Source organism: Streptosporangium sp. LJ11, assembly GCF_051918945.1.
GTDB lineage: Bacteria > Actinomycetota > Actinomycetes > Streptosporangiales > Streptosporangiaceae > Streptosporangium.
The window spans coordinates 57,672-115,342 of sequence record NZ_JBPXMB010000009.1; the positions used below are offsets into that span (position 1 = coordinate 57,672).

Consider the following 57,671-nt stretch of genomic DNA (forward strand, 5'->3'; position numbering starts at 1 on the left):
GCTGCGCGACCACACCGACGTCACGGCGTGGCTGACCGAGCGGAGCGGGCTGCCGTCGGGCGCGATCGAGCACCTGGCGTCCGTACGGGCCACGCTGTTGCGCCCCGGCGGCGCCCCCTGGCCGACCCCGGTGGAGATCGAGCACGTCCTGGTCACCGCACGCGCCCTGCGTTCCGGCTGGTCTCCGTGAACGAGGCGTGAACGAGGCGTGGGCAGGGAGGGGGCGAGACCGTGACCGGCGCCGTTCCCCTCGCGAACCGGCCCCCGCGGCCCGGCGGGGTCACGCGTCCCGCGCCCGGCCGGCGCGGGACGTACGGACCCCGGTCTCAGGCGGCGATGACCTCGGAGACCGGCACGTGCGGCAGGCCGAGGGCGATGGCGACCTGCTCGTTGGTGAGCCGTCCCGCGTGGGTGTTGAGGCCCAGCGCGAGGGAGGCGTCCCGCTGGAGCGCGGTCTTCCAGCCGAGACCGGCCAGCTTGACCGCGTAGGGCAGCGTGGCGTTGGTCAGCGCGTAGGTGGAGGTGTTGGCGACGGACCCCGGCATGTTGGCCACGCAGTAGAAGATCGAGTTGTGGACCTGGTAGGTCGGCTCGGCGTGCGTGGTCGGGCGGGAGTCCTCGAAGCAGCCGCCCTGGTCGATGGCGATGTCGACGAGCACGGAGCCCGGCTTCATGCGGGAGACCAGCTCGTTGGAGACGAGGGTCGGGGCCTTGGCCCCGGGGATCAGCACGGCGCCGATGACCAGGTCGGCCTCCAGGACCTCCTTCTCGATCGCGTACGAGGTCGAGACGAGGGTCTTGAGACGGCCCTGGTAGATGGCGTCGACGAAGCGCAGGCGGTCGATGTTGAGGTCGAGGACGGTGACGTCCGCGCCCATGCCGACCGCGATCTGCGCGGCGTTGAGCCCGGAGACGCCCGCGCCGATGACGACGACCTTGGCGGGGGCCACGCCGGGCACGCCGCCGGGCAGTACGCCGCGCCCGCCGTTGAAGCGCATCAGGTTGTAGGCGCCGACCTGCGGGGCCAGCCGGCCCGCGACCTCGGACATCGGGGCGAGCAGCGGCAGGGTGTTGCCGACCTGGACGGTCTCGTACGCGATGCCGGTGACCTGGCGGTCGAGGAGGGCGTCGGTGCACTCGCGGCCGGCCGCGAGGTGCAGGTAGGTGAAGAGCACCTGGCCGGGGCGCATGCGGTGGTACTCCTCCGCGATGGGCTCCTTCACCTTGAGGATCATCTCGGCCTGGTCCCACACCTCGTCGGCGCTGTCGAGGATCTTGGCCCCGGCGAAGAGGTACTCCTCGTCGGTGAGGTGCGAGCCGAGGCCCGCACCGCGCTGGATGTAGACGTCGTGGCCGTGACGGACGAGCTCGTGCACGCCCGCCGGGGTCGCGGCGACGCGGTACTCGTGGTTCTTGACCTCGGCAGGCACGCCGATCTTCATGGGATTTCCTTTCGTTGTTTCGACGGAGTGGCACAGCGAGGCTTCCGCGGGTGCGGTGCGGTCTCACTCCGGCGGACATGGCGCCGGACGGCGAGCGCCGGCGAGGGCGCGGCGGGCCGGGGAGGCCCGGACGGCGCGACCCCCGGCGGGTGCGGCGCGTCTCTCCGGGCCGCGCGTGGCGGTCCGGAGGGGGCGCGGCCGTGCGCGCTCAGAGGCGGCTCCATGCCTCCGTCAGCACCGATCGGAGGATGGACTCGATCTCGTCGAACTCCTTGGGGCCGCAGATGAGCGGCGGGGCGAGCTGGATGACCGGGTCGCCCCGGTCGTCGGCGCGGCAGTACAGGCCCGCCTCGTAGAGGGCGGGGGTGAGGAAGCCCCTGATGAGGCGCTCGGACTCCTCGGTGTCGAAGGTCTCCTTGGTGACCTTGTCCTTGACGAGCTCGATGCCCCAGAAGTAGCCGGAGCCGCGCACGTCGCCGACGATCGGCAGGTCGCGGAGCCGCTCCAGGGTGGAGCGGAAGACCGGCTCGTTGCGGGTGACGTGGCCGAGCAGGTCCTCCCGCTCGAACAGGTCGAGGTTGGCCAGCGCGACGGCCGAGGAGACCGGGTGGCCGCCGAAGGTGTAGCCGTGGGCGAACATCTCGGTGCCGTTCTTGAACGGCTCGAAGAGGCGCTCGGAGGCGATCATGGCGCCGATCGGCGAGTAGCCGCTGGTCATGCCCTTGGCGCAGGTGATGATGTCGGGGACGTAGTCGAACTTCTGCCCGCCGAACATGGTGCCGAGGCGGCCGAAGGCGCAGATGACCTCGTCCGAGACGAGCAGGACGTCGTACTCGTCGCAGATCTCGCGCAGGCGCTTGAAGTATCCGGGGGGCGGCGGGAAGCAGCCGCCCGCGTTCTGCACCGGCTCGACGAAGACGGCGGCCACGGTGTCGGGCCCCTCCATCTCGATGGCGCGGGCGACGCGCTCGGCGGCCCAGTAGCCGTACTGCTCGGGCGTCATGCCCGGCACGCCGGTGATCTCGTCGGCGCGGTAGTGGTTGGTGTTGGGCACCCTGACGGAACCCGGGACGAGCGGCTCGAACATCTGCTTGAAGGCCGGGATGCCGGTGATCGACAGGGCGCCCTGAGGGGTGCCGTGGTAGGCGATCTGGCGGCTGATGACCTTGTGCTTGAGCGGCCTGCCGGTGATCTTGAAGTACTGCTTGGCGAGCTTCCACGCGCTCTCGACGGCCTCGCCGCCGCCGGTGGTGAAGAAGACACGGTTGAGGTCGCCGGGGGTCTCGGCGGCGAGACGCTGGGCCAGCTCGACGGCCTTGGGGTGCGCGTACGACCAGAGCGGGAAGAACGCCAGCTCCTGGGCCTGCTTGGCGGCGGCCTCGGCCAGCTCGCTGCGGCCGTGACCCGCCTGGACCACGAAGAGGCCGGCGAGGCCGTCGAGGTAGCGCTTGCCGTGCACGTCGTAGATGTAGGAGCCCTCACCGCGCACGATCATCGGCACCTCGGCGCCCTCGTACGAGCTGTGCCGGGTGAAGTGCATCCACAGGTTGTCCTGCGCGGCCTTCATGAGCGAGGTCACGTCGGTGTTTTCAGGGTGCGTCATCACGATCTTCCCTCGTTGAGCTGAGCTTCCAACAGTCTGCCTGCCAGAACAGCTCTTGCCAAGTGAAAACGTGGCATTAAAGTGCGAGAACCTCGGAATCCGCAAAACGTCCATGTAACAACGACGAAATCCGCGATCAGGTGAGAAGAGTGCCCGACCATTGCCCAAACCCCGGTTCCACTTGGCGGAACCCTGGTGTGCTGGAATCGTGCACGAGAGCGGCCGTACCTGCGGCTGTGATCCAATAGGACGCACCAGATATTGAGATGCGGGGGAAAGTCGTGACTCCTGACGAGATCGAGAACGCCGTCACCGCCGGCATGCCCCAGGCGATAGCGGACCTCAGAAGGCTCGTCGCCATCCCCTCGGTGGCCTTCCCCGGCCATCCCGAGGAGCCCGTGCACGCGGCCGCCGCGGTGACCGAGGAACTGCTGCGGAGCACCGGCCTGCCGCGTGTCCAGCAGATCCCCGTCGAGGGCAGTTTTCCCGCCGTCTACGCGGAGGCCCCCGCCCCGCCCGGCGCGCCGACCGTGCTGCTGTACGCGCACTACGACGTGCAGCCCACCGGAGACCTCGCGCTCTGGCGCACCCCGCCCTTCGAGCCGACCGAGATCGATGGAGCGATCCACGGCCGCGGCGCGGCCGACGACAAGTCGGGCGTCATCTCCCACGTCGCGGCGCTCCGCGCCTTCCAGGGGCGTTTCCCGGTCGGCGTCAAGGTCATCGTCGAGGGCCAGGAGGAGTACGCGGGCGAGCGCCTGGAATCCTTCGTCGAGCGCAACCCCGAGCTGTTCCGCGCCGACGCGATCGTGGTCGCCGACACCGGCAACCCCCGGGTGGGCGACCCCGCGGTGACGACCTCGCTGCGCGGCGTGGGCGGCTTCACCATCGAGGTGCGCACCCTCAAGGAGTCGCTGCACAGCGGCTCGTTCGGCGGCGCCGCCCCCGACGCCCTCGCGGCGCTGATCCGGATGCTGGCCGCCCTGCACGACGACCACGGCGACATCCGCGTCCCCGGCCTGCCGCGCGGCAGCTTCCTCGGCTCCGGCCCGTCGGAGGAGGACTTCCGTGCCACCGCGGGCGTGCTCGACGGCGTCTCCACGGTCGGCTCCGGCTCGCTGGCCGACCGCCTGTGGGCCTCGTACGCGATCACGGTCACCGGCCTGGACGTGCCGACGGTCTCCGGCGCGATCAACGCCGTCCAGGCCGTCGCCAGGGCCCGGGTGACCGTGCGGGTGCCCCCGGCCGGCGACCCGAAGACCACCGTCGAGGCCGTCGTCGACTTCCTGCGGCAGGTCGCCCCCTGGGGCGTCCAGGTGGACGTCGGCGACTACACCATGGGCTCCGGCTACCTGGCCGACACCGGCGGCGCGGCCCGCTCCGCGCTGAACCGGGCGATGGAACGGGCCTTCGGCCGTCCCCCGCGCGACGTCGGCGCCGGTGGCTCGATCCCGCTCGTCTCCACCTTCGTCAGGCAGTTCCCCGCCGCCACGATCCTGCTCTTCGGCGCCGAGGACGACGACGCGGCGATCCACGCCCCCAACGAGCGCGTGAACATCGAGGAGCTCCGCCGCACCGCCACCGCCGAGGCGCTCTTCCTGCAGGAGTACGGCTCCACGGCGGTCTGACGCCCGAGGTCCGACGATCGGGCCCTCCCGGCGATCGCCGGGAGGGCCCTTGGCGTGCGGTCACCCGAGACGCTCACCCGACCGCGGGAGCGCCTCGGAGCACGCCGGTTCCGGCATCCGCGACGAACTCCGGTCGCGGAGAACTCTCGGGGCGAGTCGTTCGTCGGACAGGTACAGACATCTCCCCGGGAGGCAGGGTTGTACCAGCAACCGCAGCGACGGCGGAGGAACTTCGCCCCGTTCATCGTCGCGATCATTCTCGCCGGAGCCCTGACCGTCGCCCTGCGGATCCTCGTCGACGCGAACGCGCCCGGAGCCGGAACGGCACGCGGGGCCACCGAACAGCCCAAGGCCTGCGAGGGGGGCGTCACCCTGACCGTCGCCGCCTCGTCGGAGAAGGCCGAACTGCTGCGGACGATCGCCTCCGGCTACAACGGCAGGCGAGTGGGCGGGCGGTGCGCAGACGTCGTCGTCGAGACCAAGGCGAGCGGCGACGCCATGCAGGCGCTGGCCAGGGGCTGGGACGAGCGCCGGGACGGCCCCCGCCCCGACGTGTGGTCGCCCGCCGGCAGCGGCTGGATCACCCTGCTCCAGCAGCGCGCCTCGGCGAACGACTCCGCCTCCCTCGTCGCCGCCGACAACCCGTCGATCGCCACGACGCCGCTGGTCGTCGCGATGCCCCTGCCGATGGCCGAGGCGCTGGGCTGGCCGGCCAGGAAGCTCGGCTGGTCCGATCTGCTCGCCGTGTCCGCCGGGTCGTGGGCGAAGTACGGCCACCCCGAATGGGGACGGTTCAAACTCGGCAAGACCAACCCCAACTTCTCCACCAGCGGCCTGAACGCCACCGTCGGCGCCTACTTCGCGGCGACCGGCCTGTCCGGCGACCTGACGGAGAAGAACGTGGCCGACGCGAAGGTCAGGGACTTCGTGCGGGATGTGGAACGTTCGATCGTGCACTACGGCGACACGACGCTGACGTTCCTGTCGAACCTCCAGCGGGCCGACGACGCGGGCGCGGGCCTGAGCTACATCTCCGCGGTGGCCGTGGAGGAGAAGTCGGTCTGGGACTACAACCAGGGCAACCCGACCGGTGACCCCGCGACGCTGGGCAGGCACGCCAAGCCCAGGGTGCCGCTGGCGGCGATCTATCCCAAGGAGGGCACGCTCATGTCCGACAACCCGTACGCGGTGCTGACCGCCCCGTGGGTCGACGACGCCAAGCGGGCGGTGGCGGCCGACTTCCTCGCGCACCTGCGGGCTCCCGAGCAGCAGGCCCGCTTCGCCGAGTTCGCCTTCCGCTCGCACGACGGCAAGGCGGGCAAGCTGATCACCCAGGCGAACGGGCTGCTGCCCGCCGAGCCGAAGACGACGCTGAGCCCGCCCGCCCCGAACGTGCTCGACAAGATGCTCACCGGCTGGGCCGACCTGCGCAAACCCGCGAACGTCCTCCTGGTCCTCGACGTCTCCGGCTCGATGGGCGCCCCCGTGCCCGGCACCGGCAAGAGCAAGCTCGACCTGGCCAGGCAGGCCGCGATCAACGCGCTGTCCCGGTTCGGCCCGCACGACAGGGTCGGGCTGTGGATGTTCTCTACCGAGCGCGACGGCGCAAAGGACCACCTGGAGCTGGCCCCGCTGGCCGCCGTCGACGCCGCCCACCGCGGGAGGCTGCGCGCCAGGCTCGACGGCCTCACCCCCGACGGCGGCACCGGCCTGTACGACACCGCGTTCGCGGCCCACGAGCAGGTGCGCGAGCTGCGGAACGGTGACGCGATCAACGCGGTGGTCTTCCTGACCGACGGTAAGAACGAGGACCCCGACAGCCTCTCCCTGGAGAACCTGCTGCCCGGCCTGCGTACCGAACCGGGTCAGGAGACGGTGCGGATGTTCACGATCGCCTACGGCCAGGACGCCGACCTCGGCGTGCTGAGGCAGATCTCCGAGGCGACCGCCGCCGCCGCGTACGACTCCCGCGAATCCGGAAGCATCGACCAGGTGTTCACCGCGGTGGTGTCCAACTTCTGATGGCACGCCTCGCCGGCGGACTCGGGACGGCTCGACGGCCACGCCGCGGCGGGTGGCCGGGGGTGGGCCCGGCTCGATCTCGATGGGGAAGCCGGGCCCGTGATCCCCGCCTCACCGGACGGGCGGGGCGCGGAACGACCCGTTCAGCGAACGGGCAGCTCGTAGACGCGGCGGACGCTGGTGGGGGCGGCGCTGAGGTCGGCCCCGTAGATGTGGAGCGAGATGGCCGTCTCGTCACCCGTGTTGTGGACGCGGTGGATGTCACCGGGCGGGGCGAAACCGCTCACCTCACCGGTCTGGTTGGCGGCCCTGCCGATCTCGGTCAGGTGGTCGCCGTGGTCGCGGTAGAGGGTCTCGTACTCCACGCCCTGCAGCACGCCGAACACGCACCACGCGATGTGGTCGTGGATCGCGGTCTTCTGTCCGGGCCGCCAGACCACGGCCACGATCGAGAAGTTCTCCTCGGCGTGGAGGGTGTGGCCGACATAGCGGTCGGGGTCGCCGAGGCGCTCCTCCTCGGTGAGGATCCCGGGGGACGGCAGCCTCTCACGCAGCAGCCCGGCCACGGTGAAGGCCGTGGTCCGAGCGTCGGCGGACGGGTCCACGAGGTCTCGGACCCCCGCGACCAGTTCGGCCAGGCCCGGGCGGGTGAGCGTCAAGGTTGTCATGCCTCAAGGATGCGGCGAGGAGATACATAGCGTCCAATGCCCATCTTCCCGCTCATCCATAGATAAAGTTAATACATGCTCGATATCGTGCGACTTCGCGTCCTCGCCTCGGTGTCCCGGCACGGCTCGGTGACCGCGGCGGCGAGGGAGCTGCACTACTCCCAGCCCTCGGTGAGCCACCACCTCGCGAAGCTCGAGGCCGAGACCGGGGCCAAGCTGATCCAGCGGGTCGGCCGGGGCATCCGGCTGACCGAGGCCGGCCGGCTGCTCGCCGAGCGGGCCGTCGAGATCATCGGCCGCCTCGACTCCGCGTCCGCGGAACTGTCGGCGCACGTGGGCCTGCGTGCCGGGCGGGTCAGGCTGGCCGCCTTCCCCTCCGCCCTGGGGACGTTCGTGCCGGAGGCCGCCGCCGTCCTCGCCGGGGGGCACCCCGGCCTGGAGCTGCGGCTGACCGAGACGGAGCCGCCCGACGCGCTGCGGATGCTCAAGGCCGGCTACGTGGACGTGGCGGTCATCTTCCGCTACGACGACACCGCCCCCGAGGCCGACGGGATCCGGCTGCTCCACCTGCTGGACGACCCCAGCTACCTGGTCACCGCCGGCCCGGCCGGCGAGCTGACCTCCTACCGCGACTCCCGGTGGATCGGCGGCTGCGACCGGTGCCGCACCCACCTGCTGGAGCTGTGCGCCAGGGCCGGCTTCGAGCCGGAGATCGCCTTCACCACCGACGACGTCGTCGCCGTCCAGGCCCTGGTCGCCGCCGGGATCGGGGTGAGCGCCCTGCCGGGGCTCGCCCTGCACGCCCACCGGCATCCGAAGATCAACATGATCGAGCTTCCCGGCTCGACCCGCCACGTCTACGCCGCCACCTACGGCGAGCCCCCCGACCCCCCGGCCACCACCGCCCTGCTGACCGCCCTGACCTCGGTGACCTCCGTACCCCCGGCGCCTCCGGTGACCTCGGTGACCGCGATGACTCCGGTGATGTCCCCGTAGAACGCCCGTGACCGGTGCCCGTCGCACGCGCGGGCAGGCCGTCACCGGCCGAACCCGGGCGATCGTCGTGGCCCGCGCGGGGCCGGCGGTGGCTAGTCTCGAACGGTGTCCACAGCGATCATCACGGTCAGCGGTCTCAGCGTGGAGCTCGGCGGCAACCCCGTGCTCCGCGACGTCGCCCTGACGGCGGCCCCCGGCGAGGTCGTCGCCGTGATCGGCGCGAACGGCGCGGGAAAGTCGACGCTGCTGCGCTGCCTGGCGGGGCTGCACCCCACACCCTCCGGCACCCTGCGGGTCCTGGGCGGCCCTCCGAGGGACGACGCCGGCTTCTGGCGTGACGTCGCCCTGGTCGAGGACGAACCGGCCTGGTACCCAGGTCTGACGGCACGCGAGCACCTGGAGCTGATGCACGCCGTCCACGCTCCGGCCCGGCTGGAGGTCGAGGCGGCGCTGGAGTCGTTCGATCTCCTGGAGCGCGCCGACGCGTCACCGCCGACCCTCTCCACCGGCCAGCGGCAGCGGCTCTCGCTGGCGGCCGCCCTGCTCAGGCCGAGCAGGCTGCTGCTCCTGGACGAGCCGGAGCGCGGGCTCGACGAGGTGTTCCGCGGGCGCCTGGCCACGCTCCTCACGGACTACGCGGGCGCCGGCGGCACGGTGGTCATGGCGACCCACGACCACCGGCTCGCCGAGAACACCCGGGCCCGCCAGGTCGTGCTGGCCGCCGGGCAGGTGACGGCCCGACCATGAACGCGGAGCACGGAATGAACGCGACGCCGGATGCGAACGCGGAGCAGGGTGTGAACGCGACGCCGGATGCGGACCCGGAGCGGACATGAACACGGAGCAGGGTACGAACGCGACGCCGAGCGTGAACGCGGAGCAGGGTGTGGCCACGGTCCGGAGCGTCCGCGCCTTCGTCAGGGTGCGCGGCGGCGCCCCCGTGAGCTGGCTGGACCGCTACACGAGGTTGTTCGGGCTGGCGATGCTGCTCGCGGTGCTGGTCCAGCCGGTCTCCGCCGAGCTCGCCTCGCTCTCCCGGCGGGTGGACCCGTCGCGGATGGGAGCCGGCCTCGCCCTGGTCATGCTCGCCTACGCCGGTCTTCTCCTCGCCGCCCGCGCGCTCGGTCCCGTCGCGCTGCCTGCCGCCGATGCCGCCTGGCTGCTGCTGTCCCCGCTGCACCGCCGAGGCGTGCTGGGCCGGACGGCGACGATCCTCCTGGCGGTGTCCGTCCTGGCCGGGATCGCGCTCGGGGTGGGCGCGCTCGCCGTCCTGGGCGCGCCGGACCGGCTGGCGCTGCGGCTGGTCACCGCCGTGATCCTGGGGGTCTCGGCGAGTGCCGGCGGCATGGCGCTGACCGTGCTCTCCCAGTCGTCGCAGAGCTGGCAGCCGTGGCTGAACGCGGCCGTCGTCGTGACCGCCCTCCTGGCGGCGCTGTCGGCGCTGGCGGCGGCGGGCGGCCCGGCGCGGCGCCTCGTGGCCGAGGTCGCGAACGCGCCCGCGTCACAGGGCGTTCCGGTGGCCGCCCTCTCCGCCGCGGCGGCCGCCCTGCTCGTGTGGAGGGCGTGGTCGGCCCTGGCCGGGATTCCGGCGCGGGCCGTGCTCTCCGCCTCCACCCGGGCGGGTCACGTGACCACCGCCGCCGTCGGCATGGACCCGGCGGCCCTGACCTGGATCGCCGAGGACAACCACTGGCGGCGGCGCACCCTGCGCTCGCGCCCCTGGCCGTCGCTGCCCGCACCGCTCGCCCTGGCCTGGCAGGACTGGCGCCGCCTGGGACGGCGCCCGGGCCGGCTGGCCGCCCTGCTCGGGGGCGCGGCGCTGCCCGCGCCGGTGGCGCTCACGGCCGGCAAGGCAGGCGCGGTCGTGACGGGAGTCGTGTTCGCCGGGGCGCTGGCCGCCGCGGTGGCGGGCGTCTCGGGCGCGCGCCGCGACGGCGACAACCCGGCTCTGGCCCGGCTCCTCGGGGTCGGCGCCCGCGAGGCCCTGGCCGCCAGATCGCTGCTGCCGGCGCTGCTGGGCGGTGCCTGGCTGACCGTCGCCCTGGCCTGCGTGTCCCTGACGGGCGTGCTCGGCACGGGCCCGTGGTGGCTGTTCGGACCACTCGCCGCCCCCGCGCTGGCCGCCGGAGGGTTGCGGATGGCCCGCCGGAACCCGATCGACCACTCCATGCCGATCATCGAGGCGATGGGAGGGTCGATACCGACGGGCCCGCTCATCTGGGGCTTGACCGGCGTGGATCTCGCGGTGCTCGGATGCCTCCCGCTGGCGCTCGCCCTGGGCCTCCAGCCGTCCTCCCTCACCGGCTTCCTGGCCGCCCAGGCTCTGGCCGGTACGGCCGTCCTGCTGGGCTACCTGCTCCGGGCGGGGTCCGTCCGGCGGTGAAAATGCGAGGCGCCGGCGGAACCGGGGCCCCTACGATCCGGATATGCCGGATTTGTCGACACTCGCGCTCTTCGCCGCCGCGACCCTCGCCCTGCTGCTCGTGCCGGGGCCGGCGGTGCTCTACATCGTGACCCGCAGCGTCGCCCAGGGCCGGTCCGCCGGGCTGGTGTCGGTGCTCGGCATCCACCTCGGCTCGCTGGTCCACGTGGCCGCCGCCGCCCTGGGCATCAGCGCCCTGCTCGCCGCCTCGTCGACCGGGTTCACGATCGTGAGGTATCTCGGCGCCGCCTACCTGGTCTGGCTGGGCGTGCGCAAGCTCATGACCCGCTCGAACGGGGAGGAGTCCTTCGAGCCGCGGACCGCGACCAGATCCCGGATGTTCTGGGAGGGCTTCGTGGTCAACGTGCTCAACCCGAAGACCGCGATCTTCTTCCTCGCCTTCCTGCCGCAGTTCGCCGATCCGGAGGCCGGGCCGATCGCCCCGCAGATCGTGCTGCTCGGCCTGATCTGGACGGTGCTCGGCATGGCCAGCGACGGCGCCTTCGCCCTGCTCGCCTCGGCCATGGCGGGCCGCCTGCGCCGCTCGGCCCGCGCCCGCCGCCGGCTGGACGTCACCAGCGGCCTCGTCTATCTCGGCCTGGGAGCCCTCGCGGCCTTCGGCGGCGAGAACTCCGTGGCCAAGGCCTGAGTCGCGAGCCTCGGCGTCCCCGCCGCCCCCCCCGGCCTTCCCCTCCCGGCCCGCCGGGGAGCCCGGCCGGACATCGGCCCCGGGACCTGCCGGGGGAAGGACCCCGCCCGGGGCCCGTCAGACGAAGCGGTAGGTCGTGGTGGAGGCGAACCGCTCGCCGGGGCGCAGGACCGCCGAGGGGAAGTGGGGCTGGTTCGGCGAGTCGGGGAAGTGCTGGGTCTCCAGGCACAGGCCCGCGTGCTTTTCGTACGCGGTGGCGACGCCGTCCAGGAAGTTGCCCGTGTAGAACTGCACGCCCGGCTCGGTGGTGGTGACCTCCATGGTGAGCCCTCCGGCCGGCTCGCGGACCTCGATGCCGCCGCGCAGGACGTAGCAGTGGTCGTAGCCGCCCCCCAGCCGGGGGTCGGCGATCCGCTCGCCGATCTCGTACGGCGAGGTGAAGTCGAACGGGGTGCCGGCGACCGGGGCGAGCTCCCCGGTCGGGATCTGCGTGGCGTCGACCGGCAGGTAGTGGTCGGCGTCGATGCGGACCACGTGCTTGAGGATGTCACCGCCCCCGGCGAGGTTGAAGTAGGAGTGGTTGGTGAGGTTCAGCACGGTCGGCGCGTCGGTGGCCGCGTGGTAGTCGAGCCGGATCGCGTCGCCGGTCAGCGTGTAGGTGACCGAGACGGTGAGCGTGCCGGGGTAGCCCTGCTCGCCGTCCGGGCTCACGTGCTCCAGGGTCACGGTGGTGTCCGAGGCGCCGGTGATCCGCCACACCCGGGTGTCGAAGCCGTGCGTCCCGCCGTGCAGGCTGTTGGGGCCGTTGTTGACCGGCAGCTCGTGGTCGCGCCCGTCGAGGGTGAAACGCCCGCCCGCGATGCGGTTGCCGTACCGGCCGACCACGGCGCCGAAGTAGCGGCTGCGCGTCAGGTAGTCGCCGAGGTTGTCGTAGCCGAGGACGACGTCGACGCCGGAGACCTCCAGCGACTGCAGGATCGCCCCGTAGCTGAGGATCGCGGCGCGCATCCGCCCGTTCGACAGCACGTGCCGCTCGACCCGCTCACCCGACGGGGTGGTTCCGAAGCTCATGTGCGCACCTCTCCGGTGGATTCACGGACGACCAGGCTGGTGTCCAGAGTGGCCAGGGTAGTGGTGGCGCCGTCGCCGAACGACTGCAGGAGCAGGTCCACCGCCATCCGCCCGGCGGCGGCCGTGGGCATGGCCACGGTGGTCAGCTTGGGCCGGTTCAGCCGCCCGGACACGATGTCGTCGACGCCGACCACGCTGATGTCGTCGGGGACGCGCACGCCGCGCTCGTACAGGCCCTCGATGAGCCCGATGGCCACCAGGTCGTTGTAGGCGAGCACGCCCGTCACCCCGGAGGCGACCACCTCGCCGGCGACGGCGAGGCCGCCCTGCTCGGTGGGCGCGTTCGGGCCGAGGGTGACCAGCTCGACGCCGTCCATCGCGGTCGCGGCAGCGCGCATCTCGCCGCTGGTCCACGAGCCGCTCGGCCCGGAGAGCAGGGCGATCCTGCGGTGGCCGAGGCCGGTCAGGTGCTCGATCGCGAGGCGGGCGCCCTGGCCGACGTCCATCAGTATCGTCGGCAGGCCCTTCATCCGCCGGTTGACCACCACGAACGGCACGTCGGCGTGCAGCCGCTCTATGGCCCGGTTGGACAGCCGGGGGCTGCAGAGCAGGACCCCGTCGACCTGCTTGGCGAGGGTCTGGATCAGCTCCTCCTCGACCTGCGGGTCCTCGTCGGTGTCGGCCACGAACACGTGGTAGTCGCGGGCCCTGGCGTGCGCCTGGGCGGCCTTGATCAGCGGCGGGAAGAACGGGTTGGAGATGTCGGCGACGATGAGGCCGATGTTGTGGGTCCTGCCGGTGGTGAGGGCCCGCGCGGCGCGGTTGGGGCGGTAGCCGAGATCCTCGGCGGCGGCGAGCACGCGGCTGCGGGTCTCGGTGTTGACCAGATGCGGCGCCGAGAAGGTGCGGGACACCGTCGAGACGTGCACCCCCGACGCCCGCGCCACGTCCCTGATCGTCGCTGCCACCATGCTCCTTCGCCCTGGCCCGGCACCGGGGCCCTGAAGCACATTAGTGCAAGCGGTTGCGTGACTGTCAACGCCGGAATCAGATGCTTTGCGAAGCGGTACGGGATCGGTTGCACACCGCCGACTATCAGAAATACCGAAAAATCCGCAGATGAGGAGTGATTTACCAAATTGGGCCCTTGACGTTGCCGGAAGATGTCCTCAATGTTTCTTGCAACCGGTTGCAGGACATTGGAGTCCGGGACCGCGATGGGAGGTGGCGTGATGGAACCGGTTCGCGTGGTGCTCGCCGGGGCGCACGGGCACGGCTGGTGGCACCTGTCGAACGTCCGGCGGCTGGCCGAGGCCGGGCTGGTGGACCTGGCCGGGGTGTGCGACGTGCGGCCCGTCGGCGACCTGCCCGAGGGGACCGAGTTCTCCGGCGACCTGGCCGGGCTGATCGGACGCACCGGCGCCGAGGTGACCATCCTGTGCACGCCCATCCACACCCACGCCGAGCTGGCGGAGAAGGCGCTGCGCGCCGGCTCGCACGTCCTGCTGGAGAAGCCGCCCGCCGCCACGTACGCGGACTACCTCCGGATCGTCGCGGTGGCCGGGGAGACCGGGCTCGCCTGCCAGGTGGGATTCCAGAGCCTGGGCTCGGAGGCGATCCCGGCCGTCCGGCGGATGGTCGCCGAAGGGGCGATCGGCCGGGTCACCGGGATCGGCGCGGCGGGCGCCTGGGAGCGCCCCTACTCCTACTACGGCCGGACGCCGTGGGCCGGGAGGCGCGAGGTCGGCGGCGTTCCCGTGATGGACGGCGTCCTCACCAACCCGCTCGCGCACGCCACCGCGACCGCGCTGGCCGTCTCCGGCGCCGAGGTCGAGGACGTCGAGGTCGAGCTCTACCGGGCCAACATGATCGAGGCGGACGACACCTCGTGCGCGCGGATACGGATGGACGACGGGACGGTCGTGACGGTCGCGGTCTCGCTGTGCGCGGACCGGCGGCACGAGCCGTACCTCATCGTGCACGGCGAGAGCGGGCGGATCCGGCTGACCTACACCGAGGACCGGGTCGAGTTCGACGGGACCTCGATCGTCCACCCCAGAACCGACCTGCTGGAGAACCTCGTCGCGCACGTCCGCGACGGCACCGGCCTGCTCGTACCGCTGGAGAGGACCGCCGGTTTCATGCGCGTCCTCGACGCGGTGCGGCTGGCGCCCGAGCCCCTGGCCATACCTGACGTGTTCCAGGAGATCGGCGACGAGCGCCGGGTGCTGCCCAGGATCGCCGAGGTGACGGCGACGAGCGCGGAACGGCTGGCGCTCTACTCGGAACTCCGGGTGCCCTGGAGCGAGCGCCGTCCCGGGGTGGGGCGGCCGCCCTCCGGCGGCGGCCCGGCCCCCGGAACCTCCTGGACACGTTCGCGGCCAGGCTGACCGAAGCGCAGGCGTCGTACACGCGGCGCGACGGCGGCCGAGCCGTCACAGCGAGGCGGGCGCGTCCATCCCTGACCTGGGCGCGCCCGCCTCCACCATCCGGAAGGCTCTCGGGGGCCGTACGGAGCCTCCCTCCCACCTGACCCGCGGAGGAATTCCCGTGAAACGAGCCGTCGCGCTCACCACCCTGCTGTCCCTGGCGATCCTCGCCGCCCCGCCCGCGTCCGCCACCGCCCTGAGGGCCGACATCCCGGAGACCACCGCCTCCGGCGGCACCACCTCGCCGGAGACCGCCGGCCGGCGGCCGGACCTGGGCCGCCGGACCCTGCCCGCGAACGACGGCTGGGCCGCCGAGGGCCCCGGCACGACCGGTGGCGCCGCCGCGCCCGCGTCGAACGTGCACACCGTCTCCACCCGCACCGAGCTGGCCACCGCGCTCGCCGCCCCCTCGCCGAAGATCATCTACGTGAAGGGGACGGTCGACACCGACAGGACCTGCGCCGACTACGCCACCGGCGGCTACACCCTGGAGGCCTACCTCGCCGCGTACGACCCCGCGGTGTGGGGCAGGGAGACCGACCCCTCCGGCCCGCTGGAGGACGCGCGCGTCGCCTCGGCCGCCAGGCAGACCGCCGATATCAAGCTCAAGGTCGGCTCCGACACCACCATCGTCGGCCTCGGCGGGAACGCGCGGATCCGCGGCGTCAACCTGCACGTCGACAAGGTCGACAACGTCATCATCCGCAACATCCTCTTCGAGGACACCGCCGACTGCTTCCCGCGGTGGACCCCGACCGACGGCGCCGAGGGCAACTGGAACTCCCTCTACGACAACATCTCGGTGACCGGCTCGACGCACGTGTGGGTGGACCACAACACCTTCACCGACGGCGACAACCCGGACTCCGGGCAGCCGCGGTACTTCGGCAGGCCCTACCAGGTGCACGACGGGCAGCTCGACATCACCCACGCCTCCACCTTCGTCACGGCCTCCTGGAACCGGTTCTCCGGCCACGACAAGACGATGCTGATCGGCTCGACCAACAACCCGGCGAACGACACGGGCAAGCTGAACGTCACCGTCCACCACAACCACTTCGACAACGTGCTGCAGCGGCTCCCGCGCGTGCGCTTCGGCCAGGTGCACGTCTACAACAACTACTACGAGATCCCCGACGCCTCCACCTTCCAGTACGCCCTCGGCGTGGGCGTGCAGTCGAAGATCTTCGCCGAGAACAACCTCTTCCGGCTGGGCCGGGCGGTCGACCCGGCGGACCTCCTCTACAACTGGGGCGGCACCGCCCTCACCGCGCGGGGGAACCTGCTCCGCGTCGGCGGCCGGGTCGCCCCCGTCGACCTCGTCGCCGTCCACAACGCCGTCAACGACCCCGACCTCGGCACGGACGCGGGCTGGACCCCGACCCTGCACACCGGGATCGACCCGGCCTCGTCGGTGATCCGTTCGGTCTCCCGGCACGCGGGCGTGGGCGAGATCCGCTGACGGCCGCCGCACGCGAGCGTGCGGCGGTCCGCCGAGGACCGCCGCGCGCCCCCGGACGGCACCCGGGTCCGCCCCCGCGGGCCCCGGCTCCCCGGGGCCCGCGGGTGTTCCCGCCTGTCAGGCGGGCGCCGTGAAGGTGTACGAGCCGGCGCCGAGCCGGAAGACGGCCGCGCCGCCCTCGTGGCCCACGGGCACCGCCTCCGGCGGGCCGGTGACCGCCGCGGCCGAGGCCGAGGGGACCCGGACGGTGGCCGTGGCGTTCGCCGGGATCTCCACCCGCAGCGTCAGCGTCCCGCCCCCGATCGACCAGTCGCTGAGCGCCCTGCCGTACGGCGTCCGCAGGTCGGACCTGCCCGAGGTGAGCCCGCCGCCGGGGCGCGGCGCGATCGTGATCCGGCGGTAGCCGGGGTCGCGGGTGTCGGGGCCCAGACCGCCCACCGTCCGGTACAGCCAGTCGCCCACCGAGCCGAGGCCGTAGTGGTTGAAGGAGTTCATCCCCGGGTCCTGGAAGGAGCCGTCGGTGCGGATGCCGTCCCAGCGCTCCCAGATCGTGGTCGCCCCGCGACTGCTCATGTATCCCCAGCCGGGATAGTCGGGCTGCAGCAGGATCTGGTACGCGGTGCCGAGGTGGCCGTTCTCGGCCAGCACGGGCAGCAGGTTCTCCACGCCCAGGAAGCCCACGCTGAGGTGGCCGTCACGCGAGGCCACCTTCGCGGCGAGCCTGTCCGCCACCGCCTGGGCCCGGTTCTGCGGCACCATCCCGAACGACAGCGCCAGCACGTACCCGGTCTGGGTGTCGCCCGACACGGTTCCGTCGGCGGCGACGAACCTGGCGGTGAACGCCTGGGCCACCTGGTCGGCCAGGGTGCCGTAGGAGGCGGCGTCGGCGGTCCGCCCGGTGGCCGCGGCCATCCGCGACAGCAGCCGGGCGCTGTACCCGAAGTAGGCGGTGGAGATCAGGTCGTTGGCGGTGTTGTCGCCGACGTTCAGCCAGTCGCCGTAGGTGTCCTGGTTGCGGATCAGGTCGGACCCCGAGGTGGAACGCGAGTAGTCGACCCAGCGCTTCATCCCCGCGTAGTGCTCGTCGACGACGCGCAGGTCGCCGTAGCGCTGCCACAGCGTGTACGGCACGATGACGCCCGCGTCCGCCCAGCCCGCCTTGCCCGCGCCGCAGCAGACGTCGGGGACCACGTCGGTGAAGGCGCCGTCCGCGCGCTGGGCGTCGGTCAGGTCGTCGGAGAACTTGTCCAGCAGTCCGTGGACGTCGAAGTTGAACGTCGAGGTCTGCGCGAAGATCGCGATGTCGCCGGTCCAGCCGAGCCGCTCGTCGCGCTGCGGGCAGTCGGTGGGCACCGACAGCATGTTGGAGCGGGCGCCCCACACGATGTTGTGCTGGAGCCGGTCGACCAGCGCGCTGGAGGAGTCGAAGACGCCGGTCGGCGCGCCGCCGGTCCAGGCGGCCCGGCCGGTGAGGCTCGCGGTGGTCGGCGTGCCGGGGAAGCCGGTCAGCTCCACGTACCGGTATCCGTGCACGGTGAACCTCGGCTCGTACACCTCGTCCGCGCCGGTCCCGGCGAGGGTGAACCTGTCGGTCTGCCGGGCGGCGCGCAGGTTGGCGGTGTAGATCGTGCCGTCGGCGTTGAGCACCTCGGCGTGCCGCATGGTCACCGTGGTGCCCGCCGGGCCGCGTACCCGCAACCGGTTCCAGCCGGTGAAGTTCTGCCCCAGGTCGACCACCCACACGCCGGGCCTCGGCTGGGTCACCGACCGCGCGGCGATGTCCTGCTGCACGACCACGCCCGGGTCGACGGCCGCCACGAGGGTGGGTTCGGCCTCCGCGCGCACCCTTACCGCGCTCCAGCCGGAGTCGTCGAACCCGGAGGTGTCCCAGCCGGTGCGGGCGGCGCGGGCGTCGTACTCCTCGCCGTGGTAGAGGTCGTCGGCGGTGATCGGTCCCGGCGCGGTCCGCCACGAGGAGTCGGTCAGGACGGTGGTCTCGGTGCCGTCGGTGAAGCGGACCCGCAGCTGCGCCGAGTACCAGGGCTGGGTGCCGTATTTCTGGCTTCCGGCGAAGCCGAGCGATCCGGCGTACCAGCCCCGGCCGAGCTGCGCGCCGACGGCGTTGTCGCCCTGGCGGACCAGCGAGGTCACGTCGAAGGCGCGGTAGGCCAGGCGCTTGTCGTAGTCGGTCCAGCCCGGGGCGAGGACCTCCTCGCCGACCCTCGTTCCGTTGATCCGGGTCTCGTGCAGGCCCAGCGCGGTGACCAGCAACCGCGCCTCGGCCACCGGCTTGCCGAGCGCGAACCCCTTCCTGACGTACGGGGCCGCCTCGGCGGCCGAGACGTTCGAGGCCCACGGCCCTGAGCCGTAGGCGGCGACGACCCGGGCCGCGGGCCAGGAGGCGTCGGAGAAGCCCGGCTGCTGCCAGCCGGACGGGCCGCTCTGCGAGGCCTTCCACGCCCCGTCGGTGACGATCCGGGTGGTGGCGCCGCCGGCGACGACCTCCAGCGCGGCGATCGCCCCGGCCGGGGAGACGGTGGTGTTCTGGGTGGAGACGGCCAGCGTGTTGGTCCCGGCCTGGAGCCGGGAGGCGACGTCGACGACCGCGGCGGACTTCCAGGAGTCGGTGGCGCGCGGCGAGGTGCTGACCTGGACGCCGTTGACCCACACGTCGGCGGTGTCGTCGCCGGTGACGGTGAGCCTGGCCCGGGTGATCGCCCCCGAGGGGAGCGTGAACTGGCGGCGTAGGAACCGGGTGGCCTGCGGCGCGCTCACCGCCGGGTCGCCCTCCGGGTACCAGATCCAGCTCGCACCGGACAGACCGGGAGCGGTGCCGGGCGCGCCGACGAAGGCCGCCCGCCACTCCGTCGCCGGGGCGAGCAGGCCGGTCTCGAACCAGTGCGCAGGGCCCCACCCGGCGGCGCGGCCCTGGGTGTCCCAGACCCGTACCCGCCAGTGGTAGCGGGTCTGGGAGGCCAGCGCGCCGCCCTCGTAGGCCGCGTCCACCGACTTCCCCGACGCGACGCGCCCGCTGTCCCACACGTCGCCGGTACCGGCCTGCGCGCGGGCCTCCGTCGAGGCGACGATGATCTGGTACGCCGCCTGGATCTGCCCGGGGGCGCTCGAGGTGAGCTGCCAGCCGAACCGGGGCCGGGCGGTGTCGACGCCGATCGGGGTGGCCCGGCGTTCGGTGACGGGCGCGGTGACCGTCAGCGGCGAGGCCGCGGCGAGGTCGGGGGCGGCGACGTCGCTGTTCCAGGGGGTGATGCCGTACGCCCCGGAGACGGCGGCGGCGGGCCAGGAGGAGTCGGCGAACCCGGGCTCGGTCCAGCCGGGGGTGACCGTCTCGGCGGCCTTCCACGCGCCGTCGGTGACCAGCTCCACCGTGCCGCCCGCGGTGACGACCCGCAGCCTGCCGATCACCCCGGCCGCTCCGGCCGAGGTGTTGCGGGCCGCCACGGCGAGGGTGTTGGCGCCGGAGCGGACGGCGGCGGCGAGGTCGACGTAGAGCGACCGCCGCCAGGAGTGCTCGGCCCGGGGCGAGGTCGCCAGCGGGACCCCGTTGAGCCAGACGTCGAGGGTGTCGTCCCCGGTCGCGACGAGCTGCGCCTCGGTGACGGCGCCCGCCGGGACGGTGAACGTACGCCGCAGGTAGCGGGTGCCGGCGGGGACGGACTGCCGCGCGTCGCCGCCGGGGGACCAGATCCAGCTCGCCCCGGCGAGCCCGACCGGGGCGGCGGCCCGCGCCGGGGCGGCGACGGCGGGCAGCAGCCCCGCCACCAGCGCGCAGAGGGCCAGTGTCCAGAGGACCGTGCGTAACCGGCCAGGGTGGAGGGAGGGGAATGGCATGCCGTCTCCTTGCGATCCGTGGGGGGCGAAAAGGCAGGGCGAACCAAGACGGAGTAAATCGATTTAAAGCTGACTGGACAGTAGATCAGCATTTCGTGACCGTCAATGGCCGATTAACACGACATTTCCGACAGAACCACACTCTGGTAAGACTCTTTTTGTTGTTACGTTTTAATTAGGTGTTAGAGCAAGCCGAAACAGACCCGGCCTTGGGAGGTCAGGCAGGGCCGAGGCGTCCACGGCTCCTGCGAGGGGTGGCGCGGCGGGTGCGGAACCGCCGGTTCGCGGGGTCGCGGAAGCCGTACGCGTCCCGCCACCGCTCACGGCTTCAGCGTGAGCCTCTTCCTCGACGCACCCGGGAACACGACGACCAGGTGCCGCTCCTCCCCCGCGTCGACCCGCACGTAGACACGGAGCCGATAGCGGCCCTTCCCCGCGATCGCCAGGTTCGGCATCGGGGCACCCGCGCCCACGTCCCCGCCCTCGCCCATCTCCGGCACGGTGAGCCTGCCGCTGCGGCTGACGATCGGCACCTCGTTGACCTGATCCCATCCGGCCGTCCGCCGTGGTGGCGCGGTGCGCAGGGCCTTCACCGTAAGGCACAGATCGATGACGTCCTCGATGTGCCCGATGAGCACCGTGCTACCGGCCACCCCGATGAGGGTGTTGTCGTCGTAGAGCCTGTCTATCGCCTGCTCCGCCGCCTCGCCGGCCGTTTCGTCCTCGGGGTCGTGGACCTGATAGCCGTGATCGCCGTCGGCGAACAGGAAGTACTTGGCCGTGGCCTGGACGACCCCCTTCGTCCGGGGCCACGGGTCGCGGCACTTCGCGTTCTCCTCGGCGATGTAGGCGGTGTTCGCCGCCTCCGCCTCCGCGGTCGACCGCAGCAGCTCGGGATGGGTCGCGCCGACGATCTCCGGGCAGATGTAGACGAGGTCCCACCGGTCCACGCCCCAGGCGGACCGCTCGCTCCCGGCCCGCGTCAGGATCGCCTTCTGCTCGTCGGGGTCCTTCGCACGGCACAGCGCCCGCCCGGAGGCGAGGATCTGCTGGTCCGACAGGCTGTCCGGGAACATGGGCGGGCCCCCGCCGTCCGTGCTCCGCGCCCGGCACAGGAACGCGGCGTCGCGTTCCGCGGGTTTCAGGTCGCCGAAGCTGGGCCGGGCATAGCAGTCCATCGACCAGCCGGTGTAGGTGAGGTGCGGGGTCTGCTCCGGGTGGATCAGTGCGATGACCGGCAGTACGGCCACGGCCGCCACCGCGACGCGGACCACGCGCCGCCGCGCGGGCGGAAGGTCCGCCGGGTGGCCCCCGGCGGGCATTTCACGGGCGGTCGCCGCGATCCACACGGTGCTGACGAGCCCCGCCGCGTCCATCATGACCAGAATCGCCAGCCTCCCACCGGAGATCCCCTCGGTGAGGAAGTTGAGCGGGATCACCAGCGCGTAGACGCCCAGCGACAACCACCCGGCGACCAGCGTGCCAAGGCTCCACCGCCCGTCGCGCCGCTGCCCGACGATCGTGAGGATGGTCGCCGCCACTCCGGCCAGCATCAGGCCCAGTCCGACGACGACGCCCGATCCAAGTTCTGGAAGGTCGAGTTCGTCGAGCAGTTCGTTGGCCATCCCGGCCACCCCGGCCGCGAACATCACCCCGGCCGCCGCGCGCAGTATGCGGGACCGCCAGCGGATGACGAGCAGGTAGAGGACGTCGATCGCGGTCCACAGCGCGAGCTGCAGCGCCGCCTCGACCGCGTCGGGGAGCAGCCCGGTCTGGTACCACGGCACGAGGGTGTACGCCACCGCCAGATACAGCAGGCGGCGCAGCGCCTTTTCCCGGCGGTCCAGCGGTCCCGGCGCGGGGGCACGCAGGATCAGCCACAGGAGCGCGGCCTTCACCAGGGCGGCCACGAGCAGCGCCACAGTCGTCGGGGTGTCAAACCCGTCGGGCGCGTAAACCTCCGTATAGGGCGGCGGCGACCATTCGGCGGCCATCCAGAGCCAGGCGTCGCCGAGCACCAGGCCCGCGGCCGCCGCCGCAAGGATCAGGCCTACTATCCCAATCCTGATAATCCGCCATAAACCATCCGGAAGCACGGGGAGCGATCTTAGCGTGGACGGCCCCGCTCAACCTCGAAGAACCAGCAGACGCCGGGCCGGAACCGCGCGAACGGGAGCTGCACGAAAGGAGACGAGACAAACGTGAGCGACGCGAAAGGGAACGGCGCCGAGCCGGTCTCCGGGGTGCCCGGAGACCGGCGGGAACGTCAGGCGGCGGGGCCGCCAGACAACGGGAAATGTCAGGCGACGGGAAATGTCAGGCGCGTCCCTCGACGAGGACCCCGTCGACCCGGCGGGGGATGCCCAGCGGGTTGTCGTCGCGCAGCTCGGGCGGCAGGAGCTCGGCCGGCCAGTCCTGGTAGGCGGTCGGCACCAGCCACCTGCGGATCGCTGCGGCGCCGACCGAGGTGTGGGCGGCGGCCGTGCTGGCGGGCCAGGGACCGCCGTGGTGCATGGCCCAGCGGACCGCCACCCCGGTCGGCCAGCCGTTCCAGATCAGCCGCCCCGCCTTCTTGAGCAGCACCTCGGCGCTCCCGCGCGCCTCGGCGGGGTCGGTCGCGTGGATGGTGGCGGTCAGCGAGCCGTCCAGCCTCTCCAGTACGGGAGGCAGGTCCGCGGGGTCGGGGTAGACGACCACGAGGGCGGCCGGGCCGAAACACTCCTCCACGAGATCGGGCAGGTCCGCGGCGAACGTCGCCAGATCGGTGACGAACACCTGCGGGGTCACCGCGAACGCCCCCTCGCCCGGCCGCCCCTCGGCGAGCGGGGTGAGCTTGCCGAGCCTGGCCAGCCCGCGCAGGTAGCCGCCCTGCATCCGCTCGGTGAGCATCGGCCCGCCCACGGTCCCGGAGACCGCCTCGGAGACGGAGACCAGGAGTTCGGCGTCGTCGGGGACGAACACCAACCCGGGGTTGGTGCAGAACTGGCCGGTGCCGAGGGTGAGCGATGCGGCGAAGCCCTGGGCGAGGCCGTCGCGGGCGGCCGAGGGCAGCACGACGACGGGGTTGACGCTGCCCAGCTCGCCGTAGAACGGGATGGGGTCGGGACGCTCGGCGATGAGCGCCTGGATGGCCTTGCCCCCGGGGATGGAGCCGGTGAACCCGACGGCCGCCACGGACGGGTGTACGGCCAGCCGCTTCCCCGCGTCGAGCCCGCGGACCAGGCCGAGCAGGTCCGGGTCGGGCAGGGCGCGCCGGATGATCTGCCACGACAGCTCCGACGTGGCCGGATGCCCGTCGTGGGCCTTGACCACCACCGGGCATCCGGCGGCCAGCGCCGAGGCCGTGTCGCCGCCCGCGACCGAGAAGGCGAACGGGAAGTTGCTCGCCGCGAAGACCCCGGCCACGCCGGGCAGCGGGTGGTTCATCCGCCGCAGGTCGGGGACCGGCGGCTGGGCCGTCGCGTGGTCGATCACCGCCTCCACGTGCCCGCCGTCCCGCAGCACCTGGGCGAAGAGCCGGAACTGGCCGGCGGCCCGCGCCACCTCCCCGCGCAGCCGGGTCTCCCCGAGCGCGGTCTCCGCGTCTGCCGCCCGCCAGAGCTCCTCGACGTTCACCTCCAGTGCCGCCGCGACCGCGTCGAGCGCCGCCGCCCGGTCCGCGGAACGCCAGGCGGACCCGGCGGCGAGAGCCGCCCCGACGATCGCGTCCACCTCGTCGTCCGAGGTCAGGGGGAAGGGATCTCCGACGGACTCGCCGGTCCTGGGGTCGATTGAGTGGATCAAAACGAAAGCCTTTCCTCAACGGATCCTGCCACGCCGGACCATCCTCCTAAGGTAAGCGCTTTCCTAACCAGAGACCAACCGGCCGGGGCAGGCGGGACGCAGCCGTCTTCCACCTCCGTCCTGACCGATCCGCTACGTGTATGCCCTGCCGGTCCCGCTCGGAACGCCACCGCGACCGGCACCGCAGGCCGTCTTCCTACCGACCAGGGTTTTCTCCACGTCTTCAGAGGAACGCAGGATTCGTGATCACGCTGTCACCGGCAGACGCCTGCCAAAGGGTGAAAAGGGTTCTGTACATGCCGTGTCGAGCGGGGGCGCACGCGAGACCCCGAACCGCGATCCGAAGGACGCCCGCAGCGAATGGCCCTGCCCTGGTGTCAGCGCACACCCGGTACGCGTCACCTCGGAACGCCAGACGCTCGACGGGGATTCGGTACCGCAGGGTCGCTACCGCGTCGTGGAGCACACATGCTCCTGCCGGATGGTCTTCTACGAGTTGATCTCCTGCGGCGGTGCCTACATGATCCAGAACAGGCCGCCAGAGCACGCCTTCGCCGGGCGGTGGACGCTCCGCGAGGCGCGGGAGATGTGGCGGCAGGTGCCGACCGGGCAGGCGCGATAGCCGAACGCGAAGGCCGGCGACGCCTGCCCCCTGTATCCGGAACCGGCTCGCCCTGAATACAACCCTTCGCGTTACGGGGACGGTACGCGGGTTCCACCCGAAATCACGGAAGCACCGCCTCCCAGCGGGCGATCAGGGTCTTGCCCCCGGTGGCCACCGTCACGTTGTCCCCCGCCTTCCCCAGGGCGGTGCGCAGCGTCGTCGCCTCGCGTCCCCGGTAGGTCCGGGTGCCGAAATTGCCGCCGGTCGCGGCCTCGATCGGCGTGGTGATCCCCTCGGGCCAGGTCGCCTGCCGCCTTGGCCGGGCGCTCGGGTCCTCGTACATCGTCACCGTGATCGGCGCGGTGACGTCGGGCGTGCCGGTGGAGCGGATCCTGGCGGTCAGCTTCGAGAGGCGCTCGGTGGCGGCGACGACCGGCTCGTCCTCCGCCGTCGGCGTCCCCTCCAGCCGGGTCTCGTGGGTCTTCCCGCCGGAGTCCACCACGGTGACGACCGCGAAGGGCTGGTCGGTGGCCCCTCCGGTACGGTCGATCGTGCCCTCCCGCCCGGCCAGGGATTCGACGAGCCCGGCCCGCAGGTCGCGCAGTTCGGCCTCCGGGAGCGGGACGACGACGAGTTCCGCGTCGCGCAGCGAGACGGCCCGCCCGTCGGCGGTGACGCTCATGCTGTCGCCGCCCTCGCACGTCATCCCGCCGCAGCTGACGTACCGGACGACGACGGCACCGGGCCGTTCCCCGGCGGGCGCGGTGGTCTCGACGGAGACGGTGGTGCCGTTCCCGGAGCAGCCGACCACGAGAAGGAGCGGGAGCAGGACGACGGTCCGCAGAAAACGCATCACATCCCGGAAACGGATCGGGCATCCGGGCGGTTCACGCCTCCCCGGAGTACGCGGCCTTCCCCCTCCCGGCCCCTCCCGGCTTCTTCCCGGTCCTCCCCATCTCCCCTCCAGCCCTCCCCGGACCGGGAACCCGCACGCGGGGGGCGTTCAGCTCATCAGGAGCACGACCCCGGCGACGAGCAGGGCGACGACCTTGACGACCTCCAGGGCGATGTAGGCGTGGTGGCCCTTCGAGCGCGGCGCGTCCCGGCCGGCGAGGATGCGGTCGGATCTGCGCGCCAGCCGTGGCCGTACCACCGCCAGTTGCACGGCCAGGGTCAGGACCGCGACCGCCGCCGGGGTGACGGCGCCGGACGGCGGAAGGCTGGAGACGACGGCGGTCTCGACCGCCAGCACGCTCAGGAGCACGGTGGCGAGCACGGCCTCGACCGTGTTGAGGGCGCGGAAGACCAGCCGTCCGATGCCGAGCCCGATCTTCGTGGTCACACCGGGAGCACGGAACTTCAGCGGCGCCTCCAGGAAGGAGATCGCCAGCACCATGCCGAGCCAGACGAACGTCACGGCGGCGCCGATGGCGAACGCCTGCATCTCGGTCATGACGTGCCCTCCACCGGCCGCTCCTCCACGCGGGCCCAGTCAGGCACGGCCACACACGGCTGTCCGATCATATGGGTCATGGACTTGAGTTTATACAAAATCCAGTTGTATAAATAGGGGGACGAGAGGAAAAACCATGAACGACCAGGAACTTGACGTACGCCCCCTGAGCAAGCCCGACAAGCATCCGACGATCTTCGCGACCTACGGGGCCCTCGCCGTCGGCGACTCCTTCGTGCTGGTCAACAACCACGATCCCCGGCACCTGCGCGACGAGTTCGACGCCGAGCACCCCGGCGGCTACAGCTGGGACTATCTCGACAAGGGCCCCAAGACCTGGCGGATCCGGATCACCAAACTGGCCGCCACCCCGCTGCCCCGCGTCCTGCACGACACCGGCACGGTCACCCCTGGCGTGACCGGCGCGGCCTGGAAACTGGAGATGCGCGAGCGCGACCTGGACGCCAACGTCATCCAGCTCGCCCCGGAGGCCACCATCGACGCGCACACCGGCCCGGATCTCGACGTCCTCCTGCACGTCCTGCACGGCACCGGCCGGCTCACCACCGAACTCGACACCCTGGACCTGCGGCCCGGCGCGCTGGTGTGGCTGCCCAGGCGCTCCCGGCGCGCCTTTACCGCCGGACCGGACGGGCTGGGCTACCTCACCGTCCACCGCAGCCGCCAGGCTCTGGTGCTGGAGCCCGTCGTCGGAGGCCCCGCCCGATGACCACGGTCCCGCCTCCGCCCCCGCTCGGGTCGCGGGCGACCGGCCCCGGACCACGGGCGGGCGACCCGAAACCACCGGCAACCGGCCCCGAACCACGGACGGCCGGCCGGGCATCCCTGCCGGGTGACCGCGCCGACGGCGACGCGCCGGGCCACTCCCTCCTCGCCCGCCTCGGCAAACGCGTCCTGCGCCCCGGCGGCGCCGAACTCACCCGGGTCCTCCTGGCCCGGGCGGGGATCACCGGTGCCGACGTGGTCGAGCTCGCCCCAGGGCTCGGGCGTACCGCGCGGGAGATCCTCGACCGGCACCCGCGCTCCTACCTCGGCGTCGAGCAGGACCCGGCGGCGGTGGCCGCGGCCGGCAGCGTCGTCGCCGGGCACGGCAGCGTCGTCCTCGGCAACGCCGCCGCCACCGGGCTGCCCGACGCCTCGGCCGACGTGGTGATCGGCGAGGCCATGCTCACCATGCGGGGCGACCGGGCGAAACACGCCGTCGTCGCCGAGGCCGCCCGCCTGCTGCGCCCCGGCGGCCGCTACGCCGTCCACGAACTCGGGCTCACTCCCGACCCGCTGCCCGAGGCGGCCAAGACGGGCATCCGCCAGGCTCTCGCCCGGGCCGTCAAGGTCAACGCCCGCCCTCAGACGATCACCGAATGGCGGTCCCTGCTCCAGGCGCACGGACTGGTCGTCGAGCGGGTCGACACCGCGCCCATGGCCCTGCTGCGGCCACGGCGGATCATCGCCGACGAGGGCCCGCTCGGCGCGCTGCGCTTCATCCGGAACCTGCTCGCCAATCCCGACGCCCGCCGACGCGTCCTCGCCATGCGCCGCACCTTCCGGCTGCACCGCGACCACCTGATCGCCGTCACCGTCATCGCCAGAAAACCCTTGCCGGACCCCTGACCGCCGTCGCCGTCATCGCTGGAAAACCACCGCCGGACCCCCGACCGCCGTCGCCCTCGTCGCCCGAAGAACCACCGCCGGGCCCCTGACCGCTCATCGGCTCGCCAGGGGACACGGGGAGGCGGGTGACATCGGGAGGACCGTCAGGAACGGGCGGCCTCGGCGGTCGTCCTGGCCCAGCGGTAGTCGGCCTTGCCCGCCGGGGAGCGGACCATCTCGTCGACGAAGGCGAAGGTCCTGGGCACCTTGTAGCCGGAGATCTTCTCCCGGCAGTGGGCCTCCAGTTCCTCGGCCGTCGGCGCCGTGCCGGGGCGCGGCTCGATCACCGCCGCCACCCGGTTGCCCCACCGCTCGTCCGGGATGCCGGTCACGACCGCGTCGAAGACCGCCGGGTGGCCCTTGAGCACCGCCTCGACCTCCTCGGGGAAGACCTTCTCCCCGCCGGTGTTGATGCAGGCGGAGCCCCGGCCGAAGATCGCGATGGTGCCGTCCTCCTCGACCTTGGCGATGTCGCCGGTCAGCAGCCAGCGGACCCCGTCCCCGTCCGTCACGAAGGTGCGGGCCGTCTTGGCCTCGTCCTTGTAGTAGCCGGAGGCGATGCGGCCGCTCCTGGCCACGGTGCCCAGCTCGTCCGAGCCGGGCTTGACCGGTTCCAGGACCTCGTTGAGCACGGCCAGGCGGGCGTGGGGGTTCGGCTGGTAGCGCAGCCCCGACTCGGGCGAGGAGCCGGGAACCGCCGAGGCGGTGTAACCGGACTCGGTGGAGCCGAAGCTGTCGATGATCATCTTGCCGGGCAGCAGCTCCTCCAGCCGCTCGCGCACCGAACCGCTGAGGATCGCGCCGGTGGAGCTCAGCGCGAACAGGGAGGACAGGTCGTAGGCGCCGGTGGCGATCTCCTCGACCAGCGGCCGGGCCATCGCGTCCCCGGTGATGTTGAGCGTCAGGACCCTCTCCCGCTCGATCGTCCGCAGCACCTCGGCCGCGTCGAACTTGCGGACGTACGCGATCGTGCCGCCCATGCACCAGGTGATGAACGTGCCCATCTGGGCGGCGCCGTGCATCAGGGGGGCCGCGGCCAGCATGGTCATCTCGCCCGCGGCGGCGGCCGCCTCGATCACCTCGCCCGGGGTGGCGCGCGGCTCGCCGTAGGGGTTGCCGCCGCCGAAGGCGAAGAACAGGTCCTCGGTACGCCACATCACGCCCTTGGGCATGCCGGTCGTGCCGCCGGTGTAGATGATGTAGAGATCGTCGCCCGAGCGCTCGGGGAACCCGCGCGTCTCCGGCTGCCCGGCCAGCGCCTCCTCGTACGGCACCGCGCCCTCGACCCGGGACGGTCCCCCCACCGCGATCAGGTGTTCCAGGAGGGGGGCGTCCGGGGCCGTGGCCGCCACCCGGGCGTCGAACTCCACGTCGAACAGCAGGGCCACGATGTCGGAGTCCCGGTAGAGGTAGAGCAGCTCCGCCTCGACGTAGCGGTAGTTCACGTTGACCGGCACCGCCCGGATCTTGAGGGCGGCCAGCAGACCTGCCACGTACTCGACGCCGTTGTACAGGTGGATCCCGACGTGCTGCCCGGGGCGCACGCCCCTGCTCTGGAGGAAGTGGGCGAGCCGGTTGGCGTGCGCGTCCAGCTCGGCGTAGGTCACGCGCCGGTCGCCGCAGACGACGGCCGTGCGGTCCCCGATCGCGTCGGCGAGTCCTTCGAACAGATCCGCGTGGTTGAACTCCATTCGCACCCCTCCTGGGGGATCAGGGTTTGTCGCTGCCGACCATCCACATCGCGAAGAACTGCGCGCCTCCCCCGTACGCGTGCCCGAGGGCCCGCCTGGCGCCGTCCACCTGGTGCTCCCCCGCCATCCCCCGCACCTGGAGCGCCGCCTCGGCGAACCGGATCAGCCCGGAGGCGCCGATCGGGTTGCTCGACAGCACGCCGCCCGAGGCGTTCCACGGGATGTCGCCGTCCAGGGCGGTGGCCCCGGACTCGGTGAGCTTCCAGCCCTCCCCCTCGGCGGCGAAGCCGAGGTTCTCCAGCCACATCGGCTCGTACCAGGAGAAGGGCACGTACACCTCCGCCACGTCGATCTCCCGGCGCGGGTCGGTGATCCCGGCCTGCCGGTAGACGTCGGCCGCGCAGTCCTTGCCGCCCTGCGGGTTCACGGTGTCGCGGCCCGCACGGAAGATCGGCTCGGAGCGCATCGCGGTGCCGAGGACCCAGGCGGGGGTGCTGCCGGTGAGCTTGTCCTCCGCGGCCAGCACCATCGCGCAGGCGCCGTCGGAGGACGGGCAGGTGTCGAGGTAGCGGATCGGCTCCCAGAGCATCGGGGTCGACTCGACCATCTTCTGGTCGATGCCGGGGATCTTGAGGTGCGCGTACGGGTTCTTCAGCGCGTTGAGCCGGTCCTTGACGGCCACCAGGTGGCCGACATGCCCGGGGGCGCCGGAGCGGCGGATGTACTCGCGGATGTGCGGGGCGAAGTAGCCGCCCGCGCCGACGACCAGCGAGGCGCTGAACGGCAGGTGGGTGGACAGGGCCCAGGTCGCGTTGGACTCCGACTGCTTCTCGAACGCCACCACCAGCACCCGGTCGTGCACGCCGCCCTGGATCAGCGAGGCGCCGACGAGCGCGGTGGACCCGCCGACCGAGCCCGCCGTGTGCACCCGCATCATCGGCTTGCCCGCGGCGCCCAGCGCGTCGGCGAGGTAGGCCTCGGGCATCATCACGCCCTCGAACAGGTCGGGCGCCTTGCCGATGACGACCGCGTCGATGTCCTTCCAGGTCAGGCCCGCGTCCTCCAGCGCGCGCAGGGCCGCCTCGCGGACCAGCCCGGCGAGGGAGACGTCGCGCCGCTTGGTCGTGTAGTGAGTCTGGCCGACACCGATGACCGCGCAGGGGTTGCCCATCTCTAAGCCTCCATCACGGTGACGAGGTTGTGCTGGAGGCAGGGGCCGCTCGTGGCGTGCCCGAGGGCGCGGCCCGCGGTGCCGTCCATGATGCGCCCGGCCGCCTCGCCGATCCTGATGAGGCCGGTGGCCATGACCGGGTTCGCGGCGAGGGGGCCGCCGCTCGGGTTGACGCGCGTGCCCTCGGGGAGCTCCAGCGCCTCGCGCAGGATGAGCTCCTCGTGGCTGAACTGGACGTGCAGCTCGGCCACGTCGACGTCACCCTTGCCGGCCCCCGCCGCGCGTGCGGCGTCGGCGGCGGAGGCCGACCGGGCGAGGTCCCTCATGCCCAGGTAGTGCGGCTCTATACGGTGGGCGATCCCCGTTATCCACGCGGGGCGCTCGCACAGCTCCCTGGCCAGGTCACCGGCCGCCAGCACCACCGCGGCGGCGCCGTCGGTGATCGGGGCGATGTCGTACGGCCGCAGCGGCGCGACCTCCGCCTCCTCCGCAGTGGGATCCGGGATGGGGTCCGGCAGGTCGAGAGCGTACGGGTTGGCCCTGCCGTCGGCGCGGCTGCGCCGCACGATCTCGTCCAGCTCGGCCCGGTCCGCCCCGGTGGCCGACGCCTGCAGCGCGGCGAAGGAGACCTGGTCCAGCCCGAGGGGGGCCAGGTAGTACGGGTCCAGCTGGAGCGTCATGATCTCCCGCAGGTCCCCCTGGGACGACTTGCCGAAGCCGTAGACCAGGGCCGAGTCGACGTCGCCGTGCTGGAGCCTGACCCAGGCCTCGTACAGCGCCCAGGCCGCGTCCATCTCGACGTGGCTCTCCGAGATCGGCGGCCAGGCGCCGAGCGCGTCGAGCGCGGAGACGAACGAGAACGGCGCGCCCGCCAGGTAGTCGCACGACCCCGAGCAGGTGAAACCGAATTTCCGCAGCCCGGTGGCGGCCCTCACCTCCTCCAGCGGGGGCAGGATGAGCTCGGCCTCGCTCTGTCCCTCGTCGACGGCACTGTGCCGGGTCTGCGCGAACGCGACGACCGCTATCTCCCGCATCTACAGCTCCGCGTCCGGCTCGCCGGTGGGGGCGAACCACTTGATGTTCGACATGGACATCGTCCGCTCCTCCTCGGGCACCCACACGGCCCGCACCCGCATGCCCTGGCGCACCTCGTGGGCCGGGATCCCGCCGACCAGGGCGATCATCGGGATGTCGGTGCCGTCGAGCTGGATGTACGCCGAGACGAACGGCACCTCGGGGGCCCGCGGGTCGGGCAGGTTGTTGATGGCGAAGGTGGTGATCGTGCCGGTGTCCGGGACGACCACCTCCTCGCTGACCGCCACCCCGCACTCGGGGCAGGACAGCCGGTAGGGCACGTAGACCTTGTGGCAGGTGCCGCACCGGCAGCCGATGAGGACGCCCTCGGCGACCCCCTCCAGGAAGCGGGTCAGCGCCAGGCCCGGCGTCACGGTGTACTCGGCGCTGACCTCGGAGACGATCCTGGTGACCTCGGGGACGAAGCTCTCGATGTCGGTGACGTGCCCGGTGCGCCCGGCCCGCCAGCGGGGACGTACCCGCAGCCCGGGACGCATCGCCCTGACGTCCCCGGCGTCCACCGCGTGCACCAGCGAGGTGTCGGCGCCGTCCAGCCGGATGAGGGCCCAGGCGAACGGCCGGTCCAGCGGGTGGTTCTTCCTCGGGGTGGTCACCCACGCCCAGCTCTCGACGGTGCCGGCCGGGCCGACCTCGACGAACTCGCCGGTCACCGCGTCGCCGGTCTCCGGGTCGTACTCCAGCGGCGGCACCAGCGTGCGCCCGCCCGCCGTGCGGACCCCGACGAGCCGCCCGTCCCGCAGCTCGGTGAGGAAGCGCCCGATCACCGGTCCCGTCGTGCGCGTGTATCCGCCGGGGAACTCCAGCACGTGCCGCGCCCGCAGCGGCGCCCGGGTGTCTTCGCTAGATGGCACGTTCGTGTCCCTCCCAGTACGGGTCACGCAGCTTGCGTTTGAGGAGCTTGCCGTTGGGTTCGCGGGGCATCTCCGCGATGAAGTCGACGGACTTCGGCCACTTCATCCTCGACAGGCGGCCCCGCAGCGACTCGACGAGCTCGGCCGCCAGCTCGGGCGAGGGGACGACGCCGGCCGCGGGCTCGACCACGGCCTTGATCTGCTCGCCCCACTCCTCGTCGGGGATGCCGAACACGGCCACATCGGCGATCTTGGGGTGGACCATCAGCTCGTTCTCGATCTCGGCCGGGTAGATGTTGGTCCCGCCGGAGATGATCATGTCGGCCTTGCGGTCGCAGAGGAAGAGGAAGCCCTCCTCGTCCAGGTAGCCGATGTCGCCGACGGTGAAGTGGTCGCGCAACCGGTTGGCCGCGGTCTTCGCCGGGTCGCCCTTGTACTCGAACTGGACGCCCATCATCTTCATGTAGATGGTGCCGGGGGTCCCCGTCGGCACGGGCTCCAGGTTCTCGTCCACGATGAGCAGCTCGCTGATCGGCCAGGCGGTGCCGACGGTGCCGGGGTGGCTCCTCCAGCCCTCCGGGGTGGCGATGGTGCCGCCGCCCTCGGTGGCCGCGTAGTACTCGTAGATGCAGTCGCCCCACCACTCCAACATGGCCCACTTGACGGGGACCGGGCAGGGGGCCGCGGCGTGGATCATCCATCTGAGCGAGGAGAGGTCGTACTTGGACCTCACGTCGGCGGGGAGCGCGAGCAGGCGCTTGAAGTGGGTGGGGACCATGTGCGAGTTGGTGACCCGGTACCTCTCGCAGAGCCGGAGCGTCTCCTCGGCGTCCCACCTGTCCATGTAGACGAGCGTGTGCCCCATCTGCAGGGCCGTCCCCCCGAACTGGGTGACGGCGGTGTGGTAGTTCGGCGAGGTGACCAGGTGGACGTTCTCCTTGCCCGGGGTGATGCCGAACAGGGTGAGCAGGAACGACATCAGCTCGGCGGCGTCGTCCGGGTCCAGGCCGCTGAGCGGGCGGCGCACGCCCTTGGGCTTGCCGGTGGTGCCGGAGGTGTAGTGCATGGTGGCGCCCGCCGTACGGTCGGCGGGGGCGGTGTCCGGTCGCCCGTCGGTCAGCTCCGCGGCGGACCGCACCCCCTCGACCCGCCCGAACGCGAAGACGCGCTCGGCGGCGATGCCCGACTCGGCGGCGCCGCGCAGTCCCTCCTCGGCGTAGCGCTCGTGGACGAAGAAGGCGCGCGCCTCGCTGTCGGCGACGATGTAGCCGATCTCGGGTCCGGTGAGGTGCCAGTTGATCGGCGTGTAGTACCAGCCGGCCTGCAGGGCGGCGAGGTAGAGGGTGAGCCCGTCGGAGCCGTTGGGCACGAGCCCGCAGATGCCGTCGCCCGCCTTGAGGCCGAGTTCCCTCAGGCCGTGGACGAGGCGGTTGGCACGGGCGAGCAGGTCGCCGGCGCGGTGTTCGGTGCCGTCCGGGTCGACGGCGGCCACCCACTCGGGGTCCGCCTGCGCCAATCTCCAGAAACCGAGCGTACCCATCGGAAATCCTCTCGGTTGGAAAGGCCCCGGCACGCCGGAGTGAATCACGTTCTCTTTATCGCGACAAGCCCTGGCGGAACGGGGTATTTAGAACAAGAATCTGTTCTTGTACGCATGGGCAGACTAACCCCGTGAGGTACGCCTAGCAAGCGCTTGACTGAGCACGGGCCCCGCCCTTTCAATGCAGGACCGGCATCCCCGGAAGGCGTCTCGCCCGGCGTCGCCGGAACCCCGGTCCCACCCCGGGCGGCCAGGCCGCGCGGGAACGATACGCATCCAGAATTTCCCATCAGCACCTGGTGAATCAACGGAGGTCGTCCCGTGGAACTCCTGCCGATCAGCACACCGCACTGCCGGGTCGAGCGCGACGGTCACGTCGTGGTCGTCACCATGGACCGGCCCGAGGCGAGGAACGCGCTCTCCACCGACATGCTGGTCGGTCTGGCCGACGCCTGGGCGTACGTCTCGGAGGAGCCCGAGGTCCGCGTCGCCGTGCTGACCGGCGCGCACGGGACGTTCTGCGCGGGCGCCGACCTGAAGGCCATGGGCAGCCCGTCGCAGGACGCCCGGGTCAGGGAGCGGGCCGCGGCCATCCCCGACTTCCACTGGAAGGGCCTGCTCCGCGACTCCGGCGCGCTGCCGACGAAGCCGATCGTCTGCGCGGTCGAGGGGTACGCCGTGGCCGGGGGCACCGAGCTGCTCGTCGGCACCGACATGCGGGTGGTCGCCGAGTCCGCCACCCTCGGCCTGTTCGAGGCCCGTCGCGCCCTCTTCCCCATGGGCGGCTCCGCGATCCGCCTGCCCCGCCAGATCCCGTACGCCTTCGCCATGGACATCCTGCTCACCGGCCGCGCCGTCACCGCGCGGGAGGCGCTGGCCATGGGCCTGGTCAACCGGGTCGTCCCCGACGGCGAGGCGCTGACGGCCGCCCTGGAGATCGCCGCCCAGATCGCCGAGTGCGGCCCCCTCGCCGTCCAGGCCATCCTCCGCGCCTACCGCGAGACCCTGGGCCTGCCCGAGGACGAGGCACTGAAGGTCTCCGACGCCATCGGCTGGCCGGTCATCGGCTCCGAGGACGCCAAGGAGGGCTCCCGGGCCTTCCGCGAGAAGCGCCCGGCCGCCTACCGGGGCGAATGACCTCTCTCGGTCTTCCCGCGCGGCGTGGCCCCGGGCCACCTACCGGGACCAGGTGTCAGGAACGCCCCGCGAGCCACCGAGACCGAAGTTCAGCCAGGTCGCAACGCCCGAACGAGATCAGCCACCAGAAGGGAGGCATACAGGGCGACGGTTTCAGGCTTGCCGTGTTCGGGAAATACCCTCATCTCCGCCGGCAGCGGAAACAGCTGATTTCCCGAACAGAGGGTCGCGGTGCGGCGCACCCGTCGTCCCGGTACGGTGTCCGTCTTGGCGTGTACGGTGCACACCCCGGCACGGGGACTCCTCCCGCCCCGAAATTCGGAACCCACCCGCGTACGACTCGCGCCTTCGACTCCGACCGCTCCGAGAACAAGAGACAAATCCGGCCGTGACCTTCTCCTCGTACCATGAAGATCCGACTCAAGGAACAAATCTGTTGAAAAGCTGATAGATCCGCATGATATTGGAGAATTCGTGACATACGACGTGGCGACCGTACGGGCGCGCTTTCCCGCGCTGGACGAGGGCGCGGCGCACTTCGACGGGCCGGGAGGCTCGCAGGTGCCCGAGCCGGTCGCGGAGGCCGTGGCCGGCGCGCTGCGGTCCGCCGTCTCCAACCGGGGGGTCGAGACCACCGCCGAGCGGCGCGCCGACGGGATCGTGACGGGGGCGCGCCGGGCGATGGCCGACCTGCTCGGCGGTACGCCGGGCGGCATCGTGTTCGGCCGCAGCATGACGCAGCTCACCTACGACATGGCCCGCGCGCTCGCCAGGGAGTGGCACCCCGGTGACGAGGTCGTGGTCACCACCCTGGACCACGACGCGAACATCCGGCCCTGGGTCCAGGCCGCCGAGGCGCGCGGGGTCACGGTGCGCTGGGCCGACTTCGACCCGGCGAGCGGCGAGCTGGACGTCGAGGCCGTCTCCGGCCTGCTCACCGGGCGCACCCGGCTGGTGGCCGTCACGGCCGCGTCGAACCTGCTGGGCACCCGCCCGGACGTCCCGGCGATCGCCGAGCGGGTGCACGAGGCCGGGGCGCTGCTCTACGTCGACGGCGTGCACCTGACGCCGCACAGCCTGGTCGACGTCGGACGGCTGGGCGCCGACTTCTACGCCTGCTCGCCGTACAAGTTCCTCGGCCCGCACCTGGGCGTGCTCGCCGCCGACCCCGGCCTGCTGGAGACCGTCCGCCCCGACAAGCTGCTCCCCTCCAGCGACGCGGTGCCCGAGCGCTTCGAGCTGGGCACGCTGCCGTACGAACTGCTCGCCGGCACGACGGCGGCGGTCGACTTCCTCGCCGGCCTCGTGCCCGGCGAGGGGACCCGGCGCGAACGTCTGGCCCGCTCGATGGCCGCGCTGGAGGAGCACGAGCGGGTGATGCTCGACCGGCTCGACGCCGGTCTGGCCGGGATCGCCGGGGTGACCTTCCACGGCGCGGCGTCGCGCAGCCGTACCCCCACGACGCTGTTCTCCGTCGACCACGTCAGGCCGGCCGACGCCTACCGCTTCCTGGCCGAGCGCGGCGTCAACGCTCCCGCGAGCAGCTTCTACGCGCTGGAGTGCTCCCGCCGCCTGGGCCTCGGCGATACCGGGGCGATCCGGGCCGGGATCGCGCCGTACACCGACGAGTCCGACGTGGACAGGCTCCTCAAGGGCGTCCAGGAGCTGGCCGGGGAGGCGGTACGGCCCGAGCCGGCGTGAACGGCACCGCCACGGACGGAGCCGGGTTCCGGATCGCGCCGGTGGCCGTGTCGGGAACGCGGCGGCCAGGAGCGGCGTGCTCATGGCCCGACAGGCCGGCCACGCGCGAAGGGCGGGACGGCCTGCCGGCCGGATGAGGTCAGGAGACGGGTTCGATCCACACGTTGCGGAAGCGGGGATTCTCGCCGGGGTCACCGTGGTCCTGGAGGCGGATCCCGCCCGACGCCGCGCTCTCCGGGATGTTGTCGCCCGTGCCGCCGTCGATGGCCACGTCGTCGTGCACCACCACGCCGTTCCAGACGACCGTGACCCGCGCGTCGTCGACCTTCACTCCCGCGCTGGTGTGGCGGGCCGCGCGGAAGGTGATGTCGTAGGTCTGCCACGTTCCCGGGGCGGTGGCCATGTTGCGGTCGGGCGCGCGCTTGGAGTAGATCGAGCCCGCCTCGTTGGCGGCCGGCGTGGTGTCACCGTACGACTCGAGGACCTGAACCTCGTAGCGTTCCTGGAGGAAGACGCCGCTGTTGCCACGCTGCTGCCCGGTCACGTCCGGCGGGTAGTCCGGCTCGTACCACTCGACGTGGAGCTTGAAGTCGCCGAACGTCTGCCGGGTACGGATGTCGCCGCCATAGGACTCCACGAAGCCGTTCGCGACCGGCCAGGTCGCCGCCCCGCCGGCCCGTTTCTCCCACGCCGCCAGGCTGGACCCGTCGAACAGCGTGATCCGCTGCGCCTTCGACACGGTGATGTGGTCGAGGTTGACGTTGCCCGTGTCGCCGGAGTCGTACTTGTAGGCGATCGTGTTCGTGCCCCGGTTCAGGTTGAGCGGCTCCGTCTGGACTGCCCAGGTGTCCCAGCCGCCGGTGGCGGCCAGCCGCACCTGCCTGACCTTCTCGCCGTTGACGTACACGCTCACCGACCTGCCGGCGTCGGCCGCGTAGCGGAGCCCCACGTTGTGCGGGCCGGTCGAGTCCGACCACACGGAGAACGACGTGCTCGCGCCCTCGTTCCAGTAGCCGTCGACGAAGCCCTTGTGGGTGTAGCCCTGGTGGTTCTGGTTCGCCTTCGCGCCACCGCTCAGCGTGGCGTTCTCCGCCTCGAACACCCGTTGCGCGGCCACGGTGACGGAGTCGAGGTTGACGTTGCCCTTGTCGCCGCTGTCGAACCTGTAGGTGATGAGGTTGGCGCCTTCCCGCAAGGTGAGCGGTTCGACCCGGGTGGCCCACAGGTCCCAGGTCTCCGTGGTGGGCAGCGGAACCTGCCTGACCTTGGTCCCGTTGACGTACACGCTCAGGGATTTGGTGCCGGGCGCGGGGTGCGGGCCGTTGGAGTAGCGCAGGCCCACGTGGTACGTGCCGTCCCTGGCCACGTTCACGGCGAACTGCGTGGCCGCTCCCACGGCCTGGTAGCCGTCGACGAAGCCGCTTCCCGAGTAGCTCAGGTGGTCGGTGTTCAGCTTCGCGCCGCCGCTGTGCGAGGCGCTCTCCGCCTCGTACACGGTGTCCGTCTCCGGGCCGTCGACCATCGAGTTGAGGGTGTACCAGGCCTCGGTGCTCCACAGCGGCTGCCCCGATGCCGAGCTGAACGGACGCGGTGACCGCAGGTGCACCACGCGCCCCGGCTTGAGGCCCGCGATCTTGAGCGTGACCTTCTTCCCGTTGGAGGTCAGGTCCGCGGAGGTGACGGTCAGCGGCTCCTCGTCCACCTTGGGGCCGCCGTAGGTGGAGGACGCGGCGTACCGCCACTGGGTGGCCTGGTACTTGGTCGCCAGCGACGCGGCGGTCTCGGCCGACAGCGGCTGGGTGTACTCCAGCTCGAAGCCGTCCTTGATCGCCCGCATCTTCAGGATGTCGAAGGCCTTGTCGTCGCCGGGGGTCAGCTTCTGCAGCCCGTAGGTGAGCTTGCCCGTCTGGCCCCAGTTTCCGCCGGCGCCGAGACCTCCGGCGTAGATGGCGCCGTCGGGCCCCAGGCTGATCCGGTTGACCCCTGCCTCCAGGCCCTGGGTGAGGCGGAAGACCGCGCCCTGGTACTCGCCGTTGACCTTCTCCAGGAAGCCGCGCTGGAGCCCGCCGTAGGTGACGTCGCCGAACAACATCTGCCCCGCGAACCGGCCCTGCTTCACGAGCAGCGGCGTGCTGGGGGAGTTGGCGATCTCGTTGTGCGGCAGCCAGAGCACGGGCGCGCTCACGAGGTTGTTGTCGAACCGGCCGTCGGGGTTGGTGTAGTGGTTGAAGAACCGGCCTTCCTTGACGTGCACCAGTTTCGAGGCGGGCAGCCAGCCGCCCTGGTTGTCCATGACGAACAGGTCGTCGTTCGGACCCCAGCCGAGCCCGTTGGGCGTGCGCAGACCGCCGGCGACGTACTCGATCTCGCCGGTGGCCTTGTCGACCTTGATGGTCGTGCCCCTGTCCCGCGCCGGCTGCGGGTCGGTGGTGGCGCCGCCGTAGTTGATGGCGACGGAGAGGTTGATGTAGAAGTGGCCGTCGCGGTAGAGCATCCCGAACGCGAACTCGTGGAAGTTGCCGCCGAACGGCCAGGTCGCCACGGTCCTGAGGTTGTCGGCCACCTCGTCGCCGTTCGTGTCGTTCAGCTCCACCAGCCGGGACTTCTCCGACACGTAGAGCTTGCCGTCCACGTACTTGATGCCCATGGGCTCCTGGAGCCCGCCGGCGATCTTCTTGGTGGTCACCTGCGCGGGTGAGGTCTTGCCCGTGACGTTGTCGAGCAGGTAGACCTCGCCGAGCTTGGTCTCCGAGCCACCCCACGTGGCGATCGCCAGCCGGCCGTCGGGCAGCCAGTCCATCGCGGTCACCTGCGGCTGGAAACCGGCCGGTCGCAGGTCGGTGAGCGTGAAGTCAGGGTGTACCGACTCCAGCGGCAGCCCGTCGCCCGGCGAGTCGGCGCCGCTCTCGCACTCCTTGCGCCCGGGGGCGGTGACCCGCACCACGTCCGCGTCCGTGCTCAGCACCGAGTTCGGCACGAGGGTGAACTCCGAGGATCCGGGTGGTTTCCACTCCAGCTTGAGCTGCTGGCCGTACAGGTGCTCGAAGTGGTCGACGCGCAACGCGTGGTAGCCGGCGGTCAGGGTGATCGTGCCGTCCACGGCGATCGGCCCGTGCCGCCCGTCGTTGGTGATCACGACGGTGTCGTCGATGCGCAGCCGGGAGCCGTCGTCGCTGGTGAGCCGGAACTCGTACGTGCCCGCGGCGGCGATGGAGATGTTGCCGACGGCCTCGGTGACGAACATGTCGGTCAGGCCGAAGTCGGCGTCGGAGACCCAGTCGACCGTGGGCATCAGCTTGTCCACGTTGGGTGTCTGACCGGGCTTGAGCGTGCAGAGCTTGGACAGTTCGACCTGGACGTCGTAGGTGCGCAGGGTGACGCCCGGCTCCTGCGGCGGCACCGCCGCGCGCGCCTGAGCGGGGACGACGACCCATGAGAGTGCGGTGAGCACTGAGACGGATAACAGGGGCAATTTCCGCATGGCCGGTCCCATCTCGGTGAGGGTGCCGCGTTCGGCGCGGCGTGGGGGTGCGGCATCGCCGATACGACTGGTCGAATGGCGGATGCCGGGTCTTGTTCGATGTGACACGGAGGGGCTAACGCTGCTCTGGGCCGTAATATAAAATAAGATCTTCCGCTTGCCCATACCTTTTTGCCACAAATCGACGAAAGTCGTGACCTTTCAGACAGAAGGGTGCGACGCCGCGGCACCGCCCGCGAGGAGCGCAGGGCGACCGCGGATCCGCCGGCGGCCTGCCGTGCCGGTGACCGAATCGGGTGCGGCTCTTCTCGTCTAGCGCGGGACCGGGCCGCCGAAGAGGCCGCCGATGACGCAGACCTGGGTCTCGGCCGACAGGATCTCCAGTCGTACGGAGGCGCCGGGGGCCGTGAAGGGGATGTGGATCCTGCCGGTTCCCTGCTCGAAGACGACCTCGGTCTCCTGCTTCCCGACGCGTACGTAGGCCGCCGTCCGGGCGGTGGAGCGGTAGTCCAGGCCGAGGACGACCATGCCGCCCTTGTGCGAGAGGGGAACCGAGATCACGCCGCCCCGCTGGGGGAAGCAGCCTCCGGGGGCGGCGACGTAGGGGCCGGCGAGACGGGCCGGGACGAGACGGCGCCCGGTGCGGTCGAGCACGAGCGGGGCGGCGGCCGGCCGGGGGTTGCGCATGAGGGCGGCCAGCTCGGGCGGGGCCAGCGGACTGAGGGTGAGGTTGCTGAGGCCCTCGTCCCCGTACCCGAAGCCGAACTGGTCGTAGGGGGTCTGCTGGGGGTAGACGTCACTGCCCGGCGGGGCGGCGGCCAGCGTGGCCCGCACCGAGGCGAGGTAGGAGCGGATCTCGGCCCGGCCCGGCTCCGTCCCCGTCACGTATCTGTGCGCGGAGTAGACGGAGCAGGCGGCGACCCCGGCCGCCAGCAGCGCGCAGGCGGTCCTGACGGCGGCGCGGGCCGGGATCCGCCTGCGGTACGGGCGCGCCTCGCCCAGCAGCGGGAGCATCGCCAGCGCCAGGCAGAGGGCGATCACCGGGGTCACGTCCGCGAGGTAGCGGGCCTCCTCCCCCAGGGCGCGGTCCAGGGAGCGTCCGGCCAGGATCGGCACCATGAGGAGGGGCGGATAGACGGCGAGGATCAGCCACGCCTTCCACGCCCCGCGCCGGAAGAACAGGGTGACGGCGACGACCACCGCGACGAGCAGCCAGGCGGCGCCGATCATCAGTTGCGGCGGGACCGCGTAGAACTTGTACCACCAGGGTCCGGGGCCCCCGGCCGCGAGCACGGGGAGGGTGACACCCAGCATCCGCGCCATGGCCCGGCCCGCCACCTCCGACGCGGGCGCCCCGATGGTCTGGCCGTGCAGGCGGTCGAGCTGCAGGACGAACAGGACCGAGTAGGCGCCCGCCATGACCGCGTACGCGCCGAACACGACCGCCAGGGAGCGCAGGCGCTCGCGGACCGGGAAGTACAGGACCGTGACCAGGACGAGCAGCAGGGGGATGGCGAAGACGGCCTTGAGGTGGAAGGAGCCGAGCCCGAACAGGAACCACAGCCCCGTCACGACCGCGTCCACGCCACGCCCCGACCGCAGGAACGTCACGTGGGAGGCGACCGCCATCGCGATGGCGACCTGCAGCGGCAGGGCCTGGACCGCCGCCGCCCACCAGTAGAAGGCGGGCAGGGCGAGCGGCGTGAACAGGTAGAGGGACAGGGGCGCCAGGATCGCCCAGCGGGCCCCGAACAGCACGCGCAGCATGCGGTACACGGCGAGCGAGGCGGCGAGCTGGAAGAGCAGCAGCGCCGCCGCGGTCACCGTCCAGTTGTACGCGCCGAGCGAGGTGACGACCTTGTTGGCGATCATCCCGACCGGCATCACGTGCGCGGAGTAGACGCCGAAGAGGTAGTCGAGCCCGAACGGCTCGGCCGCGGCCCGGCCCACCATGTTGAGGTCGTCGCCGAAGAAGCCGCCCCGGTGCAGGACCACGGCCCGCCAGACCAGCTGGGCCGCGACGAGAACGAGCGCGACGCCGAACACCCGCCGGCTCCCGGGAAAGGGCCGGGAAGCCCTCGCCAGAGGATCGGGGGCACGGTCGGTGACCTGGGGCGACGCCATCATTCTCCAAACTCATCGGCTCTGATGAGTTCTTAGCCCATTCGTCCAGGTATGAGCTACCTACTCGCCGGTAATGCGGCCCAATCGTTCCATTGCCTCGACATACTGCTCGATCATGCCGAAGACGACGTCCCTGGTGGACCTGACCTGGTTCATCGTGCCGATGATCTGCCCGGCGGGGAAGGTCGCCAGCTCGGTCGCGTCGGAGCGGCCGATCCGGCGGAGCGCCTCGGAGATCAGCATGAACTGCAGCGGCATCGGGAGCGTGCCGGGCGACTCCTGGGACTCCCAGGCGTCGGTCCACTCGTTCTTGAGCAGCCGCGCGGGCTTGCCGGTCCAGGACCGCGAGCGCACGGTGTCGCGCGAGGTGGCCGCCAGGATGCGCCGCTTGACCACCTCGGAGGTGTCGGCCTCCTCCACGGCGAGCCAGATCGACCCCGTCCACACGCCCTCGGCGCCGAGCGCGAGCCCGGCCGCCATCTGGCGGCCGTCGCCGATGCCGCCCGCGGCCAGTACGGGGACGTCGACGGCGTCCACGACCTGCGGGATGAGGACCATCGTGGAGATCTCCCCGGTGTGCCCGCCCGCCTCGGTGCCCTGGGCCACGACGATGTCCACGCCGACCTCGACCTGCTTGACGGCGTGCCGGGGGGTGGAGGCGAGCGCGGCGACCTTCACGCCCTTGGCGTGGGCCTGGTCGACCACGTCGGCGGGGGGCGGGCCCAGCGCGTTGGCGAGCAGCGCGATCGGGTGCCGGAGGGCCACCTCGACCTGCGGGCGGGCGGTGGCGTCGGTCCAGCCGAGCAGCACCCTCCCCGCGTCCGCGTCGGCCGACAGTTGCGGCACGCCGTGGGCGGCGAGCAGGCCGTCGACGAAGTCCCGGTGCCCCTGGGGGATCATCCCCTGGAGCCGTCCCACGAGGTCCTCGGGGGAGTCGACGCCGAGGTCGGAGCCCGCGTACGAGGCGGGCATGACCACGTCGACGCCGTACGGCTTGCCGTCGACGTGGTCGTCGATCCACTTGAGCTCCATTTCGAGCTCCTCGGGGGTGAAGTAGAGGGCGCCGAGCACGCCCATCCCCCCCGCGCGGCTGACCTCGGCGACGACGTCACGGCAGTGACTGAACGCGAAGATCGGAAACTCTATCCCGAGCATGTCGGTAACACGTGTCCGCATACCACGACTGTACGACCGGCCGGGAACAAACTGCAACACGTTCTATTCCAGAATATTTTCGTTCGCCACAACCCAAAGCTACTCGCGAGTAATGAAGCGGAAAGAAAGGTGGAACGTGTTCCAGTGACACCCCTTCTGGGAACGTGAGAAAAGGGAGGCCGCGGGCGTGTGCCCGCGGCCTCCCTCCGTGGTTCGTCAGAGGCCCGATCGTCTCCCGGCCGTCTCTCAGACGTTCCCGCGGCGCCTCATGAGCAGGAAGCCGACGACGACCAGGACCAGGCCGCCCACCAGGAGCGCCACCGGGATCGTGGTCTTGAGCAGCGTGATGGTGTTCCTGCCGTCGACCGCGTTCTTGACCAGGTCGTCCTGGGTCTGCTGGGTCATCTTCGCGGTGGCGACGAAGGCCAGCGAGCGCTCGATCCCGTCCTGGGTCTTGAGCACCTCGTGGCGCTGTTGCTCCTGCCGCACCGGCGAGCCGGTGACCGGCTCGATCCAGTAGGTGTTGACGCCGTCGTAGATCCGGTCCACCTGCACGTCGCCAGGGTCGTCCATGCCGAGGACGGAGGCCGGGGCGGTGATGGTGTCGGTCTTGGTCGGCGGCACGGTCTGCTCGAACCGGTAGACCGTGAGCCCGCCGACCTGCTCCTCGCCGACGAACCTGGCGTCGAACGCCTTCTGGGCGGTCGCGTTGAACACGCTGTACGTCTTCTTCTCGACGTCGAAGGGCCACTTGTAGATCTGGCCCTGGAGCCGCACGGGGTCCTTGTCGATGCTGACGTCGCAGCAGTTGACGCCCTCGCCGGTGTACTTGTTGAAGGCGCTGCGGCGCTCGACGAACGAGATAAGGGGGTTCTGGTTGGTGACGTCGTTGACCGCCATCGCCTCCTCCCAGACGACCCGGTCGCCCTCGGCCGCGGCGACGTCGCCCCTGGTGGTGACGGTGATGTCGAGGTCGCCCGTCATCACCTTCAGGTCCCCGGGGCTGAAGTACTGGGCGTCGACGGCCTCCAGCTTGCTGATGCCGTACTGGTCGGCGGGGGCGGCGATGAGACTGGCCGCCACCTGGAACCGCACGAGCGGTGCGAGAACAATGAGGAATGCCCCGATTCCGATCAACACCAAACCGATGACGCGACGCATCGCTCCTCCAGGGGCCGTCCGCTATACAGGTGTCCCGATCGCCCTATAACAAGTTCCATTTCGCGATATGTTAGTGCCGGGAATCATCTACGTCACCAGGGATGCCAAAAAGTGACCGAAACAGGTTCTATGCCGGTTCACCGGGAGCCGACCGGCGGGAACGTGCGGGATCTCCCTGTGGTCGGCGGGCATCTCGACGCCATGGACGGCGTCCGCGCGGTCGCGTCCTTCGGCGTTCTGGTATACCACGTGGCGAGCACGACGGGCGCCTCCCTCCGGGAGGGGTTCCTCCCCGCCCTGCTCTCCCGGGGCGACATCGCGGTGCCGATCTTCTTCCTGCTCTCCGGCTTCCTCCTCTACCGGCCCTGGGCCCGGGAGGCCGTGGAAGGCACGGAGGGCGCGGCGCCGCCCGGCGTCGGCGACTACCTGTGGAAGCGGGCGCTGCGCATCCTGCCCGCGTACTGGCTCGTGGTCGCCGTCGCGCTGTCGCTGTGGTCGTGGCCGCGGGCGGCCGACCCGGTCAGCTGGCTGCCCTTCCTGCTGCTGGTGCAGAACTACGTCCCCGACCCGTGGTGGGCCGGAGCGAGCCCGCCGGGGCTCGGGCAGATGTGGAGCCTCTCGGTCGAGATGACCTTCTATCTCGCCCTCCCGCTGATCGCCGTCGCGCTGCGCGCCCTGGCGCGGCGCGGCGCGGACCCGGTGGCGAGGGCCCGGCTGCTGCTCACCGGCATCTGCGCGCTCGCCCTGGTCTCCCCCCTCTGGGCGATCTTCAGCCACGTCCCGGTGCACCGGCCCGAACTCGGGCTCTGGCTCCCCCGGTCGATGCTCTACTTCGCGACGGGCATGGCGCTGGCCGTCGTCTCGCTCTGGGCGCACGCCGAGACCGACCCGGACGCCCCGGTGCGGCGGCTGACCAGGGGGCTGCGCGAGTCGTGGGTGACCTGCTGGATCATCGCCGCCCTCGTCTACGCCGTCGCGGCCAGCCCCGTCGCGGGGGGCCGCCTCTTCGAGATCCAGGACCTGTGGACGGACATCTTCGAGATGACCCTCTACACGGTCTTCGTGCTGGCCCTGCTGGCCCCCGTGGCCCTGCAGACCCCCGAACCCTCGCCGCTGCGCTCGCTGCTCGGCAACCGGGTGATGCGCTATCTCGGCCGCATCTCCTACGGCGTCTTCCTGTGGCAGTTCGTGGTGATCGTGGGCTGGTACGAGCTGACCGGCCGGCAGAGTTTCACCGGCGGCCTGCTGACGACGCTGGTGGTGTGCACCGCGTTCACCGTGCTGCTCGCCGACCTCAGCCACCGGCTGGTCGAGGCTCCGGCGCTGCGTCTCCACCGGCTCCACCGGCTCCAACGGCTTCACCGCCTCCGCCGCCGCTGACCCCGTCTCCCTCCCCCTCACCGGTGCCGTCCGCGCCTCCGCTCCCGGAGCCCGCGGTAACGGAGCCTCCAGGAACGGGATCCGCGGGAGTGGAACCCGTGGGAGTGGAGGCGCGTGCCTGCACGCGCAGGCCCGCCGCCAGCAGCAGCGCGCCGAGTACGGCGCACGACAGCGGGATCACCTGGTTGACGAGCGTCGTCCAGCGGCGGAACTGCCGCGCCTCCCCGGCGTTCCACCGCTCGTCCCCGGCACTGGTACGCATGTCGGCGGCGAGCGCGACCAGCCGCCCCCGGCCGTCGGGGGTGCGCAGGGTCTTGACCAGGTTCTCCCTGAATCCGATCACCATGCCGCTCTCCGGTTCCACCCAGAAGGTGCGGGTCCCTTCGAGATAGGCGTTGACGGGGAACGGCTTCCCTCCGCCCAGGCCGAGGACCGATCCGGGCAGCTCCATGGCCTGCTGGACGAGCCGCTCGTTGACCAGGCGCTGCGCGTAGCGGTTGACCCGGACGCCGTACAGGGTCTCGATCCCCTCGAAGCGGGCGGTCACCGGGCGCCGGACGAGCGGGTCGTAGACCTGGTAGGCGACCGGCCGGGTGCCGAAGGGCCAGCGGAACACCAGCCCGCGCGGGGCGGGGTTCGCGTTCTCGTCGACGTAGTTCTCGCAGCAGTTGACCGCCAGCCCCGTACGGCGGTCGAAGGCGGCGCGCCGCTCGTGGTAGTCGACGCGCCGCCCGTCGCGGGTGGCGAGAGAGACGAACTCGGTCCACACGGCGACGTCCGGCGTGGACCTGACCGTGTCCCCGTACCTGGCCACGACCGTCTCCAGCGGGACGCCCCGGTGCGTGCGCAGGGTGGCGGTGTCGAAGTAGGAGCCGGACTCGGTGGTCAGCTTGGTGATCCGGTCCTGCTCGGCGGGCAGGAGCAGGCCGCTGGGGTAGATGTAGAGGCGCACCAGCGCGGCCAGCGTGATCAGGAAGGCACCGGCGACCAGGAGCAGCACGCCGCGCGACCTCTGGTCGTTCATCGTCGCTCCGCGGGTTGGAGGGGACCGTCCTGCGCCCGTGCCCGTGCCGGCAGCCACGAGCGGGGCGGCGGCGGCACGCGCGCCGCGGCGAGCAGCAGGCCGAGCGCGACCAGGCAGAGGTACTGCGCCGCCACCGCCCCGGCGTCCCCGCCGTAGCCGAGCGCGAGACCGGCCGCGCCGAGCGCCGCCGCGACCGGGAACGGCGTGAGCAGCACCCGGCCGATCCGGTAGGGCAGGCCGCCCGTGCTGTGCCCGGCCCCGGCGACGCCCCGCAGCCACAGGGCGAGCGCCGCCACCAGGCCGGTCAGCGCGGCACCGGCCCAGCCCTCGGCCAGGAGGCCCAGCGCGGGGGCGAGCGGCCACAGCCAGGCCGCCCGCAGTGCCGCGGGCGGTGACGCGGGAAGGTCCCTGACCCTGCGGCGGCGGGCCAGGGCGAGCACGACGACCAGCGCGACCAGCGCCCAGCCCGCGATCAGCGACGTCCGGTAGAGGCCGTCGGGAGCGTACGTCATCACGACGGTCCCGCTCCCGGGGGGCAGCAGCCACGCCTGCCGCCAGCCGTCCAGCCGGGCCGGTTCCAGCACGCGCCCGCCGAACGACGCCTGCCAGCCCCGGTTGAAGTTCTCGCCGAGCGCCAGGTAGGAGGGCTCCGTCGTGGAGACCTTGACCCGGCGCTCCCCGGCGCCCCACCTCTCGACGGTCGCGGGCCGCAGGGTCACCGCCGCCGTGCTCCCGGCGCTCCCGGCGCTCCCGGCGCTCCCGGCGCTCCCGGTGGCGCGCAGGACCATCGAGTCCACCCGGAAGCCCTGGAGCGCGGCGGCGCGCACCCGCAGCGTGCCGCCCTGGGCCCACACCGCCTCGCAGGCCCGGTAGCCGACCGGACGGCCGTTGAGCAGGTCGCCCAGGGTCCCGCCGTGGATCTCGGTGGGCGTCTCGACCCCGTTGACGGTGAGCGTCGGGCCGAACCCGCAGGGCATCCTCACCGGCTGCGTGTCCAGCGTGGGCAGCGGCGCGACACCGGGAACGGCCACCCCGAGCACCTCCATCCGCCAGGAGCCGAGGGCGGCGAAGGTGAGCTTCACCCGGCTCGCCTTCATCGGCGCGAAGCGGATCCAACCGTCCTTCGAGGCCCAGGCGTACCGGATGCCGCCGTCGGTCTCGATGGTGACCCGGACCGGTGGGGCGCCCAGCCTGGTGTCGGGGAAGTCCACGCGCAGCCGGGACAGGGTCACCTTCCTGCCCAGCTCGGCGGAGAGCGAGGGCGCCAGGTCCTTGTCACCGGCGTACCAGATGGTCCTGCGGTCGTCGTCGAAGGCCGCGTAGGCGCCGGTGGCCGGGATGTCGCCCGCGGTGGAGGAGGCGGTGGCGCGCGGGAAGCTCCCGGTGGGCATCAGCAGGGTCTCCGCCACCCGCTGGTCGGTGAGCACCGCCCTGCCCTCCAGCACCCGCCTCCCGGTGGCGACGGGAACCGACCGGTCGAAGGCGTAACCGTCCTCGCCCACGAAGCGCAGCCTGTCGGAGCAGGTCCAGGCGTAGGAGCCGAGCATGCAGCCGGGGGCGGTGTCCGTCCGGCTGGTCACGACCGTCTGTCCCGGCGACGCGGGGTCCGCCGAGGAGGCGGCCGGCACCACGAGCGTGCGCCCGGGGCGGACCCCGGGAATGGCCAGCTCGGTGATGCCGACCCGGGGATTGGGGTCGCGCAGGACCCCGGTGACCCGGATCCGGATCCGGGACGTCTTGCCCGGCGGGACGTTCAGCCGTTCCCACAGCGCGCCGAGGCCGAGCCGGGTGCGCACCCTGCCGGTGTCGGTCTCGACCATGACCTCGGAGACCGTCACCGCGTTCTCCGAGCGTTCGAAGACGGCCTGCATCGAGGGCACCGAGATCGGCTCGGTGAACTGGACCTCCAGCCACTGCTCGGTGGGCGGCTCCCAGCCGGTGGAGCGCCAGCCGGTGCGCAGGTCGAAGTCCACCGCGGCGTACGGCTGCTGCCCGCCGTCGCGGGTCCCGGGGGTCACGCCGAGCCTGGACTGCGAGGAGGAGGCGGTGACGCCCCTGATCCCGGTGAAGACGGCGACCGTCTTGGGCTCGGCCCACGCCGGGTCGGTGAGGTCGTGGGCGGGCCCCCGGCCCTCGTAGGGCTCGTCCGGCGTCATCGTCTCGCCGTACGGCCTGCGCAGGTCGCTCACCACCAGCTCGCGACGCCGCATGGTGTCGGTGAGCACGGTGTCGGCGGCCGGGATCGCGTCCGCGCCGGGGTCGTCGCCGAGGATCACCGGCCGGTCGTCGCCGAGGACGCCCTCCTCGGCCATGGTGAGCAGCGCCTCGGGACCGCCGGAGACCCGCAGCGGCCGTTCCGCGGCGACCGTGCCGACCACGGGACGCGCCCCGGCGACCTCGTAGATCTCCAGGGACGTGTACGGCTGGTCGAGCCAGCCCGCGCCGGTCGAGGAGTCCTCGAAGCCGACCGTGGGCCCGAAGCCGCGCACCCGGTGCAGCCCGGGAGAACGGTCCAGCGCCTCGTGCACGCGGGCGGGCCACGCGTCGCCGAAGGCGACCCTGTCGAGGTCGTTGCGGATCAGCAGGTAGCGCACGCCCATCCGGCGCAGCGTCCGTGTGAGCCCCTCCGACCCCTGCCCGTTGGCGAAGCGGTCGTCGATCGCCTTGACGAGCCGGTTGGAGCCGGCCGTGCCCCACGGCACGATCGTGTTGCTCACCCAGCGGGCCTTCTTCAGCAGCGGCTGGAACGGCTCGTCGAGCGGTCGCCCCCAGGTGTACTCGCCGCGCCGGGCTCCCGGCAGGACCAGCACGGTGCCCTGGTCGGCCCGGTCGTCCAGCCAGGAGGCCGCCTGCCGCCAGTGCTCGGGGACGTCGGCGAACGCGCCGCTCGGCGCGATGCCCGCCGAGGCGACGGGGACGAGGGTGAGCCCGACCAGCCCGGCCCCCGCCACCGCGACGGGGAGGCGGACGAGGGCCCTGCGCGCCCCCACGTACGAGACGAGCGCGGCGAGGCCGAGCACCAGCGGCAGCCGTACGAGCGCGTTGAACTTGTGCAGGTTGCGGAACGGCGCGAGCGGGCCGTCCAGCAGCGCCCTGAGGGGTTCGGCGAGCGGCCCGGCGTGTCCCGCGACGAGGATGGCGACGCCCGCGAGCGCGGTCAGCAGCAGGAAGGCCCGCTCGGGCGTGCGCGCGAGGGTGAGCCCGGCCAGCCCCAGCCCGGCGACGAGCGCGGTGACCAGCACGAGCCAGGGCGTCGTGGCGTGCTCGTAGGCGGCGGGCAGGAAAGGGCGGCCGTCCACCGGCAGGAAGGCCACCCAGCTGTTCATCCCGCGCAGCACGTTGGTCAGCGAGCCCACGACCGTGGTCGTCCACGCGTTCTCGGTGAACGGCATGAACGAGAAGACGTACCGGCCCAGCATCACCAGGGGGACGATCCACCAGAACGACACCGCGGCGATCGCGCCGAGCCACCAGGCGATCAGCCGCCGCTTGCGCGGGCCGCGCGCCCGGGTCAGCAGGTAGATCATCGGTACGACGAGCACGGCCAGCTCGGCGGCGGCGTTGATGCCGCCCGCGAACAGGAACGCCAGCGCCGACAGGCAGGCGGCCCTGCGCGGGCTCGTCTCGCCCCGCGCTCCCCTGATGAGGAAGAGCAGCACCCAGGGCAGGACCGCGCTGGGGGCGAACTCCACCGAGTTGAACCCCATGAGCGCCTGCGCGTGCGGGGCGAGCGCGTAGGCGAGACCGGCCAGCACCCCGGCGAGCTGCCCGCCGATCCGCAGCGCCCTCGCCACCTGGGCGACGCCGACGAAGGCCACGCACAGGATCAGCGTCACCCAGAGCCGCTGCACCACCCAGGGGGGCATGCCCGCGTTGATCAGCAGGGTGTAGAAGGGGCCCATCGGGAAGATGTAGCCGTACGCCTGGTTCTGCAGGTGTCCCAGATAGTCCTGGTCCCACATGTTCAGCGCCTGGGACAGGAAGCCGATCGGGTTGATCGGCATGTCCAGCTTCGTCTCGGCGATGAGCATGCCCGGCGCCATGTTGAAGGCGACGGCCGCGAGGAAGAGGCATCCGGCGAGCAACCTGAGCCGGAGGCGGAGCCCGGTGTCGGAGGCTCCGAACGTGGCGGGGGGCGCGGCCAGGCGGGTGATCCACGCCTGAGAGGTCACGGACACTTATGGCGGGTCGGTCTCACCCGTGGCGAGACAGGGATCGGGTACATGGAGGTGGCGACCGTTTTTAGATAGTTCTGTGGTGATTAGTCCGGTCATCGTAGCGCCCGTTCTTCCCCAGGTGAACTCGGCGGCCCAGAGCCTGCACGCCTGCTGGATCTCCCCGCGCCTGGCCGGGTCCGACAGTTCCCGCAGCGCGCGGTCCACCACGTCGGCCAGCGCCTCACCCTCCCTGACCAGCCAGCCCGTGACACCGTCGCGTACCGAGTCGCGCAGTCCCGCGACGTCGAAGGCGACCGTCGGGACGCCGAGCGCGGCGGCCTCGATCACGGTCAGCCCCCAGCCCTCGAACTCCGAGGCGGTGACGTTGACCCGCGCCGCCCCCAAAATCGCGTTCTTGGCGGCCTCGGGCAGGAAGCCGTGCAGGTGGACCCGGCCCTCCAGCCCGCGGCGGGCGGCGTGGGCAGCGAGCCGCTCCCGCTCGCCGCCGCGCCCGATGACGTGCACGTGGATGCCGGGCCAGGCCTCTTCGAGGTCACCGGCGAGGTCCACCACCCGCTCGACACGCTTGTGGCCCACGAGCCTGCCGAGGTAGACCACGGCGGGGTCTCCCTCCGTGTCCCCGACGCTCGCGACCGGGCGCGCCACCGGGCTGCCGTTCGGGATGACCTGGATCGGCGCGAGCCAGCCGAGCCGCTCGCGCAGCTCGTTCCTGGAGGACTCCGAGACCGTGACGGTCGCGCGACGCCGGTAGACGAGCCGGGCGACCGGCCCCTCGACGAAGCAGCCGATCCGGGCCAGCCAGCGCGGGAAGAAGGCGTGGAACTGGCGGTCGTGCACGTGGTGCACCAGGGAGACGACCGCCGTGCGCCGTCTCACGACCAGGGGGGCGAAGAAGGGGATGCCGTTCATGCAGTCGATGACGGCGTCGAAGCGCCGGCGCCGCCACAGCAGCCAGAGCGGGACCAGGAGATAGACCAGGAACGGGTTTCCCATCCGCCGCAGCGCGATGCCGTCGCGCTCCTCGGCCGCGGGCTGCCCGGCCTCCCTGGAGGTGACGAAGGTGACCGAGGCCCCCTGCCCGACCAGGTAGCGGCTGACCTGCCAGGCGTACTCCTCGGCGCCGCCCGCCACGGACTGCAGCGGCTCGCGGAAGTTCAGGACGGCGACGCGCACCCCGCGCATGGACGGCCGCTGCCGCGCCGTCGCGACCACCAGGCCCGCGGCGGGCGGCGGGCCCGAGGCCCGGGAGGTCGCCCTGGCGCCCTGTCCGGCCACGACCACTCCTATCTCCTGCATCTCCTGTGACGCCGTGCGGCATGTCCCCGCACGACGGGTGTCCACGTGAACTCGCCGTACGACAGCCGTACGGCACGCGAGAACGGCGCCGGGGGGAATCCGCGCATGCGGCGGCCAGGCCCTGTCGCGTCGACGTGACCCGGAACGGGTTTCCCTCGCGTCGGGGGTACCGGCGCTCAGGTGGCTGCCGGGGCCGGCCCGCGGCCCCGGGCCGTCACCTGGTGCCGTAGTTGTAGAGCGGTCTGTTGGGCGGCTCGGGGGTGGGCGCCGCGACGTTCGTGACGGCCACCGAGGCTCCGACCGCCAGCACCGCCCCTACCGCCAGAGCGGCAATCACTCGCAACACTCGAGTTCTCCCTCCAACGCGTGGTCGTGCGGTCTGCCCGACAGTAGAACCTGATACAGGTCTTCAGCTAGTCAATCGGTAAAAATGTGATAAATAATGTTACCAGCTGGTAAATCACGACATAGTTGCATCTCAACGGATCACAGGCGGAAGAGAAGCAGGTCCTGACCAGCGAAGATCAGCCTTGCGCCGGGGAGCCTGGCACGGAACAGGTTCTCGTTCGATCTCTGGATCAGCACGTGGCCGATCCCCTCCGCGGCCAGCGGCCCGGTCAGCGGGCCGGCCCTCGCGAGGACCGCGCCGACCCGGCGCGCCAGCGGGTCCTCGGTGGCGAGGGTGAGCGTGCGGCCGTCCCCCAGCCCGACCGGCAGGCCGTCGTTCCAGACGACCCTGCGCTCGAAGAGCTTGACCGCCGGGTCGAGCACCACCCGGCCCCCGTTCCAGCCGAACGCCCGGTAGGCCCCCCACGGCAGCGTCAGCAGCGCCCCCGGCGCGGGATCCGCGTTCACGATCCGCTGCACCCTGGACCAGTCCGGGGGGTAGTCGACCGCGACCAGCCGGCCGAACGCCCCCAGCGCGAAGGTGGGCAGCACCAGCAGGGGCAGCACGAGCATGCCGGGGCGGACCGCCGGGGACAGCCGCGCGGTCACCGCGGCCAGGCCGACCGCCTGCAGCAGCGCGAAGGGGGCGAGGTAGAGCTGCCCGTCGCGGAGCGGCCCGAAGCCGGGCCACAGCCCGATCATCGCCTCCACCACCCCCGGCAGGAAGCCGCCGGCACACCCCACCGCCAGCCCCGCCGCCGACGCGACCGCCAGCCCGCCCCAGTACGCGGGCCGCCCGCCTTCTCCCCCCTCGCCGGAGCCCCGGCCGCGCCACCCTCCTTCGAGCAGGACGTACCCCGCCACCGCCGCCACGGCCACCGCCAGCCGGACCAGGGCCGACCACCAGGTCTCCTGTCCCGGTACGGCGGCTCCGGAGTTCCACACGCCGCCGAGGGTGAGCAGGCTGCCGAGGGTGCCCAGCGGCCCGTCCGCGCGCGGCGCGAAGGCCCGCACCCCGGCGGGGTCGGTGACGGCGGCGCTGCCCAGCGCCGGGACCAGCCACGGCAGGCTCAGCACGGCGACGACCAGCAGGGTGCGCGGGGCCCGGCGGCCCGCCACGGGCAGTACGGTCATCGCCGAGACGAGCATCGCCTGGAAGCCTCCGACCGCCGCGGGGAGGAGGGCGAGGGCTGTCCGCCGGCTCCCCGGGCGGGTGACCGCGCGCACCGCCCACGGCAGGCCCGCGTACCCGAGCAGCAGCGCCCACTGGCCGAGCAGCAGCCGCTGGGCGAGGTAGACGTTCCAGGCGTAGAACGCCGCGGCGGCCAGCCGGGCGACCCGGCGCTCCCCGGGCACCAGGGCCGCGGCGCCCGTCGCGGCGAGCACGAAGATCCCCAGCAGGATCGCCTTCTGCGTGATCTGGGCGGGAAGGACCGACGAGAGCAGGGCCACCACGAGGTCGCTCGGCACCGCGCGGGGGAAGCCGCCGCCGTCCGGCGGGAGCGGCGGGTCGGGCACGAACACCATGTCGTAGCGGAGCACGAAACCGGGACCGAGCGCGGGCCAGAGCGCGAGCACCCCGAGGACCAGCCCCACCAGGGCGGGAGCCAGGAGCGGGGCGAGAACCGGGCGCGGGATGGGAGCGCGAGGGGAGCGCACTAGCGGGTCGCCGGGCGGAACAGCACCATGTTCACGTACTCGCCGCCGGGTCTGAGAAGGCGGGAGACGAAGCTCCGCTCCACCTCGCCGACCGCCGCCTTCTGGTGGGCGGCCAGGTCGAAGCCGTCCAGCGGCACCCAGGTTCCGCCGGTGAGCACGGAGCCGGTGTAGCCCCACTCGGCGAGCTGGTCGACGACCGGCTCGATGTCCTGGTGCCGGATCTCCAGCTCGACGAGCAGGACGGGCCGGTCCCGGCGAATGGTCCGCTCGGCGCCGCGCAGGGCGGCGAGCTCGTGGCCCTCCACGTCGACCTTGATGAACCGGACGTCCCTCAGGTCCAGCTCGTCGATGGTGACGGTCGGGACGTCCACCGGGACGCCCTTCCCCTCCCCGTGGACGAGCGAGGCCGTGGCCTCCGCTCCCCGCCCGCCGCCGGGTATCCACAGCCGCGCCGTACCCGAGCGGTCAGAGGCGCCCGCCGCGACCACCCGGACGTCGGGAAAGGTCCGCCCGAGCATGGCGGCCAGGCGGGGGTTGGCCTCGATCGAGACGACGTCACAGCCGAGCCGCCGCAGTTCCGCGGTCCACGGCCCGTACCAGACGCCCACGTCGACGGCGGTACCGCCGCGCGGCGCGAACTCCTCGGCACGGGCCAGCTCGGCGTCCAGCCGGGGGTAGACCCGGCGGATCGCGGCGCCGAACCAGCGCAACGGGATCGCACCGGCGACGGCGCTCCGCACGACCACACCAGGCCGGAACCGCATCGACATGCGCGAAGCCTAACCGAAGGGCCAAAACCCGCCCGTACCAGACGTAGCGGGCTCTGACCGGCGGCGCCCGCCCGTGGGATCACGGGCGGGCGGGAACGGCCCTTCTCACGACGGGAGGCGGCTCACTTGCCCGGCTCGGGGTCGCGGGGCAGTCCGAGCATGCGCTCGGCGATGATGTTGAGCTGCACCTCGGTGGTGCCGCCGTAGATCGTCATGGCCCGGGTGGAGAGCACCGCGCGGTTCCAGTAGCCCGCGTCGCCGAGCTTCATGTCGGCGGCGATGACGGCCGAGGAACCGAGCAGCGAGACCGCGCACTCCGAGACGTGCTGGGCGTGCGAGGTGGACAGCAGCTTGCGGACCGACGCGTCGGCACCGGGCTCCAGGCCGGTCAGCTGCTTCAGGGTCACCCGCAGCCCGAGCGCGGCGATCGAGTGACCCTCGCAGACCACGCGCGCCAGCTCCTGACGCTCGGCGGGGGTGAGCTCCCGGCCGAGACGCCCGGCCAGGCCGAGCAGGTCGGGGACGGACGAGCCGGTGCCGCCGGAACCCGACGAGAGCGAGACCCGCTCGTTGGACAGCGTGTTCCTGGCGACCTTCCAGCCCTGGCCCACCTCGCCGACGACCAGGTCGTCCGGGACGAACACGTCGTCGAGGAAGACCTCGTTGAACAGGTTCTCCCCGGTCATCTCGGTGAGCGGCCTGACCGTGACGCCGGGGCCCTTCATGTCGACCAGGAAGTAGGTGATGCCCTCGTGCTTGGACCCCTCTGAGGAGTTGCGGGCGATGCAGATGCCCCACTCGGCGAAGTGCGCCACGGAGGTCCAGATCTTCTGGCCGTTGAGCCGCCAGCCGCCCTCGACCTTCTCGGCCTTCATCTGCACGTTCGCCAGGTCGGAGCCCGCGCCGGGCTCGGAGAAGAGCTGGCACCAGATCATCTCGCCGCTCAGCGTGGGCGGCAGGAAGCGCTCCTGCTGCTCGGGGGTGCCGTACGTGGCGATCGACGGCACCACCCAGGCACCGATGATCATCTGGGGCAGCTTGATCTTCGCGGCCTTGAGCTCCTGGAAGATGAGGACCTGCTCCAGCGGCTTGGCGTCGCGGCCCCAGGGCCTGGCCAGGTGCGGCATGACGTACCCGGCGCTCGCCAGCGCCCGCTTCTGCTCCTTGCCCTCCAGCGCGGCGAACCCGGCGATCTCGGCCCGGATGCCCTCGCGCAGCTCGGCGGCCTCCTCGGGCAGCTCGATCTCCAGCTCCCGGCTCACGCCGTTCAGGGCGAGCTCGGCGACCGACTCGGCCCACTCCCCCGAGGAACCGAGCAGGGCGCGCAGGGTGAGCGCGCGGCGGTAGTACAGGTGGGCGTCGTGCTCGTAGGTGTAGCCGATGCCGCCGAAGATCTGGATGGCGTCCTTGGCGCAGAGCACGGCCGCGTCGGGGGCGACCACCCCCGCGATCGCCGCGGCGTAGGCGAGCTCGTCGGCCGACACCTCGGTGACCCCCGTGCCGGCGCCCGCCCCGTCCGCGGCGCGGGCGGCGTCCCACACCGTCGCGCGGGCCTGCTCCAGGGCGACGAGCATCCGGGAGGCCTTGTGCTTGACGCCCTGGAACTGCCCGATCGGGCGGCCGAACTGCACGCGGACCTTGGCGTATCCGGCGGCCGCGGTCACGCACCACGACGCGAGGCCCGCGGCCTCCGCGCCGAGCAGGATCGCGGCCAGGTTGAGGACCCCGGGCCCCTGCAGCCCGTCGAGGACCCGCCCCGCCGGTACGGTGACCGCGTCCAGCTCGACCCTGGCCACCCCCCGGGTGAGGTCGAGCGCCCTGACCGGGGTGACGGTCGCCGCGGAGGCGTCCACCGCGACCCACTCCTCACCGCGGTCGGTGCTCACCGGGAGCACCAGGATGTCGGCCGACGCGCCGCCCAGGACCAGGTCGGCGGTGCCGCCGATCGTCAGGGCGCCGTCCTCGCCCCGGCTGCCGGTGATCGAGGCGCCCAGCGCGACCGCGCCGGTCAGCGTGCCGTCCGCGAGGCCGGGCAGGAGCTCGGCGTGGGCCTTGCCGTCGGAGGCGAGGATCACGGCGCCGGCGAGCACCGTGGGAACGTACGGGCCGGGAGCGACG

General features: G+C 72.1%; 41 protein-coding genes (2 of these 41 cut by a window edge). 15 read left to right on the forward strand and 26 right to left on the reverse strand.

All coding sequences use genetic code 11. The features are described 5' to 3' along the window. Positions 1-190, forward strand: the 3' portion of a protein-coding gene (locus ACTOQ3_RS15260; protein WP_440084035.1) for a tetratricopeptide repeat protein. 1,223 nt of this gene lie to the left of the window's left edge; the window shows 190 of its 1,413 coding nt (coding positions 1,224-1,413); its start codon lies off the left edge, out of view; the stop codon is at positions 188-190. 136 nt (positions 191-326) lie between these two features. On the opposite strand, the gene ald is transcribed toward ACTOQ3_RS15260, so the two are convergent. Next, positions 327-1,442 (reverse strand): alanine dehydrogenase, encoded by a 1,116-nt coding sequence (gene ald / locus ACTOQ3_RS15265; protein WP_440067317.1) that lies wholly within the window; start codon positions 1,440-1,442, stop codon positions 327-329. A 208-nt stretch (positions 1,443-1,650) separates the two neighbouring features. Then, on the reverse strand, positions 1,651-3,045 hold the full coding sequence (locus ACTOQ3_RS15270; RefSeq protein WP_440084036.1) for an aspartate aminotransferase family protein: 1,395 nt from the start codon (positions 3,043-3,045) through the stop codon (positions 1,651-1,653). A gap of 281 nt (positions 3,046-3,326) precedes the next feature. On the opposite strand from ACTOQ3_RS15270, the gene ACTOQ3_RS15275 reads away from it, so the two are divergent. Both ACTOQ3_RS15275 and ACTOQ3_RS15280 read left to right on the forward strand, forming a co-directional pair. Then, positions 3,327-4,673, forward strand: a complete 1,347-nt coding sequence (locus ACTOQ3_RS15275) for a M20/M25/M40 family metallo-hydrolase (protein WP_440084037.1) — start codon at positions 3,327-3,329, stop codon at positions 4,671-4,673. A gap of 198 nt (positions 4,674-4,871) precedes the next feature. Further along, a complete protein-coding gene (locus ACTOQ3_RS15280) occupies positions 4,872-6,695 on the forward strand; it encodes an extracellular solute-binding protein (RefSeq protein ID WP_440084038.1) in 1,824 nt (607 codons plus the stop codon). Between the two features lie 143 nt (positions 6,696-6,838). On the opposite strand, the gene ACTOQ3_RS15285 is transcribed toward ACTOQ3_RS15280, so the two are convergent. Then, the gene (locus ACTOQ3_RS15285; RefSeq protein WP_440084039.1) at positions 6,839-7,363 is read right to left on the reverse strand and encodes a cysteine dioxygenase; all 525 of its coding nucleotides are present in this window, start codon (positions 7,361-7,363) and stop codon (positions 6,839-6,841) included. Between the two features lie 75 nt (positions 7,364-7,438). On the opposite strand from ACTOQ3_RS15285, the gene ACTOQ3_RS15290 reads away from it, so the two are divergent. The 4 genes from ACTOQ3_RS15290 to ACTOQ3_RS15305 all read left to right on the forward strand — a co-directional run bounded on the left by ACTOQ3_RS15290 (position 7,439) and on the right by ACTOQ3_RS15305 (position 11,430). Then, positions 7,439-8,359 (forward strand): LysR family transcriptional regulator, encoded by a 921-nt coding sequence (locus ACTOQ3_RS15290; RefSeq protein ID WP_440084040.1) that lies wholly within the window; start codon positions 7,439-7,441, stop codon positions 8,357-8,359. A gap of 105 nt (positions 8,360-8,464) precedes the next feature. Beyond that, positions 8,465-9,106, forward strand: coding sequence for an ABC transporter ATP-binding protein (locus ACTOQ3_RS15295; RefSeq protein WP_440084041.1), 642 nt, complete (start codon positions 8,465-8,467; stop codon positions 9,104-9,106). An 85-nt stretch (positions 9,107-9,191) separates the two neighbouring features. Further along, positions 9,192-10,742, forward strand: coding sequence for a DUF6297 family protein (locus ACTOQ3_RS15300; protein ID WP_440084042.1), 1,551 nt, complete (start codon positions 9,192-9,194; stop codon positions 10,740-10,742). Between the two features lie 43 nt (positions 10,743-10,785). After that, the gene (locus tag ACTOQ3_RS15305) at positions 10,786-11,430 is read left to right on the forward strand and encodes a LysE family translocator (protein WP_440084043.1); all 645 of its coding nucleotides are present in this window, start codon (positions 10,786-10,788) and stop codon (positions 11,428-11,430) included. 117 nt (positions 11,431-11,547) lie between these two features. Here the strand turns inward: ACTOQ3_RS15305 and ACTOQ3_RS15310 are convergent, their stop codons facing one another. Together ACTOQ3_RS15310 and ACTOQ3_RS15315 are read right to left on the reverse strand one after the other, a co-directional pair. Next, positions 11,548-12,501: an aldose epimerase family protein gene (locus ACTOQ3_RS15310; protein WP_440084044.1), complete on the reverse strand. Its 954-nt coding sequence runs from the start codon at positions 12,499-12,501 to the stop codon at positions 11,548-11,550. Then, entirely contained in the window at positions 12,498-13,469 is a 972-nt protein-coding gene (locus tag ACTOQ3_RS15315; protein WP_440084207.1) for a LacI family DNA-binding transcriptional regulator, read from the reverse strand. The genes ACTOQ3_RS15310 and ACTOQ3_RS15315 overlap by 4 nt, the downstream gene beginning before the upstream one ends. Positions 13,470-13,733: 264 nt before the next feature. Here ACTOQ3_RS15315 and ACTOQ3_RS15320 point away from each other — a divergent pair, with 264 nt between their 5' ends. Together ACTOQ3_RS15320 and ACTOQ3_RS15325 are read left to right on the forward strand one after the other, a co-directional pair. Further along, a complete protein-coding gene (locus ACTOQ3_RS15320) occupies positions 13,734-14,891 on the forward strand; it encodes a Gfo/Idh/MocA family protein (RefSeq protein WP_440084045.1) in 1,158 nt (385 codons plus the stop codon). Between the two features lie 160 nt (positions 14,892-15,051). Further along, positions 15,052-16,392 (forward strand): pectate lyase family protein, encoded by a 1,341-nt coding sequence (locus ACTOQ3_RS15325; protein ID WP_440084046.1) that lies wholly within the window; start codon positions 15,052-15,054, stop codon positions 16,390-16,392. A gap of 117 nt (positions 16,393-16,509) precedes the next feature. Here ACTOQ3_RS15325 and ACTOQ3_RS15330 read toward each other — a convergent pair whose 3' ends face one another. The 3 genes from ACTOQ3_RS15330 to ACTOQ3_RS15340 all read right to left on the reverse strand — a co-directional run bounded on the left by ACTOQ3_RS15330 (position 16,510) and on the right by ACTOQ3_RS15340 (position 24,024). Then, positions 16,510-20,241 (reverse strand): family 78 glycoside hydrolase catalytic domain, encoded by a 3,732-nt coding sequence (locus ACTOQ3_RS15330; protein ID WP_440084047.1) that lies wholly within the window; start codon positions 20,239-20,241, stop codon positions 16,510-16,512. A gap of 320 nt (positions 20,242-20,561) precedes the next feature. Continuing rightward, on the reverse strand, positions 20,562-22,163 hold the full coding sequence (locus ACTOQ3_RS15335; RefSeq protein ID WP_440084048.1) for a hypothetical protein: 1,602 nt from the start codon (positions 22,161-22,163) through the stop codon (positions 20,562-20,564). A gap of 394 nt (positions 22,164-22,557) precedes the next feature. Then, a complete protein-coding gene (locus ACTOQ3_RS15340; RefSeq protein ID WP_440084049.1) occupies positions 22,558-24,024 on the reverse strand; it encodes an aldehyde dehydrogenase (NADP(+)) in 1,467 nt (488 codons plus the stop codon). Between the two features lie 301 nt (positions 24,025-24,325). Between ACTOQ3_RS15340 and ACTOQ3_RS15345 the strand changes: the two genes are divergently transcribed. Continuing rightward, the gene (locus ACTOQ3_RS15345; protein ID WP_440084050.1) at positions 24,326-24,646 is read left to right on the forward strand and encodes a hypothetical protein; all 321 of its coding nucleotides are present in this window, start codon (positions 24,326-24,328) and stop codon (positions 24,644-24,646) included. A 103-nt stretch (positions 24,647-24,749) separates the two neighbouring features. On the opposite strand, the gene ACTOQ3_RS15350 is transcribed toward ACTOQ3_RS15345, so the two are convergent. Both ACTOQ3_RS15350 and ACTOQ3_RS15355 read right to left on the reverse strand, forming a co-directional pair. Further along, a complete protein-coding gene (locus ACTOQ3_RS15350) occupies positions 24,750-25,481 on the reverse strand; it encodes a hypothetical protein (RefSeq protein ID WP_440084051.1) in 732 nt (243 codons plus the stop codon). A gap of 150 nt (positions 25,482-25,631) precedes the next feature. Then, positions 25,632-26,081 (reverse strand): hypothetical protein, encoded by a 450-nt coding sequence (locus ACTOQ3_RS15355; protein ID WP_440084052.1) that lies wholly within the window; start codon positions 26,079-26,081, stop codon positions 25,632-25,634. A gap of 136 nt (positions 26,082-26,217) precedes the next feature. On the opposite strand from ACTOQ3_RS15355, the gene ACTOQ3_RS15360 reads away from it, so the two are divergent. Then, positions 26,218-26,811 (forward strand): DUF2249 domain-containing protein, encoded by a 594-nt coding sequence (locus ACTOQ3_RS15360; RefSeq protein ID WP_440084053.1) that lies wholly within the window; start codon positions 26,218-26,220, stop codon positions 26,809-26,811. After that, entirely contained in the window at positions 26,808-27,713 is a 906-nt protein-coding gene (locus ACTOQ3_RS15365; protein WP_440084054.1) for a methyltransferase domain-containing protein, read from the forward strand. Before ACTOQ3_RS15360 ends, ACTOQ3_RS15365 begins: the two co-directional genes overlap by 4 nt. A gap of 143 nt (positions 27,714-27,856) precedes the next feature. Here ACTOQ3_RS15365 and ACTOQ3_RS15370 read toward each other — a convergent pair whose 3' ends face one another. Genes ACTOQ3_RS15370 through ACTOQ3_RS15390 form a run of 5 tightly spaced genes read right to left on the reverse strand, consistent with a single transcriptional unit; the run spans position 27,857 to position 34,100 of the window. Further along, positions 27,857-29,443, reverse strand: a complete 1,587-nt coding sequence (locus ACTOQ3_RS15370; protein ID WP_440084055.1) for an acyl-CoA synthetase — start codon at positions 29,441-29,443, stop codon at positions 27,857-27,859. A 19-nt stretch (positions 29,444-29,462) separates the two neighbouring features. Next, positions 29,463-30,614 (reverse strand): thiolase domain-containing protein, encoded by a 1,152-nt coding sequence (locus ACTOQ3_RS15375; RefSeq protein ID WP_440084056.1) that lies wholly within the window; start codon positions 30,612-30,614, stop codon positions 29,463-29,465. 2 nt (positions 30,615-30,616) lie between these two features. Then, the gene (locus ACTOQ3_RS15380; protein ID WP_440084057.1) at positions 30,617-31,648 is read right to left on the reverse strand and encodes a thiolase domain-containing protein; all 1,032 of its coding nucleotides are present in this window, start codon (positions 31,646-31,648) and stop codon (positions 30,617-30,619) included. After that, positions 31,649-32,560 carry a Zn-ribbon domain-containing OB-fold protein gene (locus ACTOQ3_RS15385; RefSeq protein ID WP_440084058.1) on the reverse strand — a complete coding sequence of 304 codons (912 nt, stop codon included), beginning with the start codon at positions 32,558-32,560 and terminating at the stop codon, positions 31,649-31,651. It abuts the gene before it with no gap. Next, positions 32,550-34,100: an acyl-CoA synthetase gene (locus tag ACTOQ3_RS15390; RefSeq protein ID WP_440084059.1), complete on the reverse strand. Its 1,551-nt coding sequence runs from the start codon at positions 34,098-34,100 to the stop codon at positions 32,550-32,552. Before ACTOQ3_RS15390 ends, ACTOQ3_RS15385 begins: the two co-directional genes overlap by 11 nt. A 321-nt stretch (positions 34,101-34,421) precedes the next feature. On the opposite strand from ACTOQ3_RS15390, the gene ACTOQ3_RS15395 reads away from it, so the two are divergent. Both ACTOQ3_RS15395 and ACTOQ3_RS15400 read left to right on the forward strand, forming a co-directional pair. Further along, a complete protein-coding gene (locus tag ACTOQ3_RS15395; protein WP_440084060.1) occupies positions 34,422-35,237 on the forward strand; it encodes a crotonase/enoyl-CoA hydratase family protein in 816 nt (271 codons plus the stop codon). 474 nt (positions 35,238-35,711) lie between these two features. Beyond that, complete coding sequence (locus ACTOQ3_RS15400; RefSeq protein ID WP_440084061.1) at positions 35,712-36,938, forward strand: cysteine desulfurase-like protein; 1,227 nt, start codon at positions 35,712-35,714, stop codon at positions 36,936-36,938. Between the two features lie 139 nt (positions 36,939-37,077). Here the strand turns inward: ACTOQ3_RS15400 and ACTOQ3_RS15405 are convergent, their stop codons facing one another. The 4 genes from ACTOQ3_RS15405 to ACTOQ3_RS15420 form a co-directional block, all read right to left on the reverse strand. Beyond that, entirely contained in the window at positions 37,078-40,389 is a 3,312-nt protein-coding gene (locus tag ACTOQ3_RS15405; RefSeq protein WP_440084062.1) for a family 16 glycoside hydrolase, read from the reverse strand. A 342-nt stretch (positions 40,390-40,731) separates the two neighbouring features. Further along, a complete protein-coding gene (locus ACTOQ3_RS15410; protein ID WP_440084063.1) occupies positions 40,732-42,465 on the reverse strand; it encodes a hypothetical protein in 1,734 nt (577 codons plus the stop codon). A gap of 138 nt (positions 42,466-42,603) precedes the next feature. Next, entirely contained in the window at positions 42,604-43,719 is a 1,116-nt protein-coding gene (locus ACTOQ3_RS15415; RefSeq protein WP_440084064.1) for an NAD(P)H-dependent flavin oxidoreductase, read from the reverse strand. 225 nt (positions 43,720-43,944) lie between these two features. Next, positions 43,945-44,859, reverse strand: a complete 915-nt coding sequence (locus ACTOQ3_RS15420) for a DUF3068 domain-containing protein (protein WP_440084065.1) — start codon at positions 44,857-44,859, stop codon at positions 43,945-43,947. 162 nt (positions 44,860-45,021) lie between these two features. Between ACTOQ3_RS15420 and ACTOQ3_RS15425 the strand changes: the two genes are divergently transcribed. Further along, the gene (locus ACTOQ3_RS15425) at positions 45,022-46,239 is read left to right on the forward strand and encodes an acyltransferase family protein (protein WP_440084066.1); all 1,218 of its coding nucleotides are present in this window, start codon (positions 45,022-45,024) and stop codon (positions 46,237-46,239) included. Here ACTOQ3_RS15425 and ACTOQ3_RS15430 read toward each other — a convergent pair. The 7 genes from ACTOQ3_RS15430 to ACTOQ3_RS15460 all read right to left on the reverse strand — a co-directional run. Beyond that, a complete protein-coding gene (locus ACTOQ3_RS15430; protein WP_440084067.1) occupies positions 46,154-47,263 on the reverse strand; it encodes a DUF3068 domain-containing protein in 1,110 nt (369 codons plus the stop codon). The two genes, ACTOQ3_RS15425 and ACTOQ3_RS15430, sit on opposite strands and share 86 nt — an antisense overlap. Continuing rightward, a complete protein-coding gene (locus ACTOQ3_RS15435) occupies positions 47,260-51,441 on the reverse strand; it encodes an alpha-(1->3)-arabinofuranosyltransferase (RefSeq protein WP_440084068.1) in 4,182 nt (1,393 codons plus the stop codon). Before ACTOQ3_RS15435 ends, ACTOQ3_RS15430 begins: the two co-directional genes overlap by 4 nt. Further along, positions 51,442-52,737, reverse strand: coding sequence for a glycosyltransferase family 4 protein (locus tag ACTOQ3_RS15440; protein ID WP_440084069.1), 1,296 nt, complete (start codon positions 52,735-52,737; stop codon positions 51,442-51,444). Positions 52,738-52,951: 214 nt separating this feature from the next. Further along, the gene (locus ACTOQ3_RS15445; protein WP_344745256.1) at positions 52,952-53,083 is read right to left on the reverse strand and encodes a hypothetical protein; all 132 of its coding nucleotides are present in this window, start codon (positions 53,081-53,083) and stop codon (positions 52,952-52,954) included. Between the two features lie 140 nt (positions 53,084-53,223). Beyond that, positions 53,224-54,783, reverse strand: a complete 1,560-nt coding sequence (locus ACTOQ3_RS15450) for a hypothetical protein (protein ID WP_440084070.1) — start codon at positions 54,781-54,783, stop codon at positions 53,224-53,226. Then, entirely contained in the window at positions 54,783-55,553 is a 771-nt protein-coding gene (locus ACTOQ3_RS15455; RefSeq protein WP_440084071.1) for an FkbM family methyltransferase, read from the reverse strand. The genes ACTOQ3_RS15450 and ACTOQ3_RS15455 overlap by 1 nt, the downstream gene beginning before the upstream one ends. 122 nt (positions 55,554-55,675) lie before the next feature. Continuing rightward, positions 55,676-57,671, reverse strand: partial view of an acyl-CoA dehydrogenase gene (locus tag ACTOQ3_RS15460; protein ID WP_440084072.1) — the 3' portion only. 242 nt of this gene lie beyond the right edge of the window; only the last 1,996 of its 2,238 coding nucleotides appear in the window; its start codon lies off the right edge, out of view; it ends in the stop codon at positions 55,676-55,678.

Bases quoted from the DNA above. Each gene is read 5' to 3' on its own strand.
- ACTOQ3_RS15310 (WP_440084044.1), bottom strand. From the start codon at position 12,501: ATGAGCTTCGGAACCACCCCGTCGGGTGAGCGGGTCGAGCGGCACGTG.
- ACTOQ3_RS15370 (WP_440084055.1), bottom strand. From the start codon at position 29,443: ATGGAGTTCAACCACGCGGATCTGTTCGAAGGACTCGCCGACGCGATC.
- ACTOQ3_RS15365 (WP_440084054.1), top strand. From the start codon at position 26,808: ATGACCACGGTCCCGCCTCCGCCCCCGCTCGGGTCGCGGGCGACCGGC.
- ACTOQ3_RS15320 (WP_440084045.1), top strand. From the start codon at position 13,734: ATGGAACCGGTTCGCGTGGTGCTCGCCGGGGCGCACGGGCACGGCTGG.
- ACTOQ3_RS15390 (WP_440084059.1), bottom strand. From the start codon at position 34,100: ATGGGTACGCTCGGTTTCTGGAGATTGGCGCAGGCGGACCCCGAGTGG.
- ACTOQ3_RS15285 (WP_440084039.1), bottom strand. From the start codon at position 7,363: ATGACAACCTTGACGCTCACCCGCCCGGGCCTGGCCGAACTGGTCGCG.
- ACTOQ3_RS15420 (WP_440084065.1), bottom strand. From the start codon at position 44,859: ATGCGTCGCGTCATCGGTTTGGTGTTGATCGGAATCGGGGCATTCCTC.
- ACTOQ3_RS15355 (WP_440084052.1), bottom strand. From the start codon at position 26,081: ATGACCGAGATGCAGGCGTTCGCCATCGGCGCCGCCGTGACGTTCGTC.
- ACTOQ3_RS15330 (WP_440084047.1), bottom strand. From the start codon at position 20,241: ATGCCATTCCCCTCCCTCCACCCTGGCCGGTTACGCACGGTCCTCTGG.
- ald (WP_440067317.1), bottom strand. From the start codon at position 1,442: ATGAAGATCGGCGTGCCTGCCGAGGTCAAGAACCACGAGTACCGCGTC.
- ACTOQ3_RS15455 (WP_440084071.1), bottom strand. From the start codon at position 55,553: ATGTCGATGCGGTTCCGGCCTGGTGTGGTCGTGCGGAGCGCCGTCGCC.
- ACTOQ3_RS15380 (WP_440084057.1), bottom strand. From the start codon at position 31,648: ATGCGGGAGATAGCGGTCGTCGCGTTCGCGCAGACCCGGCACAGTGCC.
- ACTOQ3_RS15305 (WP_440084043.1), top strand. From the start codon at position 10,786: ATGCCGGATTTGTCGACACTCGCGCTCTTCGCCGCCGCGACCCTCGCC.
- ACTOQ3_RS15360 (WP_440084053.1), top strand. From the start codon at position 26,218: ATGAACGACCAGGAACTTGACGTACGCCCCCTGAGCAAGCCCGACAAG.
- ACTOQ3_RS15290 (WP_440084040.1), top strand. From the start codon at position 7,439: ATGCTCGATATCGTGCGACTTCGCGTCCTCGCCTCGGTGTCCCGGCAC.
- ACTOQ3_RS15350 (WP_440084051.1), bottom strand. From the start codon at position 25,481: ATGCGTTTTCTGCGGACCGTCGTCCTGCTCCCGCTCCTTCTCGTGGTC.
- ACTOQ3_RS15415 (WP_440084064.1), bottom strand. From the start codon at position 43,719: ATGCGGACACGTGTTACCGACATGCTCGGGATAGAGTTTCCGATCTTC.
- ACTOQ3_RS15300 (WP_440084042.1), top strand. From the start codon at position 9,192: ATGAACACGGAGCAGGGTACGAACGCGACGCCGAGCGTGAACGCGGAG.
- ACTOQ3_RS15430 (WP_440084067.1), bottom strand. From the start codon at position 47,263: ATGAACGACCAGAGGTCGCGCGGCGTGCTGCTCCTGGTCGCCGGTGCC.
- ACTOQ3_RS15375 (WP_440084056.1), bottom strand. From the start codon at position 30,614: ATGGGCAACCCCTGCGCGGTCATCGGTGTCGGCCAGACTCACTACACG.
- ACTOQ3_RS15440 (WP_440084069.1), bottom strand. From the start codon at position 52,737: ATGCAGGAGATAGGAGTGGTCGTGGCCGGACAGGGCGCCAGGGCGACC.
- ACTOQ3_RS15270 (WP_440084036.1), bottom strand. From the start codon at position 3,045: ATGACGCACCCTGAAAACACCGACGTGACCTCGCTCATGAAGGCCGCG.